This window comes from Streptomyces sp. NPDC094032, assembly GCF_040303965.1.
GTDB lineage: Bacteria > Actinomycetota > Actinomycetes > Streptomycetales > Streptomycetaceae > Streptomyces.
Genome location: NZ_JBEOUE010000001.1, coordinates 394,386 through 450,710, shown reverse-complemented (window position 1 = coordinate 450,710; position 56,325 = coordinate 394,386). Strand labels below are relative to the sequence as shown.

Sequence of the window (56,325 nt, the reverse complement as noted above, 5' to 3'; positions counted from 1 at the left end):
ATCATCGCGCGGCAGAAGCGGGTGGAGTCGGTCGCGAAGGCGTGCGACGCGACGGACGTGGCGCGTCCTGAGGACGTGACGTCGGACGTGCGGATGCGGTACGACGCGGCGGGCAACGTGCAGTCGACGGAGTCGCTGTCGGGGTACGCGGGCGGGGGGCCGCAGTACACGACGGACGGCAGTGCGGAGTACGACGCGTACGGGCGGCCTACGGCGACCACGGACGTCTTCGGCAAGGTCACGCGGACGGCGTACACGCCGGCGTCCGGCCAGATCGTGTCGAAGGTCGTCACGACGAACGCCCTCGGTCACACCAAGACGACCGAGACCGACCAGGGCCGCGGTTCGGTGCTGGTCCAGACGGACTCCAACAACCGCAAGCAGGTCATGCGGTACGACCCGCTCGGCCGGCTCCTGAAGGTCTGGTCCCCGGACCGCGACCCGCAGACCAAGTCGCCCGACGGCGAGTTCTCCTACGACGTCCGTACCGACGGCCCGGTGGTCATCACCAACAAGGCCCTCCTGGACGACGGCAGCTACCGCACCAGCTACGACATCTACGACGCGAGCCTGCGCATCCGCCAGACCCAGATGGAGGCGCTGGGCGGTGGCCGGGTCATCTCGGACACCTTCTACAACAGCCTCGGCCAGGTCTGGAAGAGCAACGGCGCCTACTACACCGAGGGCACTGCCTCCGGCGTCCAGTGGGGCCCGAAGGACAACGAGGTCCCGTCCTCGACGGTGACCACGTACGACGGCTCGGGCCGTACGACGGCGCAGATCTCCCGCAAGTTCGGCGTGGAGACCTCCCGGACGACGACCAGCTACGGCGGCGACAACATCACCGTCGACCCGCCGAAGGGCGAGACCCCGACGCGGGCCTTCCTCGACGGCGCGGGCCGCAAGACGGAGCTGCGCTTCTTCAAGGCGGACTCGCCGACCGGGGCGTACGACACCACGCGGTACTCCTACAACCGGCGCGGCGTGATCGAGTCGGTCGTCAGCCAGGCCGGCGACCGATGGGCCTTCGAGTACGACATCCGCGGGCGGCAGGTCAAGCAGACGGACCCCGACAAGGGCACGTCGGCCATCGCGTACGGCCAGGGCGACCGTGTCGCGTCACTCACGGACCCCCGCGGCAAGACCGTCGCGCCCGAGTACGACGCGCTCGGCCGGATCGTCGCCATGCACGAGGGCTCGGTGACGGGTCCCCTGCAGACGTCGATGACGTACGACACGTTGCCCGGGGCCGTGGGCCTGCCGGTCTCCGCCACGCGGTACGTGGGCGGCAACGCCTACAAGCAGGAGGTCACCGGTTACGACACCGAGTACCGCCCGACCGGTCAGAAGATCACCATCCCGGCCTCCGAGGGGGCCCTCGCCGGCACGTACAGCTTCTCCACGGGCTACCGGCCGAACACCGGTCTCACCGCGTGGACGATGCAGCCTGCGGCGGGCGGTCTGCCCAGCGAGATCAGCACGCTGACGTACAACCACTTCGAGCTGCCCACGATCATGGGCGTCGGAGGGAAGGCGTTCGTCGGCAAGGTCGACTACTCGCCCATGGGCGACGTCCTGCGCACCGAAGCGGGACCGGCCGGCTCCCAGGTCTACGCGACGCACTACTACGACGAGCAGACCCGCGAGCTCCTGCGGTCCGTCAACGACCGTGAGGTGTCGCCGAGCCGGATCAACGACACGACGTACGAGCGTGACGACGTCGGCAACATCCTGAAGATCACGGACAAGGAGGGGTCCACCGGTCCCACCGACGTCCAGTGCTTCACGTACGACTACCTGCGCCGGATGAACGAGGCCTGGACCGGCGCGGACGACTGCGCCGCCAAGCCCGGCTCGGCCGGGCCTGGTTCCACCCCGTCGGTGGGCGGCCCGAACCCGTACTGGTCCTCGTACAGCTTCGACGCGGCCGGCAACCGCACGAAGGAGGTCCAGCACGACCCCACCGGTGACCTCACCAAGGACGTCACCCGCCTCTACACCTACGGCACCCCGGGCCAGGCCCGCGCCAACCAGCTGCAGAAGGTCGACACCTCCGGCCCCGGAGGATCACGCACCGAGTCGTACACGTACGACGAGGCGGGCAACACCCGTACCCGGAACATCCAGGGCGACACCCAGACCCTGGAGTGGGATCTCGCGGGCCGGCTCGCGAAGGTCACCAAGGGCACGGACTCGACGGCCTTCGTCTACGACGCCGCAGGCAGACGCCTCATCAAGCGCGACAGCACCGGCACCACGCTGTACCTGCCGGGCACCGAGGTCAAGCTGACCGCGGGCGACAAGCTGGAGGGCACGCGCTACTACGCCCACCCGGCCGGCCCGACCATGGTCAGGACGGCCAAGGGCGGCGTGATCACCACGTCGTACCTGATGGGCGACCAGAACGGCACGGCCACCACGGCCGTGGACGCCTCGACGTCGGCCATCACCCGCCGCAAGTTCACCCCGTTCGGCGAGGTGCGCGGCACGGCTCCGTCCGTGTGGCCGGGCAAGAAGGGCTTCATCGGCGGCGACATCGACGAGTCCACCGGCCTGGTCCACCTGGGCGCGCGCGAGTACGACCCCGCGACCGGTCGGTTCCTGTCGGTCGACCCCGTGCTCGACTACAACGAGCCCAAGCAGATGAACCCGTACGCCTACGCGAACAATTCGCCGGTGACGTACTCCGATCCGAGCGGCCTCTCCATCGCCCCGCCCGTGATGCCCGTCATGGACTTCACGGCGGCGGAGGAGGCCTGGGCCAAGATGGTCCAGGGCAAGAGCGCCTTGGACGTCGCCCTCGAGGTCGCCATCGGCATCCTCAAGGACGTCTCGGGTTACAACGACATCAAGGCCTGCCTCGGCGGCGACGGCTGGGCCTGCGCGGGTCTCGCCCTCGACGCGGCACTGCCCTTCGCGGGTCGCGCCAAGCGCATCCTGAAGGCCCTCGACCGGGCCTGGGAGGCCTTCAACAGCTGGGCTTCGAAGCTGGCGCTGGCCCGCGACATCATGCGCAGGGTCGAGCGTTACCAGCAGGCCATGGCCAAGTACGCCGAGGACCTGGCCGAGTGGAAACGCCAGATAGAGGAAGCCGCCGAACGCGCGAGAAAGCTGGAGGAAGAGGCCGCGGCGGCCCGAAGAGCCGCCCAGGAGGCAGCGGCGGCGGCCGCCAAGAAGGCCGACGAGGCCGCGGCGACGGCGGCGAAGCAGGGCAAGTCCTCGGCTCAGAAGGCGAAGAAGGCGGACGGCGACGGCAAGTCGTCGAAGGCCACCGAGGCGAAGAAGGCGGACGAGCCCAAGAAGTCGGGAGGAAAGGAGACCGACACCGGCGGATCGACCGGGTGCAACAGCTTCGTACCGGGCACCGAGGTCCTGATGGCCGACGGCACGTCGAAGCCCATCGAAGAGGTCGAACTCGGTGACGAGGTCGTGTCCACCGACGAGAAGTCGGGCGCCACGAAGTCCAAGCCCGTCGTCGCCCGGATCATCGGCGAAGGCCAGAAGAACCTCGTCGAGATCACCATCGACACCGACGGCGCCAAGGGCGACGCCAAGGAGAAGGTCACCGCGACCGACGGCCACCCCTTCTGGGTCCCGTCCCTGCACCGGTGGCTGAAGGCCACGGACCTCAAGGCCGGCGAGTGGCTCCGCACCTCGTCCGGGACCTGGGTCCAGATCACCGAGGTGAAGCGCTGGACCCAGGGCAAGAGGGTCCACAACCTCACGGTCGGCGACCTCCACACGTACTACGTGATGGCCGGCGCGGCGCCCGTCCTCGTTCACAACGACGCCTGCCCGACCGAGGGTGCCAGCGAGGCCCACACCTACATCGGTACGCCCAAGGACCCCGGAGTTCCCCGCCTGGTCAATGAAATCGAGGCCCGTTACCCTGGTCACGTGAGGGCGGTCGAGATCAAGATCGTCGGCGAGGACGGCAAGGACATCACCGACTTCGACATCGTGACCCGCAACGCGGTGATCCAGGTGAAGACCGGCACCGCCAAGGGCTCCAAGCACGACCACGAGTCGTACGAGTCGGCGACCGACTATCCGGTCATCAGCTTCATCTGGCGGAGCAAGAAGCTGAAGGGCTCGGTCATCGAGGGGCAGGAACGGGCGGGCCAGTTGGTCACGGACGATCTTGAGACACTCCTGGCGGTGATCGCTCCATGAGAAGGCGGAGGTGGCCATGTCCTGGCCTTCCGTGGTCCTGATCGCGCGCGCACGCGAGTGCGCTGCCATCGAGGCCGAGATCCGGTCCCTCGGGGTCGGGAAGCACCCTCTCGGCGTCGGGGAGTTCCTGCACTGGAACGGGAACTCCTACGCGCTGGACTTCTCGGGTGACGTCCTGGCGGACTTCGCACCCGAGGAGATCGAGGACGCCGCGCGGAGAATCGGGGAACCCCCCCGTGTGATCTACGTGTCCTGCCAATCCATGGATGCCGCACGGATCTTCCTGTCCTTCGTGCTCCCACGCTTCACGGGGCTGATCGACACCAACCACGGCGACGTCGTCGAGTTCGCCGAGTTCGTCGATCTGATCGAGAAGCATCCACGGTGGGACTGGCGCCTCACGGAGGTCGCCGACCTCCTCCAGGGTCAGGGCGACGACGCCTAGCCCGAGAGGATCGGCCCGCCGCCGAGCTGTGCGCCGACGGCGCGCTCACATCGCATGAAGAAGGCCCTGCCGAACATCACGTTCGGCAGGGCCTTCGCCTGTGCGTTGCTCACGCGGACCGGGGCCGCAGCGCTTCAGACCGCCGGCACCGCGTACGACACCAGCGACCCGAAGTTCCCCGCGTACGCGTCGTGCGGGGCGGCGCCCTCAAGGCGCAGCAGAGCCTCGTCGTTCTCGCGGAGGGAGGACTCGTCCAGGTTGTGGGAGCCGGTGAAGGTCCACTTGGTGTCGGGGTGGCCGGCGTAGTTTCCCTCCACCAGGAGGTACTTGGAGTGGAGGAGGTAGCCGTCGGTCGTCTTCAGCTGCTTCAGGGTGATGTTGGCGCGGCCCTTCAGGGTCGCGACCTCGTTGCTCTCCGCGTACACGATCTGGACCGAGCAGCCCTGGCCGGCCAGGGAGACGAGGGCGTCGGCGACGGCGTCGCGGTGGAGGGCGAAGGCGGCCACGCGGACGATGGAGCGGTGGGTGGTGGGTGTGCCGACGGTGGTGTTGCCGGTGCAGGAGACGTTGTTCAGGACGTCGACGATCACGTCGCCCGTCTGCTGCGGGAAGAAGTAGTACTTCTCCGTGCCGACCTTCGCCGTCGTGTAGTAGTTCGCGTTCTTCACGCCCGCGGCGAGGTCGTTGAAGTAGTTCACGTACGCCGTGTAGAGGTCGGTGTTGCCGACGACGGTGTACGCGTTGTTCCAGTACTTCGCCGTGTTGACCGGCGTCTGGTTCGCCGAGGCCTGGATCACCACGTCCTCCCCCACCCCCGCCACGGCGCCGACCCGCGAGAAGGTGAAGAACTTGTTGTGGTTGATCGGGTTCACCCCGCCGGCGGCGATGCACGCGCCGCCGGACGTGCAGACATCGACCCAGGACAGCGCCGCCTTGTCCGTGCCCAGCGCGCCGATCAGCGACTGCGCCGCCGCCGAGTCGCTGTACTTCGCGTCCAGGACCACCCGGACGTTCACGCCCCGCGCGTACGCGTCGGTCAGGGCGTTCGTGTAGTCCTGGTCGGTCAGGGCGTACAGGGCCGCCCGGATCAGGCGGCCGGGCTCCGTGGCGCGGACGGCGCCGATGATGTGGTCCTTGACGGCGTTCTGCTCCGCCGCCGTCCCCTTCGGGTTGTTGAAGACCGCCCCGGTGGCGATGGGCGCCGGGTCCACGGCCACCGCCGTTCCGGTGGAGGGGAGGAGCAGCGCGGAGGCGAGCAGGAGGGCCGCGCCCATGCGGCGGTGTACGGCGGTGAAGATCGGGATCACTCCTCTGACAAGGGCTTTCTGGCGTGCGCACGTCAGCCTAGGCCTAGACGGAGCGGGGTCACGGTCAGGGCGCCATCTCGTACGTCCCCGACAGCGCCTCCACCCGCTGCCACACCCTGCCCGTGCGGGCCTCGTCCACGACCGGGCGGCGGACGGCGTCCAGGGCCCAGCGCTGCTGCTCCTCCGTCGCCGAGCCCTTGCCGTGCAGCTCGACGGCGTGGGCGGAGAAGTCCCGTACGAGGACGGCGAACAGCTCGTCCAGGACGTCCTCGTCGAGGGCGGTCAGGGCGCCCTGCTCCAGGACCAGCTGCCCGTGGACGACGAGCGCGAAGAGCTGGCCGACCGCGAGGAGCAGGTCGAGGTCGCGGCTCTGCGCCTCGTCGGGCGCGGCCGTCGTGACGAACGCGGCGAGCGCGTCGGCCTGTTCGCGGAAGCGGGCGACGTTGGGGAGGTGGGCGTACGCGTCGAAGGCGGGCCGCCAGTCGTGGAAGCGCACCGAGCCGAGGCCTCGGGCCGGGCCCTGACGGAAGAGGAAGTCGTCGTCGGCGGCGTCGAGCCGGGTGGGGACGGGCTCGTACGCGGCCGGGTCGAGGAGGTGGTTGCGCAGGAACTTGAGGATCAGCGCCAGGTTGACGTGGACCGTGCCCTCCAGCTTGGGCAGGCCGCGGATCTCGACGGCCGCCTGGGCGAAGTAGTTGTCCTTCTCGAAGCCCTTGGCGGCGATGACGTCCCACAGGAGGTCGATGACCTTCTCGCCCTCCGTGGTCACCTTCATCTTCGTCATCGGGTTGAAGAGGAGGTAGCGGCGGTCGTCGGGCCCGGCGGAGCGGAAGTAGTCGACGGCGCGGTCGCTGAACAGCTTCATGCCCACGAGCCGGACGTACGCGTCGGTCAACTCGCGCCGCACGTGCGGGAAGGCGGTGACGGGGCGGCCGTACAGGATCCGGTTCCGCGCGTGGGTGACGGCCTCGTACATCGCGTGCTCGCAGATGCCGATGGAGGCGGTGCACAGGTTGAACTTGCCGACGTTGACGGTGTTGAGGGCGGCGTCGAAGGCGGCGCGCCCGGTGTGCAGGACGTCCTCGGCCGTGACCGGGTACTCCTCCAGGCGGAACTCGCTGACGAACTTCGAGGAGTCCACGACGTTCTTGACCAGGTGGTACGCCGGGTGGCGGCTGTCGGCGGCGAAGAAGACATAGCCGTCCGGGCCCTCGACGTCGGTGCGGCGGCCGAAGACGGAGACGAGCCCGGCGGCGTTGCCGTTGCCGATGTAGTACTTGGAGCCGGTGGCCCGGAAGCCGCCCTGGCCGTCGGGCTCCAGGAGCATGTCGGTGGAGTAGATGTCCGCGCCGTGCGCCTTCTCGGAGAGGCCGAACGCGAACACCTCGCCCTGCGCGAGGAGTTCGGCCGCCCGGGCGCGGGCGGCGGCGTTGTCGCTCTGCCAGACCGGGCCGAGGCCGAGGATGGTGACCTGCCAGGCGTACCAGTAGTCCAGGCCGTAGAAGCCGAGGATCTCGTTGAGGGCGGCGATGCGGGCGGTGTCCCAGCGCTTGTCCGGGTGCCCCTCGGCGGCGCCGGACGGGGTCAGGAAGGTCGCGAACAGGTTCTCCTTCGCCGCGAAGGCGAGGAAGTCGCCGAGCCAGGCGCGCGTCCGGTAGTCCTCGATCAGGCGGCGCTTGCCGCGCTCCTCGAACCAGTCGACGGTGGCGCGCAGCAGGCGGCGGGTCTCCGGGTCGAAGTGCGCGGGGTCGTAGGTGCGCGGGTTGAAGAGCAGCGGGTCGGCCATGGTGGGGTCGCCTTTCGGCTGGTGGAGGGGGAAGGGAGGGGGCGAGGGAGGGAGTCAGCGTTCCGGGGCGAAGCGGGCGAGTGTGGCCAGGACGTCGTCGAGCCAGCCGATCATCATGCGCTCGTACGCGATGCCGCCGCGCAGCACCGCGTGCTGGAGCTCCCGCTCCGCCTCGGTGACGTCGGCCGCGCGCGCCTCGGCGCCGGTGAAGTCCCGTTCCTCGCCGGCGAGATAGCGGGCCAGGCGTTCCTCGTGCGCCGCCTGGTGCCGCCGCACCTCGGCGACGAGCGCGGCCGGGTCGTCGAAGGCGGCGCCCCGGATCTTGACCGCGAGGTCGTGCCGGACGCTCTCGGGCTCGATGGGCTCGTGCAGCCAGGAGGAGAGCGCGGCCCGTCCGAGGTCGGCGACGGAGTACTCCCGCTTGTCCGGGCGGCCCTGCTGCGGCACGTCCCGGGCCTCGACCCAGCCGTCGTTCTCCATGCGCTTGAGGACGCGGTAGATCTGCTGGTGGGTGGCGGTCCAGAAGTAGCCGATGGACCGCTCGAAGCGCCGGGCCAGCTCATAGCCGGAGCCCGGCTTCTCCAGCAGGGAGACGAGGATCGCGTGTTCGAGCGCCATGGCCGCGATCTTGCTATGCAACTGGTTGCATAGCAAGATCCACCGCTCCGTTGAGACACGGCTCACGGCCCGCCCGCGCGGTGACGCACATCCGCGAACAGCGGGGCGGGATCGCCCGCGACGTGCCAGACTGCGGCACATGGGGGACGTGAGACTCACTTTCGACGACGGTTCCGTGGTACGCCTGCTCCTCGCTCCCGAGGGCGGCGGCAAGGCCGACGGATTGCCCAAATCCCCGCCCGCCCCCGCCGGGCCCGCCCCCGCCGGGCCCGCCCCCGCCGGGCCCGTGGCCGGCGGCGAGCTGGCCCTGCCGGACGAGTTCGGTTCGGCCCGGCCGGTCAGCGCCGACGGGCGTGCCACGCGGGCCCTGACCCGGGGTGGCGAGGCCCTGACCCAGGCGCTGCGTCCGCTGGGCGGTGTGCTCGGCGGCATCCACCGCAGCTTCTCGCAGTTCGCGCAGCGCCCCGACGAGGTCACCGTCGAGTTCGGCGTCACGCTCGGCAGCGACCTGAGCCTGGGCGTCTTCTCCGGCAGCGGCGAGGCCAGCTTCACCGTCTCCGCCACCTGGAACCTCACGGGCGCCACCGCCTCCCCCGAAGCCGATCCCGGCCCCACCATCGGCACCGTGCCCGGCCAGGCGAACGGCTCCTGATGGCATGCCGCCGTACGTGAACCCCGCCTCGCCCGACGCCCTGCTGCACCGGGCGTTCGTGTCGGTGCTCGGTCAGGTCCGGCCGGTCGGCGCGGCGGTCCTGATCGACCCGCGACGGATCCTGACGTGCGCGCACGTCGTGAACAGCGCCCTGGGGCGTGAGCGTTTCGACCCGGTGCCGCCGTCGCGCGGCGAGACGGTCTCGCTGCTGCTGCCGCACGTCGACCGGGAGCGGGTCCTCGTCGGCCGTGTCGTACCGGAGACCTGGCGGCCGCCGCGCGCCCGCCCCGAGTCCGCCCGCCCGGAGCCGCCGGCCGCCGGCGCGCTCCCGTACTACGGCGACCTGGCGGTGCTCGAACTCGACACCGACGCCCCGCCGGGCGCCGAACCGGCCCCGTTCCTCCCGCACCGGGAGGGCAACGAGGTCGTGGCGCTGTGGGCCAGCGGCCACGCCCTGCCGACCGTGCGCGCGATGCCCCGCGTCTCCGCGCACCCCTGGATCGCGCTGGACGTCCTGGGCGGGAGAGTCGCGGAGGGCTTCAGCGGCGGGCCGCTCTGGGACCGGGAGCGGCAGGCGGTCGTCGGCCTCGTCGTCGCCTCCCACGAGCCGCCCGGTCGCCCCGCCGCGGACGGCCCCGATCCGGCGGCGCGGCGGTACGGACCGCCGCCCGCGATGTACGCCATCGGCCTGGCGTCCATCGAGACCGAGCTGCCGGACCTGCCGCCCGTGGCGGTCCCCGCGGCCGGCCGAGGCCGACAGCAACTCGTCTCCATGCTGGAGCAGTTGCTGCCCTCCCGGCGCCAGCTCGTGGAGTGCGAGGAGCGGCTCTCCGCGCGGCTCCGGAGGCGCTCGGCGGGAGCCGCCGTCGACGTCGAACAGCTCGCGGGGCTCGCCATGGGGGTGCGCCGCGGGGTGCCCGAGCTCCTCGACATCGTCTACGACCAGCTCGCCGAATCGCGCGCGGGCGGGCCCGTGGGGGCGGCCGGGGCCGCCGACTGGCAGCGGATGCTGGGCATCGCCCGTATCGTCAGCCCACGCGAGCGGCTCTCGTACGGACGCCGCCGCAACCTCACCGCGCTGCTCGCCGCCTGTGCCGCCGTCGACCCGGGCACGCTGCTGCGCACGGTGCTTCCGTACGCGGACGACATCCCCGCCCCCGGCGGCCTCGCGGACGCGACGGCGATCCTGGAGGGATACGACCCGCCCGCCGGTCAGCCCATGCCCCCGCTGCTCCAGGGCGTCGTCCACATCGGCGTGCACGAGCGGGCGGCGGGCGGCGAGCTCGCCGACGACCTCGACGCCTGGGTGCGCAGCGCGGCGCCCCGCCTGGGCGTGGCACCGGCGGCGGTCGACCAGTTCCGGGCCGACGCCGCCACCGCCCCGCACGCCCTGTCCCCGGCCGCCGCGTGCGCCGGTCCGGGCGCGGCCCGCGCCCGGACCCCGGCGACCCCGCCGCGCGTGCAGGTGGAGCTCCTTCCCGTACCGCCCGGCCATCTCTTCACGTACCAGATCTGGGTGTGGAGCGAGGACGGGCGGCACGAGGTGGTGCTGACCGAGGACGAGGGGGTGCCGAGCCACCATGTGGTGGAGTCGATCCGGCGGGTCCTGCGCACCGAGGTGCGGGAGGACCCGGAGACGGCGCTCCTGGAGTTCTTCGTGTCGCCGGCGTGGATGCGGCTCGACGTGGACGCCTGGGCGTTCCCGAGCGACGCCGAGGACAGCGGCTTCTACCCGGGCATCACCCGCCGGGTGGTGCTGCGCAGTTCGGAGCGGACTCGGGAGACGTACGCCTCCTGGAAGCGCCGCAGCAGCGCGCTGCCGACCTCGCCGCGGCTGCTCCTCGACGAGCGCTGCGCGGACCCGGCCGTCGCGCGCGCCCGGCTCGAAGTGAGCCCGGAGGCCGGGATCGTCGTCGTGAGCTGCGAACAGCGGCTCCAGGGGCGGGTGTTGCGCCAGTGCATCGAGGCCGGGGTGCACACGGTGCTGTGGCACCGGGAGGAGCACGGCGAGCGGGTCTCCACGGATCTGCTGGCGCTGGTCGAGGGCATCGACCACACGCAGATCCCCGAGATCGTCCGGCTGGAACGGGCCAAGGCCATGGCCGATCCCGACTGCCCCGGCCACCACGGCCGGCGCCTGTCGCTGCTGCACGACGGACCCGACCACCGGCCGCCGCCCCTCGCCCCCGACCCATGGGCGCTCACCCAGCCGTGAAACGGCCGCCCGCCCCGTTCAGCATCACCCCACGCCGTCCCACCGGGGACCGCGTACCGCCCCGACGAGGAGACCGCGCCCGTGTCGCACCCGCCCGCGAACGAACCCGGCGACGACCCCAGCCCGTCCCCCGAGAGCTGGTGGGTGTTCCGTGGCCCGGCCGAGCTGCCCGAGCCGCCGCCGTGGCGCCGTTTCCCCGCCTCCGCCCGGCTCCCCCGGGCGCGGCGTCACCTCATGAGCGCCGACGAGGTCTCGGTGGTCAACGCCGCCCTCCATCTGCGCCGTCCGCTCCTCGTCACGGGCCGCCCCGGCACCGGCAAGAGCTCGCTGGCCCGCGCCGTCGCCGAGGACCTCGGGCTCGGCGAGGTGCTGCGCTGGTCGGTGAACAGCCGCTCCACGCTGGCGGACGCGCTCTACCGCTACGACGCCGTCGGCCGCCTGCGCGAGGCCTCGCTCCAGCGGGAGCGCGAACCCGTGCGCGGCGCGGCGCGCCGACTCCGCCGCCGCACCGGACCGGGTCCCGGCATCGGTAACTATCTGCGGCTCGGCCCGCTCGGCACGGCGCTCGCCTCCGCCGACCGACCCCGTGTGCTGCTCATCGACGAGATCGACAAGTCCGACATCGATCTGCCCAACGACCTTCTGGTGGTCCTGGAGGAGGGCGAGTTCGAGATCCCGGAGCTGGCCCGGCTGCCCGAGCACCAGCAGACGGCCGACGTCCTCGCCACCGGCAGCAGGGAACGCGTACGCGTCCAGCGCGGGGTCGTCTCCTGCTCCCACTTCCCCGTCATCGTGATGACGAGCAACGGGGAGCGGGAGTTCCCGCCCGCCTTCCTGCGCCGCTGCGTCCGCCTCGACTTGAGCGACCCCGACGAGGCGAAGCTGCGCGACATCGTCCGGCAGAACCTGGGCGACGAGGCACTCGCCCAGGCCGACGACCTCATCGGCGACTTCCTGCGCCGGGCCGCCGTACAGAGCCTGGCGACGGACCAACTCCTCGCCGCCGTCCACCTCCGGGTCACCGGCGCCGACCTCGGGCGCGAGGAACTCCTTTCGGCGGTCATGCACCGGCTGGACGAGGCGTTCCCCGGATGATCGAACGCCTGCGTCATCTCCTGGACGGCATCGGGTACGAGCTCGGCGCCGCCGAGCTCCTCGACGTCCTGTGGCTGGCGCGGGCGATGGACGGCGGCACGGCACCGGGCGGCGACGCGGCCCCCGACGGCGAGGACGGACCCGTCCGCCCGCCGGAGGTCGCGCCGGAGCCGCCCCTCGACACATCTCCCGAGGCGTCGATCCACCGGCCGCCCCGCGCGCCCGCCGACGGGGCTCCCGGCCGGACGGCCCCGACCCGGCCCGAGGGCGTCGAACGGCGCCACAGCCTCTTCACCGCGCACCACTCCCCCGGCACCGCCGCCGGCCCACCGGCCCGCGCCGTCCGCGCCCCCGGGCCGCGCGCCCTGCCGGGGCCGCACGGGCTCGCCCGGGCGCTGCGCCCGCTGCGGGACCGCCGTGACCACCGCCACCGGACGGTCCCGGACATCGAGGCCACCGTGCGGCTCACCGCCGAATCGGGCGTGTTCGACGTCGTGGACCGCCCCGAACAGGAACTGCGGCACACCGCCGTCCTGCTCGTGGACACGTCCCCCTCGATGCGGGTGTGGCATCCGCTCGTACGCGAGGTCACGCGCCTCCTGGAACGCGGCGGGATCTTCCGCGCGGTCCACGTCCGCCGCGTCGACCCGCGCGAGGGCCACGCGGCCGGCGGCATCCCGGCCGCCGAGTCACCCGTCGTCCTCCTCCTGACCGACGGGGTCGACGAGGCCTGGCACGGCCCGGCGGCACGCCGACTGCTCGACCGGTGGGAACGGTCCGGTCCCCTCGTCGTCGTCCCGCCGCTGCCGCGCCGCCTCTGGCGCGGCACGGCCTTCGACGCCCAGCCCCAACTCCTCTCCGCCGGGCAGCGGTTCGCGGCCAACCGCGCGCTCACCGTCGTCGACCCGCTCGACGGAGGGCCGGTAGCGTCGGACGGCGACCGCCTCCCGGTGCCCGTGGTGCCGCTCCAGCCCTCGACCCTCGGCCACTGGGCCCGTCTGCTCACCCGGCCGGGGACGCCGCAGCTCCTCGACACCGTCCTGGTGGGAACGGGAGAGGCGCCCGCCCCTCGGCCGGCCGGCGCACGGCCGCGCTCCGCCGAGCAGCGCCTCGACCGGTTCCGCGCCTCCTTCTCCCCGGACGCGTACCGGCTCGCCCTGCGGCTCTCGGCGATCCGCCCGCTCAGCCTGCCCGTCATCCAGCTCATGCGCCTGGCGACCCTGCCCGCCAGCAGCTCGGCGGTGGTCTCCGAAGTGCTGCTCGGGGACCTCCTCATGCCCCTGCCGGAGGGCGGACCGGCCCCGCTTCCGCCGACGGCCCTCGGCGGGACCTCGCACGAGCTCCGGTACGACTTCCAGCCGGGCGTCCGGGACCTGCTGGCGAGCGGCCTCGGCACCGAGCAGGCCATCGAGGTCGTCGAGGCGGTGGGCCGGGCCCTCGAACCGTACCTGGGCAGGCTGCCGGACTTCGCCGCGCTGCTCGCCGACCCGGGCGGCGGCGCGCGCCTGTCCTCCGGCACGAGCGCGTTCGCGGTGCTCGTCAGTCCTGTGCTTGACCGGCTGTACGGGGGGCCGGGCGCCCCGGACCGCGTCATCTCGGCGCCTACGGCCGAGCCGGAACCGGCCTCCGCACCGCTGAGGTTCACCGTGTTCGGCCCCGCGCTGGCCTGGCAGGGCGACGACCGCGTACCGATGGGGTCGCCGCAGCAACAGGCCGTCCTGGCCGCGCTGTTGCTGCACGACCACCGGATCGTGGCCATCTCGGCCCTGGTCGACGCGGTGTGGGGTGATGAGGCGCCCGCGTCCGCGGTGCACACCGTGCTGGACCACGTCTCCCGGCTGCGCCGGATCCTCGCCCCCCACGGCTTCGGCGTCGAGAAGCACGCGAGCGGATACAGCTTCCATTCCGAAGGGGCCAGGGCAGTGGTCCCTCTGGACCTGAACGAGGCCGAGCGACTGGTCGGCGTGGCCGGCTCGTCCTCCGAGTCCGGTGACCACACCCAGGCGCGGGATCTGACGGCACAAGCGCTGGCACTGCTGGACGGCGTCCCGCTGGACGGAGTGCCGGGGCCCTACGCGCAGACTCAGCGCGCACGGCTGGTCGAGTGGCGGCTGGAGCTCGTCGAGAGCAGGATCGAGCTCGACCTGGAGTTCGGCGCGCATGCCGATGTCGTGGCGGAGCTCCAGGAGTTGGCCGATGAGCACCCGTTGCGGGAGCGGTGGCGGGCCCAGTTGATGGTGGCACTGTACCGATCGGGGCGGAACGCCGAGGCGCTCGCCGTGTACGCCGACATCCGACGTCTGCTCCGCGAGGAGGCCGGCATCGACCCCGGTCCGGAGCTCCGGCAGCTGCACGACCACATCCTGGAGCAACGCCCGCCCGAGCAGGCGCGTACCGGCCGTGGCCCGCATCTCTCGAACCGTCCCCCGCGGTTCGCCCTTTCCTGGCCGCCCTCGGAGGGCATCCGCTTCAGCGTGCTGGGTCCGGTGCGAGCGTGGCGGGAGGCCGACTCCCTGGCCACCGGGTCGCCGCAGCAGCGGGCGCTGCTCGCCGTGCTGCTGTGCGAAGGGCGGACCGTCACCTCGGGTGAGCTGATCGACGCCATCTGGGGTTCGGAGCCGCCCTCGCAGGCGCTCGCGGCAGTCCGTACGTACGTCTCCCGGCTGAGCAAAGTGCTCGGCCACGGAGTGCTACTGCCGGAGGGCGCGGGCTACGCGCTGCGCGTCGCGCCCGACGCTCTCGACCTCCGCGTGGCGCAGGATCTCGTCGCCGTCGCGGAACGTGCCAGGGAGGACGGCGACCCGTTCCTGGCCCGTGATCTGCTCGGCCAGGCCCTCGGCCTGTGGGAGGGCGAGGCCCTCGCCTCCGTGCCCGGTCCTTACGCCGAGACCCAGCGCACCCGCCTGGAGGAGTGGCGGCTCCAGCTCCTGGAGACCCGGCTCGACCTGGACCTGGAGGTCGGCGCCCACGCCGAGGCCGTCTCCGAACTGACCGCTCTCACCGCCGCGCACCCGCTGCGCGAGCGCCTGCGCGAACTCCTCATGCTCGCGCTCTACCGCTCCGGCCGGCAGGCCGAGGCCCTCGCGGTCTACGCCGACACCCGCCGCCTGCTCGCCGACGAGCTCGGCGTGGACCCCAACCCCGAGCTCTCCCGGCTCCAGCAGCGCATCCTCCAGGCCGACCCCGGCCTCCTCGGCGACCCGCCCCCCGGCGCGGACGAGGAGCCGCCCGCGCCCACCCGTCCGGCCATGCTCCCCGCGAAGGTCCCGGACTTCACCGGCCACTCCCAGCTCGGCCATGACCTGGTCGAGCAGCTCGCCACCGGGACGGGCGGCACGCTCTGGGCCCTGTCCGGGCTCGGTGGTGTCGGCAAGACCACGTTCGCGGTGGAGTTGGCCCATGAGGTCCGGCCGTACTTCCCCGACGGCCAGCTGTACGCGGACCTCCACGGCTCCGAAGTGCGTCCTGTCGACCCCGGTGCCGCGCTCGGCTCCTTTCTCCGGGCCCTGGGGATCCCCGACTCCGAGATCGCCGAGACGACGGACGAACGGTCCGCGCAGTTCCGCGCCGCACTGGACGGCGGCCGGTTCCTGGTGCTGCTCGACAACGCCAGGGACGCCGCCCAGGTCCGGCTTCTGCTGCCCGGCATGGGCCGGTCCGCCGTGCTCGTCACCAGCCGCGCGCGCATGGTGGACCTGGAGGGGGCCCAGTTGGTGGACCTCGATGTGATGTCGCCCGAGGAGGCGCTCCACCTCTTCACCCGGATCGTGGGCACCGAGCGCGTCCAGTCCGAGCGCGAGGCCGCCCTCGACGTCGTCGCGGCCTGCGGCTTCCTGCCGCTGGCCATCCGCATCGCCGCCTCCCGGCTCGCCGCCCGGCGCACCTGGACGGTCTCCGTGCTCGCCGCCAAGCTGGCCGACGAGCGGCGCAGGCTCGACGAGCTCCAGGCGGGCGACCTCGCCGTGAAGGCGACCTTCGAGCTCGGCTACGGCCAGCTGGAGCCCGCCCAGGCGCGCGCCTTCCGGCTGCTCGGCCTCGCCGACGGGCCCGACATCTCCCTGGTTGCGGCCGCCGCCCTGCTCGACCTGCCGGTGCGCGGCGCTAAGGAGCTGCTGGAGGGCCTCGTCGACACCTCCCTCGTCGAGTCCGCCGACCTGGGCCGCTACAGCTTCCACAACCTCGTACGCCTCTACGCGCGCGCCTGCGCCGAGCGCGACGAACAGCCCCCGGCCGAACGGGAGCTCGCGCTCTCGCGCCTGCTGGACTTCTACCTGTCGACGGTCTCCCGGGTGTACGCCATCGAGCGCCCCGGCGACCGCCTCGTCGATCATCTGGAGCCCACCGCCTACGAGGGCCTCGCCTTCACCGACCGGCACACCGCCCAGGACTGGCTCTACGCCGAGGCGAACTGTCTGCTGGCCTGCGTACGCCAGTCGGCGACCAGCCCGGCCACGCTGCGCCGGGCGGTGGACGCGCTGTGGGCGGCGCTGGACCTGGCGGAGTCGGGGGCGAACTCGAAGGAGTACGAGGCGGTGGCGGCCACCCTGCGGGAGGCGGCGCGGCGGCTCGGCGACGTCAAGGCCGAGGCGCGTGCCACCAACACGCTGGCCTACGTGCACCACTACCAGGGCCGCTTCGACCAGGCCGACCGGGAGGCCGAGGAGGTCGTCGCGATGGCGCGCTCCGTCGGCGACCCGCTGCCGATCTGCTGGGCGTCCAACGCCCGGGGCGCCATCGCGCTCTACCAGGCCCGTTACGAGGAGGGCGAGCGCCACCTCACGCTGGCCATCGAGGAGTTCCGGCTCGCCGAGGACCGGGCCGGGGAGGCCGCGGCCCTGTGCAACCTGTCCCGGATCCACCTCGCGACCGGGCGCCAGGAGGACGCCGTCCGCATGGCCCAGCAGGGCACCGACATGTACGACGGGATGGGCCACGCCCTCAAGGGGGCGAACGGGCGCTACGCGCTGGCCCTCGCGCTCACGGTGGCGGAGAGGTACGACGCCGCGCGGGAGCTCCTCCACAAGGCGAGGGACGTCTTCCGCACCAATCGCCAGCTCCTATGGGAGGGCATGGCCTTGTTCCGGCTCGCCGAGAACGAGCTCGCGGCGGGACACCCCAGGGATTCCGCCGCCTACGCCGAGGAGTCCCTGAAGCACCTCGGCAGGTCCGGCGGCGAGTGGCGGCGTGGCAACGTCCTAACCCTCCTCGGTCGCGCCCTGCACGCCCTGGACCAGACCGACCGCGCCCGCGCCTGCTGGCAGGAGGCGCTGGCCGTGTTCGAGGAGCTGGGCGCCGCCGAGGCCGAGGAGCTGCGGAGGCTCCTCGGCGCCACTACGTCGTCCTGAAAGGCGGACCGGGGCGGCGCGTCACACCCCCTCCGGGATCCCCTCCTCGAAGCGCAGGTACCGCTCGACGGAGCGCTCCAGGACCTCGTTGCCGCCGGAGGTGACGACGCGGTTCCACCAGGCGCCGTAGATGCGCTCGAAGCGGTAGCCGCCGAGGAGGTCGGCGGCGGCGCGGACGGCGTGGGGGCGCTCCGGGATGTGGTTGGCGTAGCTGTACATGACGGTGACCCAGCGGCGGTCCGGGCAGACGTTGACGACGTCGCCGGTGAACAGGGCGCCCTCGCCCGCCGACCAGTGGAGGATGGCGCTGCCGGGGAAATGGATGCCCGGGTTGATCAGGACGAGGTCGTCGGCGAGGTCGTGGGTCCGGCCGCTCCAGAAGCGCAGGGCGGGGTCGGGGCGGCCGACCCACTGGCGGTCGGCCTCGTGGAGGTAGACGGGGGCGTCGAAGGCGTGGGCCCAGTCGACCATGGCGGAGTAGAAGTGGGGGTGGCTGACGGCGATCTTCGAGATGCCGCCGAGTGCGTGGACCTGCTCGACGATCTCGTCGTCCAGGTGGGGGACGCAGTCCCAGAGCACGTTCCCGGACGCGGTGCGCAGGAGCAGGGCGCGCTGGCCGATGGCGAAGGCGGGGGTGGCGCCGATGCCCATGACGCCGGGGCCCTCCTCCTCGAAGCGGCCCTGGTGGCCGTCGGCGCGCAGGCCGGCGAGCGAGGTCCACTGCTGGCCTTCGGCCCCGACGTACTGGCGCTCGTCGAGACAGACGGGGCAGTCCTGGCGCGGGGCGCCGTACTGGGTGCCACAGGTGCGGCAGATGGGCAGCGCGGTCGTGTGGGGGTCAGGCACGGGGGTCTCCGGTCAGTTCGGTGAGGGGGTACGGCCGGTGCGGCTGCCAGCCCAGCTCGTCGACGGCCCGGCGGCCGGAGACGACCTGGCTCAGGGCCAGCGCCTCGGCGAACGGCGCGCCCAGGACCGGGGCGGCCAGCTCGCGCGGCCAGGGTTCGGCGCGCCCGGACCCGCCGGCGGAGAGGTCGGCCGCGGCGGCGAGCGCGGCCACCGGGACGGCCTCGTGGGCGACGCCGTGGAGCAGGGTGCCCTCCTCGGCCCGGGTGAGGGCGAGGACGTAGAGGGCGGCGAGGTCGTCGACGTGGACCATCGGCCAGCGGGTGTCGACCGCGCCGACGTAGCGGCCGGTGCCGTGTTCCCTGGCCCAGTCGATCATCAGGCCGGGGATGCCGCCGCCGTTGCCGTAGACGATGCCGGGCCGGATCACCACGGCCCGTACCCCGTCGTCGGCGGCGTCGAGGACCTGCCGTTCGATGCGCGGGCGGTAGCCGACGATGCCGATGGCGTCGGTGGCCGCCTCCTCGTCGACGGGGGTGTCGCCGGTGGCGCCGAGCACCCAGACGCCGCTGGTGTAGACAAACGCGCGGCCGGTGCCGCGCAGCGGCTGGAGGAGGCTCCGTACGGCCTCGGCGTCCACGGGCTCCTCGCCGGTGGGCGCCGCGATGTGCAGGACGGCGTCGATCTCGTCCGTGACGGCCGCGTTCAGGGACGCGGGGTCGGTCAGGTCGCCCAGCCGGACCGGCACGTCGGGTCCGAACCTGCCAGCGTCCTTGGCCAGGCGGACGACGTCGTGTCCGGCGTGCGCCAGCCGCTCGACGACGGCGGAGCCGATGTAGCCGGTGGCGCCCAGGACGAGGACCTTCACGGTGCTTCCCTTCGCTCGCGCACGGTGTCCGGCCGCCGCTGGGGCAGCGCGCCGCGACCGTGCGTAACGAGGTTATGACCGGGGGCCGTTCGGACCTTGATCGTCCGCGCACGCTCCCTTGACACTGCGTGCGCGCCAGCGGTGGACGGCCTGGCCACGGTGGTCCGTGGGGCTCGCCCCGTAGGCGGCGCGGAAGGCCCGGCTGAAGACGGCGGGGTTGGGGTAGCCCCAGCGGGCGGCGATGGCGTGGACGGGGTGGCCGAGGAGTTCGGGGCGGGCGAGGTCGGCGCGGCACCGTTCGAGCCTGCGGCGGCGGATGGTGGCGGCGACGGTCTCGTCCCGGCCGGCGAAGAGCTGGTGGAGGCGGCGTACCGAGATGTGGTGGTGGGCCGCGATGGCGCCGGGGGTCAGTTCGGTGTCGCCGAGGTTGTGGTCGATGAAGGCGTCGATCCGCGCGAGCAGCGCCTCGGCGCGGGCCTCGCCGGAGAGTTGGTCGCAGATGTCGAGGTGGGCGGCGAGGCACGCGGAGAAGAGGTCGAGGGCGACCTGGTCGAGGCGGCTCCGTTCGTGCGGCGCGCAGTCGGGGCCGTGGGCGGAGACCGTTCGCAGGAATCCGGCGAGGACGGCGCCCATGCCGCGGTCCCCCGAGAGGGTCTGGGAGAGCAGCCGGTCTATTCGGTCCTGGCGCAACGGAAGTGCCTGCTTGGGCACTTGGATCACCACGGCGTTGATCGGTTCCGTGCTGTGCTTCGTGCCCGAGTCGAAGGGGCGGGAGGTGTCCCACATCACCATGTCGCCGACCGACTGGAGGCATTCGTTGCGCTGCTGGGAGAACCAGGTGGTGCCCCGGACCAGGAGCGCGAGGTGGTACTGCTCGGGGTCGCTCTGCCGGATGAGTGCCGGTGTGCGCCGCGAGCGCAAGGGGGTGTACGAGAACGTGGACACCTGCACGCGGCCCAGGTCGAGCACGGCGGCGTCCCCGTGGAAGGTGTCGCCGCTCTCGGGCCTGATCGCTATCGGCGCCAGTTCACGCGTGACGAGATCGGAGAACCACTCGAACCGGTCCCCGGCCGGCAAGGCCGCGGAGCTCGCTTTCGCCCACATCTCGAACGCCCCCTTGTTTCCCGTTCCTTGTCCCGCGAGTTCGGCACCACGCTAGGTCACGGAGGGGCCGCTCCCTAGCGTGTGACACGGCGGCTCGGCCCTCCGGCGCGAGGCCGGAGGGCCGAGGGGGACCCGGAAGGGGGGGTGGGCGCCGGCTGCGGCGGGGAGTGCCGTCAGCCGTGTACGACGGGGGTGCCCGTCAGTTCCACGCCCGCGAGGCGCATCTCGTCGAGGGCCCGGGCGGTGCTGTCGTGGGCGACGCCCGTGGTGTAGTCGAGCAGGACGCGCACGCCGAATCCGGCGCGTACCCCGTCGAGCGCGGTCGCCTTCACACAGTGGTCGGTGGCGATGCCGACCACGTCCACGGTGTCGACGCCCTGGGCGCGCAGCCACGCGCCGAGGACGTCGCCTTCGGCGGTCGTGCCCTCGAAGCCGCTCTTCGAGGCGGAGTGGGCGCCCTTGAAGAACACCTCGTCGACCGCGCCGGAGGCGACGACCTGCTCGAAGTCCGGGTGGAACTCGCTGCCTTCGCTTCCGGCGATGCAGTGCTCGGGGAAGGAGTTCTCGAAGTCGGGGTCCTCGGAGAAGTGGTCGCCGGGGTCGATGTGGTGGTCGCGGGTGGCGATCACCCGGACGTAGCCGTCACCGGCCTGCTCCTTGATGAACTCCCCGATCGCACGGGCCTGTTCGTCACCTCCCGCGACGGGGATCTTCCCTCCTTCGCAGAAGTCCTTCTGTACATCGACGACGATCAGCGCGCGGCCCGCCATCGGACCTCCTCGGTTCTTGTGGTTGTTCAACGGTGTCAGGGGGGTGGGCGGCTCAGCCGCCGAGCAGGTCCAGCAGCTCGATGTCGTCCAGGTCGATGTCCGGGACGTCCACGTCGTGGCTGAGCGTGGTGGCGGTGCCCGGCGCGTGGCGCGGGGCGTCGGCCTGCGCGGTGCCGGTGACGGCGGCCAGGGCCGCGCCGGCGAGGGCAAGGGAGGCGAGAGAACGCTGAGTGAGCTTCACGACCGGTAAACGATCTTTGTACCGATTCGGTCACGACTCACTGTGCACGATCTGGATGAGATTGCCGCAGGTGTCGTCGAGCACGGCGATGGTCACGGGCCCCATCTCCACCGGCTCCTGGTCGAACCGCACCCCGAGGGCGCGCAGCCGCTCGTATTCGGCCCGTACGTCGTCCACGGCGAAGGCGGCGGCCGGGATGCCGTCCGCCACCAGGGCCTGCTTGTACGGCCGGACGGCGTGGTGGGCGTCGGGCTCCAGGAGCAGTTCGGTGCCGTCGGGCGCGTCGGGCGAGACGACGGTCAGCCAGCGGTACTCGCCGACGGGGACGTCCGCCTTCTTCACGAAGCCCAGCGTGTCGGTGTAGAAGTCCAGGGCCTTGTCCTGGTCGTCGACGAAGACACTGGTCAGATGGATCCGCATGGGTGCTCTCCGGTCGTGCGCGCGATGGTGTCGGTGGGTCACCTGTCTATCAAGCGCGCGGCCCACGGGCCGGGGACACGGCCGGTGGGGGCACTGTGGTGGAGTCGAGAAGGCGTCGTCACCGAATCGTGAAGGTCGCGGGGGATGCTCGGTGCAGTCGAGCGCACGTCGCGCTTTCTCACCTCGGGGGCAGAACACCATGAGCACCGTCCGCAGAGCCGCCTTCGTCACCGCCGCCGTCGCCGCCGCGCTCGCCCTGACGGCCTGCGGACCGTCCGGGACCGATGCGGCGGGCGGCGGCGCGGGCACGGCGCCGACGACCGCGGCCCCCGCGACCGCCACGGAGACCGCCGCGCCGACGGCCACCACGACGCCGCCGCCGAAGACCTCGGCGCCCACGAAGACCGCCGCACCGGCGAAGACGGGCAAGCCGGGCACCTCGGCGAAGCCCCCGACCGACCCGGACTACGACGTCTTCCCGTGCAGCACGTACGACGTGACGTTCTCGGCGGACGTGGCCGAGAAGACGACCGGCAGCTACCTGCTGAAGATCACCAACAAGACCGCCAAGCCCTGCCGGGTCCTGGGCCACCCGATCGTGATCTTCGGCGGCCTGGACGGCACCGCCGTCGAGCGGGGCACGGCGCCCTCCCCGGAGAAGTCGATCCGCCTGGAGCCCGGCGCCTCCGCCTACGCGGGGCTGATGGGCGGCCCGCACGACGGCAAGGGCAAGACGGTCGACTCGATCGCGATGACCATGGACACCGAGTCCGACCTGACCCAGAAGCCCCTGAAGGCCTCGACGCCCGGCCTGTACGTCTCCCCCGACAAGAACTCGGTGACGGCCTGGATGGACAACGCCGAGGACGCGCTCACCCTCTAGCCCACCGGTCTTCACCCGGTCTGACCTGGGTGAAGACCCCGTGAAGAAAATGATCATGACAAGCCGACGGCGGTTACGCTGCCGGAATGAAACTCATGTTCGGGCGTCGAAATCGCCTTGTCCAGCTCTCACTTGGGGCAGCTGTAGCCGCCTCCGTACTGCTGCCCACACAGCCCGCCCAGGCCGCCTCCGGCCTGGAACCGTTCACCGCGAACTTCAAGCTCACCCGCGTGGACGGCGACAAGACCGGCCTCATCGACTCCGCCGAGGCCGCCGGAGTCGCCAAGGCGTCCGTCACCGACGTCCTGGGCGGCCGCACCGGACGTCCGGGGCTCTGTCACGCCACCGGACTGAACGGCGCTCTCAAGCCCGACGGCTTCTGCTGGGACGACGAGGACGACCGGTCCAACTACGCGGACGGCGGGGGCGGCTGGATGCCGCAGGGCTTCGCCGGTTCGCACGCGGCCACCCCCGACGGGCTGTACGCGGGCCGCTCCCTCACGGTCACCGCCTGGTACCACGGGACGTACGTCGAGACCCGCACCCCGAAGACCGTCGAGGACTACGCGAGGATCTCGATCGCGGAGTCGGCCGGCGGCCAGGTCACGTACGGGCACGTCGCGCTCGTGGAGCCGGTCAGCGGCAACTTCAAGCCGCTCCAGTACACCTCGCACTCGGACGGCGTCGCCTGGTACGGCAACCGGCTGTTCGTCGCCAACGGCGCGGAGCTCCAGGTCTTCGACCTGACGCGGATGTGGCGCATGAACGACACCACGAGCGCGCTCACCCGTCTGGACGCGGGCAAGACCTCCGCCCGCTTCCACCTCTGGGCCATGCCGCTCGTCGCCCGCTACAGCACCATCAGCACGGCGGTGGTCGACGACGTCTCCAAGGCGTACGTCAACAACACCCCGCGCGCCTGCGGCCCGTCCGTCGCCGACGAGCTGTGCCTGAGCAGCCTGAGCGTCGACCGTTCCGGCGCCACGCCGGCCCTCGTCTCGGTGGAGAACCGCAGCGGCGCGGGCGCCCGCATCGTCCGCTGGCCGCTGTCGGCCCTCGGCTCCGGCACCCCCACCACGGTGGCCTCGGAGACCACGGGGTACACCTCTCCCGTGTGGGGCATCCAGGGCACGGCCACGGACGGCACCAACTACTACATGAGCGGCACCTGCCCCGCGTACTGGCCGGGCGGCACCGACCTCTACTCCTGCATCCACGTGGCCAAGCCCGGCGAGGCGCCGCACGTCCTCACCCAGGCGCCGCAGCTGACCCAGGGCCTCTCCTGGGACCCCCTCGCCAAGCGGCTCTGGGGCACCAACGAGGCGCTGGTGGACTCCAGCGGACCGCGCAGGGTCGTGTTCAACGTCGAACCCGACGCCGGCAAGCCCGTCGACGGCTGGAGCTGGCTGACCAACTTCCACCAGGCCGGCTCCGTCTGCGCGACGCCCCAGGGCAACGCCACCACCAACGGCACCCCGATCACCGTGTGGTCCTGCACGGGCTCGGACGTGCAGCGGTGGAAGTACGAGAACGGCCTGATCGTCCACAAGGCGAGCGGCAAGTGCATCACCCCCGAGGCCAACGGCGCCAACACCAACGGCGCGACGCTGACCCTGTGGACGTGCAACCCTTCGAGCGACGTCCAGCGATTCTCCCCGTCGGCCGACGGCAGCGTCGTCAACGCGTACGGCAAGGCCATCACGCCGAAGGGCAACTCCCTGGCCAACGGCGTCTGGCTGACCCTGTGGACGCAGGGCAGCCCCACCCCTGACGCCCAGGACTGGGTGGTGAAGGGCTTCTAGCCCCGCCGCCCCCGGCCCCCGCCCTCAGCGCACACCCCTCGTACGGAACTGGACGCTGATGCGGGGGCCGACGGCGCGGGTCGTCTTGGGGACCGCGTGCTCCCAGGTGCGCTGGCAGGAGCCGCCCATGACCACCAGGTCGCCGTGGCCGAGGGGCAGCCGCAGGACGGTCGGGCCGCCGCCGCGCGGGCGGAGGGCGAGGTCGCGGGGGTCTCCCAGGGAGAGGATCGCCACCATCGTGTCCTGGGTGGCCGAGCGGCCGGTCCGGTCGCCGTGCCAGGCCACGCTGTCGCGACCGTCGCGGTAGAGGCAGAGCCCCGCGGTGACGAAGGGCTCGCCGAGCTCGGCCGCGTAGTGGGCGCCAAGCCGTTCGCGGGCGTCGTCGAGCGCGGGGTGCGGGAGCGGGGCGCCCTCCCGGTAGTACGCGAGGAGCCGGGGCACGGCGACGACGCTGTCGTACATGGCCCGCTCCTCGGCCTGCCACGGCACCCGCCCGGCGAGCTCCTCGAAGAGCGCGTCGGCGCCGTGGAGCCAGCCGGGCAGGTGGTCGATCCAGGCCCCGTCGCCGAGCACGGTCCGCCGGACGCCGTCCAGCGGACCGAGTCCGATGTCGTCGCCCTGGTCGAAGAGGGACCCCTGGAGGCCGTGGCCGGTCATGGGTCAAGACTAGACCAGAATTCGAATGTATGACCGAATAGGGGGGTGAGGGTGTCCGGGTCAGCCGGTCAGCCGGTCAGCCGGTCAGCCGCCGGTAGACCCGCGGGTTCGCCGCCAGGAAGTCGGCGAAGGACTGGGGCGGATGCCCGGTCAGGGTCAGGACCGCGTCGGAGACGGTGTCCATCTCGCCGGTGGCCACCGCCTCGTACGAGGTCACCCAGCCCTCGACCTCCCAGTCGGGGGCGCCGTACCCGGCCCGGGAGGCGAAGGCCTCTTCGCGGGTCTCGGGGACATAGCGGACGGGACCGCCGGCGGCCCGGGCGAGGGTCGCCGCGATCTCGGCGAAGGAGAGCGCCTCGGGTCCCGTCATGTCGTAGGTGGCGCCGTCGTGTGCGTCGGCGGCGAGGAGCACCGCCGCGGCCGAGTCGGCGATGTCGTCGTGGGTGACGGCGGCGACCCGGCCGTCGTCGGCGGGGCCCCGCAGGATCCCGTCGGCTCCGGCCATCGCGACCAGGTCGGCCTGGTAGGCGCTGTCGCGCAGGAAGGTGTGGCGTACGCCGGTGGTGAGGATGTGCTGCTCGGTGTACCAGTGGTCGCGGGCGTACGTGAAGGTGGCGTGCGGCGCGGCGCCGAGGTACGAGAGGTAGACGACCCTGCGTACCCCGGCGGCGACGGCCGCGTCCACGGCGGTGGCATGGGTCCTGACCCGGCCCGGCCCCTCGTGGGCGGAGACCAGGAACAGGGTGGTCGCGCCGTCGAGCGCCGCGCGCATCGCCGCGGCGTCGTCGTAGGACGCGGTCCGGGTGTCGGCGACCGGCAGCCCGGCCAGCTTCTCCGGGTCGCGCCCGAGCGCCCGCACCGCCGCGCCGGCCTCGGCGAGCCGCCGGATCACCCGCCCGCCGATCCGTCCGGTCGCTCCGGTGACCGCGATGAGTTCCGTCATGGTCGTGCCCTTTCGCCGTGCCGGGGTGGCCCTCCCCCATTCGACCCCGGCCGCGGCGGCGGCGCACGCCTTAGGCGCGCCCGGTCGTCATGTCCATCAGGCGGGCGAGGACCCGGCCGCCGGAGGCGCTGACGCCGTCGTGCTCCCACTCGTTGGTGACCCAGGCGCGGGCGGCGCCGATCGCGCGGGCGGTGGTGAGCGAGATCCCCGCGTCCACGTACATGTCGTCGTGGTAGACGGCGGCGGCCAGCGGGATCTCGTTGGCGGCGAGGCGGGCGGGGTCGTAGAGCGGGGGCCAGTCGGTGCGCCGGGCGAGCAGTTCGGCGGCTTCGGCGAACGGGCGCAGGCCGCTGATCTCCTCGAACATCCAGGGGTGGATGGACTCCCCGGTGAGGAGCAGCGGGTCGGCGTCCTCGGCGAACTCGGGGAGGGCGGCGAGCGCCCGGTCGGCGGCCCAGGCGGTCGGCCCCGCGCCCTGGGCGTAGATCGACTCGTGCAGCACGGCGAAGAGCGGGTTGTCGCTGAAGCCGGTGAGGGCCTCGACCTGGTGGAGGAAGGTGCCGGTCGGGCGGCCGTCGCCGGTCTCGTCCAGGGCCTCGTCGAGCAGCCAGTGGAGCCGTTCGAAGCCGTCGCCCATGCCGAGGGCGAGGCCGAGGCTGCGCAGCCGGCGGACGGTGAGCCGGTCGCCGCCGGGCAGCCGTACGTCGTCGGCGGCGAGCAGGTCGGCCAGCTTGCGGAGCCGGGCGGCGTCCTCGGGGTAGCGGGCGTACAGGTCGAGGACGCGGTCGCGGACGCGCGGGGAGGTGTGCGCGTAGACGTCGTCGGCGGTGGTGGTCAGCCCCGGGAGGCCTCCGGTGATGTGGCAGGAGCGGAGGCCTTCGGGTGCGAAGGACAGGTAGGTGAGGGTGAGGAAGCCGCCGTAGCTCTGGCCGAGCGTGTCCCACGGGGTGTCGCCGCACAGCTGCCGGCGGATCAGTTCGGCGTCCCGGACGATGGCGTCGGCGCGGAAGTGGCCGAGGTACCCGGCGAGCGCCGCGGGGGAGCCGAAGCGGGCGGCGGTGCGGGTGGTGACGGGCGTGGACCGTCCGGTGCCGCGCTGGTCGAGCAGGAGCACCCGATGGCTCTTCAGCGCCTGGTCCAGCCACCCGGGCGAACCGAACGTCGGACGGGGCGACTTGCCGCCGGGACCGCCCTGGAGATACAGCAGCCAGGGCAGCGCCTCGGCGGCCCGCGCGGGGTCGACGACCTCCCGGGCGAAGACCTGGAGGGTGGGGCCCTCGGGGTCCCCGTGGTCGAGCGGGACCTCGAAGACGTGGTCGGTGGTCGCGTAGGCGGGGTGCATGGGTTCCTTTCGGGTGACGGAGGGATCGGGGGCGCCGGGGCCTACGGTGGCCCGGTTCAGAAGGCCCGCGCGGGCGACACCGTGTACGTACGCGACGACGTGTAGAAGTCCAGCGCCGCCTCGCCCTGTTCGCGGGGGCCGAAGCTGGAGGACTTGGCACCGCCGAAGGGGAGGTGGAAGTCGACGCCGGTGGAGGGGGCGTTGACGCGGACCATGCCGGTGTCGAGCTGGTCCAGGCCTTGCAGGGCCGTGGTCAGGTCGGTGGTGTGGACGGAGGTGACCAGGCCGTAGCGGGCGGAGTTGCTCAGGCGGACGGCGTGGTCGAGGTCGGTCGCGGTGAGCAGCGCGGCGATGGGGCCGAAGACCTCCTCGCGGAGCAGGCGGTGGCCGGGGGCGACCTTCTCGATAAGGGTGGGGGCCGCGTACCAGCCGTGCAGGTCGGGCACGGTGGCGCCGGCGAGGACGGGGAGGTCGCGCCAGGCGGCGGTGACGGCGGTGCGGGCGTTCTCGTCGATGAGCGGGCCGCACACGGTGCCGCCGTCGGCGGGGTCGCCGACGGGGACGGCCCGCAGCGCCTCGGTGAGCGCCTCGCGCAGCGGGCCGAGGGCCGTGCCGACGGCGATGACCCGGCTGGTGGCGGTGCACTTCTGGCCCGCGTAGCCGGCGATGGAGGCGGCGATGTGGGCGGCTGCCTGCGCGATGTCGGCGTCGGGGAGGACGATCGCCGCGTTCAGGCCGCCCATCTCCGCCTGGACCGGGATGCCGCGGGCGGTGGCGCTGCGCACGACGGCGCGGCCGACGGCGGACGAGCCGGTGAAGGAGACGACGTCGGCGGCGGAGACGAGCGCGCCGCCCTCGGTGGCGCCGCCCGGGACGACGGTGAACACGCCCGCGGGCAGGGCCTTCTGCACGATTTCGGCGAGCCGCTGGGCGCAGGCGGTGGCCTGCGGGGCGGGCTTGAGGACGACCGCGTTGCCGGCCGCGAGGGCGGGGGCGGCCTTCCAGGTGGGGATGGCGAAGGGGAAGTTCCAGGGGGTGATCAGGCCGGCGACGCCGTGCGGGCGGCGGCGGGTGAGGAGCAGTCCGGGGCCCGCGGCCGTCTCGTGGACGGCGCCGGTGGGCGCGTACGGCGCCTGGGCGTAGTAGCGCCAGATCGCGACGGTGCGGGCGACCTCGGCCCGCGCCTCGACGAGCGGCTTGCCGACCTCGCGTACGGCGAGGGCGGCGAGTTCGGCCGCGGCGGCCTCGACGGCGTCGGCGACGGCTCCGAGGGCGGCGGAGCGCGCGGCGGCCCCGGCGCGCTGCCAGCCGGTGTGGGCGGTGCGGGCGCGCTCCACGGCGTCGGCGGCGGCGAAGGCGCCGGGGGCCGGGATCTGGAGGAGGACGTCGTCGGGATCGGCCGGGTTGCGGGAGATGACGGTCATGCGGCGAACCTTCCGGGGGGAGCGGCCGGGCTGGGTCCGCTCGTGTTCAGGGTGTTCAAGGGCTTGCGCAGTACAATTTCACATTACTATGTTACGGGTCACATTCCAGCCGCCGGTCCCGCCGGCGCCGCTGTCCGACTCTCCGCGCGGAGTGACCGCTGATGAACAAGCTCGACAAGCACACCCGAAACGCCCTCGCCGCCGCGCTCCTCGCGGCCCTCACCCTCGGTGCGGCCGGCTGCTCCGGCGCGGGCGGAGGCGCTTCCGCGGGGAGCGGCGGACACCGCGGCGCCAACCCCGCGACCGGCACCAACGGCCAGGTCGTGGGCGGTACGCCGGTCAAGGGCGGCACGCTGACCGTGCTGTCCAACCAGGACTTCACCCATCTCGACCCGGCCCGCAACTGGGTCATGCCCGACATGGACTTCGGCACCCGGCTGCTCTACCGCACCCTCGTCACCTACAAGGCGGAGCCCGGCGCGAAGGGCAGCGAGCTGGTCCCCGACCTCGCCGAGGACCTGGGCACGCCCTCCAACGGGGCCAAGACCTGGACCTTCCGCCTCAAGGCCGGCCTGAAGTACGAGGACGGCACCCCGATCACCTCGCAGGACATCAAGCACAACGTCGAGCGGTCCTTCTCCCCCGACCTGCCCGGCGGTCCCGACTACGCGGCCCGCTACCTCGTCGGCGGCAAGGACTACCGGGGGCCCGCCGAGGGCAAGCACCTGGACTCGGTGAAGACCCCGGACGCCCGCACGATCGTCTTCGAACTCCACAAGCCCTTCGCCGAGTTCCCCTTCGCCGCCACCCTGCCGACCTTCGCGCCCGTGCCGCAGGCCCAGGACAAGGGCCCCCAGTACGACAACCGCCCGTTCTCCTCGGGCCCGTACAAGATCGACACCTACGCCCGCGACAAGAAGCTGGTGCTGGTCCGCAACACCCACTGGGATCCGAAGAGCGACTCCGTCCGCAAGGCGTACCCGGACCGGATCGTCGTCACCATGGGCCTCAAGGGCAACCAGATCGACGACCGCCTGATCGCCTCCTCCGGACCCGACGCCTCCGCCGTCTCCTGGGCGCAGCTGCGCCCCGAGTCCATCTCCAAGGTGCTGACCAAGGCCGATGTGAAGGCCCGGCTGCTCGCCGAGTCCAGCAGCTGCACCGAGGCCGTCCAGATGCACACCGGCCGCGCGCCCTTCGACAACCTCAAGGTCCGTCAGGCCGTGCAGTACGCCCTCGACCGGGAGGCGATCGTCACCGCCGCCGGCGGCCCGGCCGTCGTCGACGCCTCCACCGCCGCCATGCCCGGCCCCCTGTTCACCGGCGGCAAGCAGCCCGACACCCTGAAGATCCCGCTCTCCGGTGACCCCGAGAAGGCCAAGCAGCTGCTCAAGGAGGCCGGGAAGCCCGACGGGTTCGCCACCCAGCTCACCGTCTCCATGAACGACAAGCGCATCGGCGAGGCCATCCAGGAGTCCCTGGGCAAGGCCGGCATCAAGGTGACCATCGAGACCGTCGACCCGTCCGCCTTCTACGACACCATCGGCGACACCAAGAGCCGCACGGACCTCGTCTACACCGGCTGGTGTCCCGACTACCCGTCCGGCTCCACCTTCCTCCCCTTCATGTTCGACGGGCGCTACATCAAGGAGAAGGGCAACTCCGGCAACCACTCCCTCTTCAAGGACGACGCCACCATGAAGCGGATGGACGAGATCGCCGCCCTGACCGACGGCGCCCAGGCCAACAAGGCGTGGCAGGAGCTGGACGGGCAGATCCTCGCCAAGGCCCCGATCGCCCCCGGCGCCTCCAAGCGCCGCACGCTCCTGGTCGGCACCAACGTCGCCGGCGCCTACGGGCACACCTCCTGGAGCGGCCAGCTCGACTACGCGACCGTCGGTCTCGCGGACCCGGCGAAGAGCGCGAACTGAAGGACGCCCCTCCCATGACGCTCACCACCACCTCCCCTCCGGTCTCCGGAGGCAGCGGGGCCTGGCGGTCGGTCCGCGCGGAACTGCGCCGCCGTGCCTCGCTCAAGGCCTCCCTCGCCGTCATCGCCCTCTTCGCCCTGATGACCGTCGCCGCGCCGCTGATCGGCGCGCTCGGCGGCTGGGGCCCGGAGGAGTTCGACAAGTCCGCCGTCGACCCGTACCTCGGCGGACAGCCGATCGGGCCGCTCGGCGGGGTCTCCGCCCGGCACTGGCTCGGCGTCGAACCCATCACCGGACGCGACCTGTTCGCCCGGGTCGTGCACGGCGCCCAGGTGTCGCTGCTCATCGCCTTCTCCGCCACCGCGATCGTCGTGCTGGCGGGGGTCGCCGCCGGGGTCGCCGCCGGCTACTTCGGGGGCCGCACCGACACGGTGCTGTCCCGGCTGATGGACCTCACGATGTCCTTCCCCTCCCTCATCTTCATGATCGCGATGATGTCGGTGGCCAGGGACGTCAACCGGACCTTCCTGATGATCCTGGTCATCGGCCTCTTCGGCTGGCCGGGCGTCGCCCGGGTGGTCCGGGGCCAGACCCTCTCGCTCAAGCACCGCGAGTACGTCGACGCGGCCCGCGTCGGCGGCTCGGGACCCTGGCGGATCCTCGCCCGGGACATCCTGCCGGGCGTCTCGGGACCCGTCATCGCGTACACCACGCTGATGATCCCCGGCATGATCGCCACCGAGGCCGCCCTCAGCTACCTCGGCGTCGGGGTCCGCCCGCCGACCCCGTCCTGGGGGCAGATGATCGCGGAGAGCGTCGCCTACTACGACACCGACCCGATGTACTTCCTCGTCCCCAGCGTCTGCCTCTTCCTCACCGTGCTCGCGTTCACCCTGATCGGCGACGCCCTGCGCGACATCCTCGACCCGCGAGGGGGCCGTTCGTGATCCTCTACCTCGGCCGCCGGCTGCTCGGGGTGATCGGCGTCCTCCTCGCCATCGCCGCCGTCACCTTCGTCATCTTCTACGTGCTGCCCTCCGACCCGGCCGCCGCCGCCTGCGGCAAGGCGTGCAGCGACGAACGCCTGGAGGCGATCCGCGCCCACATGGGCCTGGACGCCCCGCTGTGGCGCCAGTTCGCCGACTTCGTCACCGGCATCTTCACCGGCCGCACCATGGGCAGCGGCCAGTACGCGCTGCGCTGCGACTTCCCCTGCCTCGGCTACTCCTACGAGAACAGCGAGGGCGTCTGGGACCTGCTCGTCGACCGGCTGCCGGTCTCCGCCTCGCTCGCCGTCGGCGCCGCCGCGCTGTGGCTGCTCCTCGGCCTCTCGGCCGGGGTCACGGCCGCGCTCCGCAAGGACACCCTGACCGACCGGGCCCTCATGGTCGGCGCGGTCGCCGCCGCCTCCCTGCCGGTGTACTTCACCTCGGTGCTGCTCATCTACGGATTCATCCGGGTCAGCGGACTGCTGCCCTACCCGCAGTACGTGCCCTTCACCAGCGACCCGCCCTCCTGGGCGTCCAACCTGCTGCTGCCCTGGCTGGCGCTCGCCGTGCTCTACGCGGCCATGTACGCCCGGCAGAGCCGCGGTTCGATGATCGAGTCCATGGCGGAGCCGTACATCCGCACCGCCCGCGCCAAGGGCCTGCCGCGCCGCACGGTCGTCGTCAAGCACGGGCTGCGGGCCGGCATGACCCCGATCCTGACCATCTTCGGCATGGACCTCGGCGGGCTCCTCGCGGGCGCCGTCATCACCGAGTCCCTCTTCGGACTCCCCGGCATCGGGCGGCTCTTCTACGGCGCCCTCACCACCGGCGACCAGCCCGTCATCCTCGGCGTGACGCTGCTCGCCGCCACCTTCATCGTCGTCGCCAATCTCTGCGTCGACCTGCTGTACGCCGTCGTCGACCCGCGAGTGAGGTACTGATGGGCGCACCGGAACCCCTGCTGCGGGTCCGCGACCTCACGGTCACGTTCCCGACCCCCCGCGGCCCCGTCCGGGCCGTGGACGCCCTCTCCTTCGACGTGCCGCACGGGCGCACCCTCGGCATCGTCGGCGAGTCCGGCTCCGGCAAGTCCGTGACCTCGCTCGCCGTCATGGGCCTGCACACCGGCGCCGAGGTCTCCGGCTCCGTCGTGCTCGACGGGCGCGAGCTCGTCGGTCTGCCGGAGCGCGAGCTCAACCGGCTGCGGGGCCGGCGGATGGCGATGATCTTCCAGGACCCGCTGTCCAGCCTCCATCCGTACTACACGGTCGGCGAGCAGATCGCCGAGCACCACCGGGTGCACTTCGGGTCGCGGCGGGCCACCGCCCGCGCCCGGGCCGTCGAGGCGCTGGCCGAGGTCGGCATCCCGGAGCCGAAGCGCCGGGCGGGCGAGTATCCGCACCAGTTCTCCGGCGGCATGCGCCAGCGGGTGATGATCGCGATGGCGCTGGTCTGCGAACCCGATCTGCTCATCGCCGACGAGCCGACCACCGCGCTCGACGTCACCGTGCAGGCGCAGATCCTCGACCTGCTGGCCGGGCTACAGCAGGAACGGCGGCTCTCCGTCGTCATGATCACGCACGATCTGGGCGTGGTGGCCCGGGTCGCCCACGAGGTGCTGGTCATGTACGGCGGCCGGGCGGCCGAACAGGCCCCGGTGGACAGCCTGTTCGCCGCGCCCGCGCACCCGTACACCCGGGGTCTGCTCGACTCGCTGCCCCGGCTCGACGACACCGACGACAGCCCGCTCCGGGCGATCCCCGGCACTCCGCCCTCGCTCCTCGACCCGGCGCCCGGCTGCGCCTTCGCCCCCCGCTGCGCGCGGGCCGCCGCCGGCACCGAGGAGGAGCGGGAGCGCTGCGCGGGCGAGCGCCCCCGGCTCGACGGCCCCGAGGGGCACGTGGCCGCCTGCCATTTCCCGGCGTTCCCGGCGCTGTCCGCGCCCGCGCCCTCCCCGTACGAAGGGGTCGACTCATGACCACCTCCCCCGCGGCCCTGCCGCATCCGGCGCCCGCCCCCGACAACGCTGCCGCCGCCTCCGCGCCGCCGCTGTTGCGGGTGCGCGATCTGACCATGGCCTTTCCCGGGCGCCGCCGTTCGGCGCCGGTGCGGGCCGTCGACGGGGTCGGCTTCGACCTGGCCGAGGGTGAGACCCTGGGTCTGGTCGGCGAGTCGGGCTGCGGCAAGTCGACCACCGGCCGCATGATCGTGCGGCTCCTGGAGCCGACCTCGGGCTCCGTGACCTACGCGGGCCAGGACGTCACCCATCTCTCGCAGCGGGCGCTCAAGCCGCTGCGGCGCGAGATCCAGATGGTCTTCCAGGACCCGCACTCCTCGCTCAACCCGCGCCAACCGGTGGCCCGGATCATCGCCGATCCGCTGCTGGTGCAGGGCAGTTCGGCGGCGGACGCCCTCACGCGGGCGCGGGAGCTGATGGAGCTCGTGGGGCTGATCCCCGAGCACGCCGACCGCTTCCCGCACGAGTTCTCCGGCGGCCAGGCGCAGCGGATCGGCATCGCCCGCGCGCTGGCGACCGGGCCGCGGCTGGTGGTGGCGGACGAGCCGGTGTCGGCGCTCGACGTGTCGGTGCAGGCGCAGATCGTCAACCTGATGGAGCGGCTCCAGGCCGAACTGGGCCTCGCCTACCTCTTCATCGCCCACGACCTGTCGGTGGTGAAGCGGGTCTGCGACCGGGTCGCGGTGATGTACCTGGGCCGGATCGTGGAGATCGGCGCGAAGGACCGGGTGTACGACGCCCCCGCGCACCCGTACACCCGGGCGCTGCTGTCCGCCGTGCCGCTGCCCGATCCGGCGGCCGAGCGGAGCCGGGAGCGGATCACCCTGCTCGGCGACCCGCCGAGCCCGGCCGCGCCGCCGCCGGGGTGCACCTTCCATCCGCGCTGCCCGAAGGCGCAGGCCCTGTGCAGGACGGAGGCTCCCGTGCTGCGGAGCATCGCGGCGGGCGAGCCGAGGGAGGTGGCCTGCCACTTCCCGGAGACCGGCTGACCGGTCCGCCCGGTCGGTGGCGTGGGGGGTCAGTTGGTCGCGGGGCGGAGGCGGTCGACGGGGTGGGTCTCCACGTAGGTCCCGACGGTGTCGTCCTGGTACGCCTTCCACAGGGCGGCGCCGCGGGCCGGGTCGAGGTGGACGACCGACTGGCCCTTGACCATGCCGGTCCCCTTCACCGGGGCGTTCATGAAGGTCATGTCGCCCGCGCGGACCTCGCGCATGCTCCAGACCAGCTCGCGCATCTCGCCGTCGCCGAAGCGCTCGTCGACGCTGACGGTCTCGGTGAAGATGTCCAGGGTCTTCTTGAGCTGGAGCGGGTCCTTGAGCGACGCCGAGCTCATCACCTTCTCCAGCACGGTGCGCAGATAGTTCTGCTGCCGGTGGGTGCGGTCGAAGTCGCCGTTGGGCAGGTTCTTGCGCTCCCCCACGTACGCCAGGGCCTGCGCGCCGTCCATGTGCCGGCGCTCCCCGTCGGACATCAGGATGTCGACCCCGCCGACGGCGTCGGTCAGCTTGCGGAAGCCGTTCCAGTCGATGACCGCGAAGTGGTCCACGCGCACGTTCGTGAGGCGCTGCACGGTGTCGATGAGGAGCGGCGGGCCGCCCCAGGAGAAGGCCGCGTTCAGCTTGGCCCGGCCCCGGCCGGGGATGTCGACCCAGGAGTCCCGGGGCAGCGAGACGACGTACGCGGCGGAGCGGTCGGCCGGGATGTGCACCAGCATCATGGCGTCGCTGCGCTGGTCGCCGTACTTCCACAGCGTGCCCTTGGCGTCGCTGCCGGTGGTGGGGACCTCCGAGCGGGAGTCGAGCCCCATCAGCAGGAAGTTCTGGCCGCCCTTGGAGGCGGCGGGGACCGGCGCGTCCGTGGGGAAGGTCTTCGGGATCCGCTGCACCCGGCCCGTGTAGTGCTCGTAGGCCCAGTACCCCGTGCCCGCGGCGAGCAGGATCGCCCCCGCCAGCAGCACGAGGGCGGTGAGCAGCACCGTCCTCGCCCTGGGCCGCCGCCGGCCCTCCGCCTCGCGTATCGCGCCCTCGGACTCCGCTGTCCCGCTCATCCCGTACGGCTCCCCCTCCGCTGGACATGCCGACTCGCCCCGCCCGGGGCGTACTTCAGGCCACCAGGATGCCGAAGATCGGCGGGCGGCGCGAGGAGTCCCGGGAACCGGATGGGAGCGGGACCGGGCCCGGGTCCCGTGCGGACGGGACGCCGGGCGGCCGAACGTAGGGGTGTCGTCGGGGCCCGCGGCTCCGGCGGCGGAACGACCGGAGACATCAGCGGACGAAAAGTCGTGATCACCATGGCACGGATCCTGGGCCGGTTCGGTACCGACACCGCGCCGCACGTCCTGCGCGGCACCCCCGGCCGGTGCGAGGAGCCCGGCACCCGGATGCTGCGGGGCCGGGGCTGGGCGCTCGCCGGCGAGCGGGCGGACGGTCGCGACGGCGTGGCGGCGGTGCTCGCCGGCGCGGTCGACGTGCGGCTGCCGCTGCTCAGCCGGATCGAGGCCGGGGGCCGCCCGGTCGCCGAGCGCAACCACGCGGCGCTGCTGCGGGCCGCGTTCGAGGCGGACGGGGCGGGCTTCACCGAGGAGCTGCGGGGCGCGTACGCGGCGGCGGTCGTCGACACGCGCGCGGCCCCCGTCCTGGTGCTCGCCACCGACGACGCGGGCGCGGTCCCGCTCTACTACCACTGGAGCACCAGCCGCCAGGTCCTGTCCTTCGCCACCGACATCCCGTCGCTGCTCACGCTGCTGCCGGACCCGCCGGTGCTGTGGACGCCGGGACTCGACGCCTATCTCACCGCGGGCGCCGCGCTGGGCGGGGCGACGCTGATCGAGGGCGTACGGGTGCTACCGCCGGGCACGACGGCCGTGTGCGCGCGGGGGCAGCGGCCGCGGCTGGTGCGGCGTGAGCCGGAGGGTGTCGGCCGGGTCCCGGGACCGGGGTCGCCGGACCGGGAGCTCCCGGGCGGCTTCCCGGGTGTCCCGGGAACGCATGCCCCGGAGCCGTACGGGGAGCCGGGTGGCGGGTCCGACCCGCTGTCCGACGCCCTGGACCGGCGCCGGGCGCGGGATCTGCCGGTGCTGCTGCCCGCGCTGATCTGGCGGCTCGGTCATCCCGAGGCCGACGCGGGCGCGCTCACCGCGTACGCGCGGCGCGGGACGGTCCCGGGAAGTGGCGATCTCGCCCTGGAGGCCGCCGAGGGGCGGCGCCGGGTGGCGGTGGCCGTGGCCGACCCCACCGGGGACTGGTCCGCCCGTTACGCCGAGGGGCTCTCGCCGGTCGACGCCGTGGGCCGCTCGCGGCTCTACAGCGCCGACTACCGGGCGTTCCTCGCCGAGCGGGGCGACGCGGCCCAGGCGCTTGCGAGGCGGCTCGACGAGGCGGCGGCGGTCCGCTCGCGGCGGGCGGCCCTGACCGCGTTCGAGCGGGACGAGCTGCTCCCGGCGCGCGGGCTGCGCCGCGCGGCCCATCTGGGCGGCGCGGGCGTCCGGGTCCCCGGCGACGCGCGGCGGCGGGTCTCGGACCTGCTGGTCCCGGGCGGGGCGCTGACGGACCTGGTCCGTGAGCTGCTGTCGCCCGCCCGGCTGCGCGGCTCGGGACTGCTCTCCTGGCGGGCGGTCGAGCGGCTGCTCGCCGCTCAGCTCACCCACCCGTCGGAGCGGCTCGCGGGGACGATCTGGGCGCTGTCGATGTTCGAGCTGTGGCGGGAGGAGTACGCGGTGGGCGTGCGGCGCCCGGTTCCGCCGCCGGTGCGGGCGAAGAGCCCGGCGGAGCTGCCGGTGCTGGGCCGCCGGACGGTGTCCATCTGAGAGCCCTCCGTTACGGAAGGGGCCGGAGTGGGTCAAGGGCCTCATGTGCCCGGGACGTCTCCGAGGTCAGCATGGAAGAGGAATCCGCACCGGCGGAGGACTACAGGAAGAGAAGAGAGATGAAGCGCAAGATCATCGGATCGGTGCTCGCCCTCGTGGCCCTCGTCAGCTTGGTGCTCTTCGGCTCGAAGGGCGCCCGCGCCGGGACTCGGGTCCCCGGCACCGCTCGACCCGGCCACAAGCCCGGCTGCACGGACCGGAAGTGCCCCGGATGCCAGCCCTAGAGTCCGGCTGAAGACCGCAGAGTCGCGGCACCCGGCGCCCGCCACCCCTTCTGGGGCGGCGGGCGCCTCTTCGTGCGCTACGCGCCGCCCCGGCGCACCCGGGCGGCCTTGCGGGCCTCGGCCTCGCGCTTGGCGTCGGCGGTCCTGCGGGAGGTGTTCTTGGTGCGGCCGGGCCGTCCGGGGACGGTGCCGATGCCGCGGAAGGCGGCGCCGCGCCGGTCGCGCTCGGCCGCCGGCCCGCCGGCCGCGGCCTTGGCGCCGGTGATCCTGCGCAGCTCCTCCGCGCCGGGGCGGACGTCGGCGGTGTGGGCGCGGACGCCCGCCTCCGTGAGGAGCCGGGCCAGGTCGCGGCGCTGGTCGGGCAGGACCAGGGTGACGACGCTGCCGGAGGCGCCGGCCCGTGCCGTGCGCCCGGCGCGGTGGAGGTAGTCCTTGGGGTCGGTGGGCGGGTCGACGTTGACGACGAGGTCGAGGTCGTCGACGTGCAGGCCGCGGGCGGCGACGTTGGTCGCCACCAGGACGGTGACCGCGCCGGTCCTGAACTTCTCCAGGGTGGCCGTGCGCTGGGGCTGCGACTTGTCGCCGTGCAGCGCGGCGGCGCGGACGCCGGCGGCGACGAGCTGTCGGGTGAAGCGGTCGACGGAGGCCTTGGTGTGCAGGAACATGAGCACGCGCCCCTCGCGGGCGGCGATCTCGCCCGCCACGGCGAACTTGTCGCCGCCGTGGACCCGGAGCACATGGTGCTCGGCCGTGGGGACGGGGGCGGCGGCCGCGTCGGCGGCGTGCACGACCGGGTCCTGGAGATAGCACTGGACCAGGGTCTCGACGTCCCGGTCCAGGGTGGCCGAGAAGAGCATCCGCTGGCCGCCGGCCGGCACCTGGTCGAGCAGTTCGGTCACCTGCGGCAGGAATCCCAGGTCGGCCATCTGGTCGGCCTCGTCGAGGACCGTGACGGCCACCTGGTCGAGCCGGCAGTCCCGCCGCTCCACCAGGTCCTTGAGCCGCCCGGGCGTGGCGATCAGCACCTCGGCCCCGGCCCGCAGCTCCGTGGCCTGGCGGCCCGCCTGGAGGCCGCCGACGACGGTCGCGAGGCGCAGGTCCAGGGCCCGCGCGTAGGGCGCGAGCGCCTCGGTCACCTGCTGGGCCAGCTCGCGCGTCGGCACCAGCACCAGGGCGAGCGGCTTCTTGGCCGCGGCACGGCGCCCCGCGGTCCGCGCGAGCAGCGCGAGTCCGAACGCGAGCGTCTTGCCCGAGCCGGTGCGCCCCCGGCCCAGGACGTCCCGTCCCGCGAGGGCGCTGGGCAGGGCGGCGGACTGGATCGGGAACGGGGTGGTGACACCCTGGGCGGCCAGCGTCGTCAGGACCGCCTCGGGCAGCTCCATGGCGTCGAAGCTGTCGGCGGCCGGGAGCGGCGGGGTGCCGGTGAGGTCACCGAGGCCGGTGGGATCTCCCGTACGGTCCGAGCGGTTCATGGGTGCGCTGCCTTCTTCGATCGGGTGTCCGTCATCGGGTATCCGTCAAGGAAAGCACGACGGACGGCGGCCGACCGAATCGCGCGTGGCCGGGCGGGCCGGACTGCCGCAGCGGACCGGGCCGGTCCCCTGCGGCGGACCGGCCCCGGCCGAGCGACGGACAGGGCTGCCGCAGCAGACGGGGCCTGCCCCGGCGGCGGCCCCGGTCGGTTCGCCCGGCGCAGGCCGGGCCGGGCCGAGCGGCGGACCCGGCCGGTCCGGACGAGGATCCGAGACGAGCGGCGGACCCCGGCTGCGTCGGGCGTCGATCCGGCCTGTCCAGCGGTTCTCCAGGCCACTCCGGGCAGCAGACCCGGCCGTCCGGGCGGCGCGCCGGGCCGCGATCCCGGCCTGTCCGGCGGTTCCCCGGCCACGGCCTCAGCCTCCCTCCCGGGCCCCCGCCGACAGCGACGCTTCCGTCAGCCCCGCCGTCGCACGCGGCAGTACGGCGCGGACGCGGGTGCCGCGGCCGGCGTGGACGAAGGATTCGACCGTGCAGCGGCCGCCGATCTCGGCGGCGCGTTCGGCCATGGAGCGCAGGCCGACGCCTCGGTGGTCGGCGCCTCGGCCGAAGCCGGTGCCGTCGTCCTCGACGGTGACGGTGAGCGCTTCGGCGTCGGCGTACAGGTGGATCTCGGCGCGGGTGGCGCGGGCGTGCCGTACGACGTTGTTGAGGGCCTCGGCCGCGATCCGGTAGGCGGCCACCTCCACGGCGGCCGGGAGCGCGGGCAGCGGGTCCGGGTCGACGACGGCGGCCACGGTCAGCCGGGCGCCGTCGAAGGAGGCGGCGAGCTGGCGGAGGGCGCCGTCGAGGCCCAGTTCGCCGAGGGGCGCGGGGCCGAGCCGGTCGGTGATCCGGCGGACCTCCTTGATGGCCATGCCGAGGTCGTCGGAGACGGCCCGCAGCGCCTCGCGCAGGGTGTCCTCGGCGGGCAGCCGGGCGGTGGCGTTCTCGACGCGCAGGCGCAGTCCGGCGAGGGCCGGGCCGAGGCCGTCGTGGATGTCGCGGCGCAGCCGGCGCCGTTCCTCCTCGCGGGCGGTGACGATCTGCTCGCGGCTGCTGCGCAGGTCCTCCTGGAGCCGCAGCGAGGCGACGGCGGGCGCGGCCTGGCTGGCGAGGGAGGAGAGGATGAGGCCGTCCTGCGCGTCCAGCTCCGCCTCGCCCTCGCGCAGGCCGACGGAGAGCCGGCCGACGACGGCGCCCTGGTGGAGCATGTCGAAGTGGTGCGGGTGGTCGCCGAGCGGCCCCACCCGGGCCAGCACCCGGTCCCCGGCGCGGGTGCGGACGGCGAGGGCGGCCGCGGGCAGTCGCAGCGTCTCGACCACGGTGGCGCACAGCGCCTCGGGGATGTCCTGGGAGCTGCCCGCGTTGCTGATGCGGGCGGCGAGGGTGTGCAGCACCTGGTAGGGGTGGGCCCGGTCCCCGTAGTAGAGCCGGTCGACGACGCCGACCGCCCAGGCGACGGTGCGGCGCAGCCCCGCGCCCATGAGGAACGCGACGGCGACCAGGGCGAGGGCGTCGGCGTACCGGCTCGGGGTCATGCCGCTGACGAGGGCGGCGACGACGGCCACGTCGGCGGCGGTGAGCAGCGCGACCACGAGCAGCCCGGCGAGGATGCGCCGCTCCGGGCGGCTGAGCCGCCAGGAGCCGGTGCGGACGACCACGTAGCCGACGGAGGCGCACATGACGAGGGAGGCCGCCGTCATCAGCCAGTACATGGGCCAGCGCAGGACGTCGCCGAAGTTGTACGTGATGCTCTGCGCGACACCCCACACGACGTAGGAGGCGAGGAGGGCGAGCAGGGCCCGGCGGGTGCGGGCGGATCCGATGTGCCGGACCCGGCGGAACATGACGGTGCCGCTCACGGCGATGAGGACGAAGTGGGTGACGTTCTGGGCGAGCCCGAGCCGGCTGTCGAGGAGGGTCGCGGCGCTCCCCCACCAGCCGGCGGCCAGCGGGTTGGGCGCGCCGTAGCGCTCGGGCTGCGCCGCGTACGCGAAGGCCTGCGGTGCCACCCAGACGGCGAGGCCCGCCACGTACCACCACCAGCGGCGGGCCAGCCGTCCTTCGGGGAACCAGAGCGGCAGCGAGTACCAGAGGGTGACCTTGAGCCAGTTGGCGAGCGCCTCGAAGACGAGGACGGCGGTACGCCCCGGCGCGCCGCCCTGTCCGAGCCAGAGCGGCGCGGCGAGCGCGGCGGGCAGGATCACCGTCATGCCGTAGGCGATGAGGACCCAGCCGACCGGGCGGCCCGGCCAGTGCGCGTGGACGAGGACGCCGGCGGCCACGGCGGGCAGCCCGTACATGAGGACGCGCAGGCTCTCGGCGCTCTCGGCGACCCCGGGCCTGCCCAGGTTGACCAGCAGGTAGCAGATCCACAGCCCGCTGAGGGCGAGCGTGACCGCCGCGCAGAGGGCGGCGGCGGCCAGTCGGCGCTCGCCCTCCGCCCGGTGGGAACCCCACGGCGCGTTCTCACTCCATGTGTTCATATGCATACCTATAGTAATCGGCATGACGGCAGAAGGCCCCCAGGGCTCTCAGGGCTCCGAGACGTCCGCGGTCACGGTGGTGCTGGTGGACGACCACCCGATGTTCCTCGACGGGCTGCGCGGGGCGCTGCTCCCGGAGGACGGCTTCCGGGTGGTGGGCGAGGCGTCCTCGGCCGCGGACGCCGTCGCGCTCTGCGCGCGGACCGCGCCGCAGGTGGTGGTGCTCGACCTCGGGCTGCCGGACGCCTCGGGCATCGAGGTGACCCGGCGGCTGCTCGACGACCGGCCGGAGACCCGGGTGCTTGTCCTCAGCATGTCCGAGGACGACGACAACCTGCTCGCGGCGGTACGGGCCGGGGCCAGCGGCTACCTGGTAAAGGGCGCCGGGCGCGAGGAGATCATCGGGGCGATCCGTACGGTCGCGGGCGGCGGCGCGGTGTTCGGGCCGCGGATCGCCGAGCGGCTCCAGTCCTTCTTCGGGGCGCTCGCGGCCGCGCCGGGGCGGGAGGTCTTCCCCGATCTGACCCCGCGCGAGCTGGAGGTCCTCGATCTGCTCGCGGGCGGTCTCGACTACCGCCAGATCGCCCGGCGGCTGACCATCTCCGACAAGACCGTGCGCAACCACGTCACGAACATCTTCAGCAAGCTGCAGGTCAACGACCGGGCCCAGGCGATCGTCCGGGCCCGCAACGCGGGCCTCGGCACCGGCGGGGCGCCTCCGCCCCGCCACGACTGACCGCATGGCGCTCTCCTGATACGGCTGTACACGGCTGGTACGCCCGTAGGACTCCATCCTTCCCCTCCCGGCGCACCGGGCGCATGAGGCGGGCGGCCCCGTCGTGTCCCGGTCCCGACCGGGACCCGCGACCCGTTCGCGGTTGAGGGGGCGGCCGGTCTCCCGACCCGGGTGCCCGGGTCCCCGGGCGGCGGAGCGTGGACGCGTCGACTCCGCATCCACCAGGAGGACCGAGATGTCCGGCACCGCAGCACAGCCCGGTTTCGCCGACGCGAGCGCCCTGCGCGCCCGCAACCGGCAGACCGTCGAGAGGTACATGACCACCCGGGGCGAGGACCGGCTCCGCAGGCACGAGCTGTTCACCGAGGACGGCACCGGCGGCCTGTGGACCACCGACACCGGCGCCCCGATCGCCATCCGGGGCCGTGACCGGCTCGCCGAGCACGCGGTCTGGTCGCTGCGCTGCTTCCCCGACTGGGAGTGGTACGGCGTTCGCGTGTTCGAGACGCAGGACCCGAACCACTTCTGGGTGGAGTGCGACGGCCACGGCCGGATCCGGTTCCCCGGCTATCCGGAGGGGTTCTACGAGAACCACTTCCTGCACTCCTTCGAGCTGGCCGACGGCCGGATCGTCCGGAACCGCGAATTCATGAACCCGTTCGCCCAACTGCGCGCCCTGGGCATCCCGGTGCCCGCGGTCCGCCGAGAGGGGATACCGACATGAGCCCGACGCACGCCGTGGAGGAACTGCTCCACGAGATACGCGGGCGGGGCGCCGAGCAGCAGCCCGACTGGCCCGACCCGGCGCAGACCCGCCGGGTGCGGGCCGCCCTGGCCGGCCGGCCGCCGCTGGTACGGCCCGAGGACCTGCGGGCGCTGGGGCTGCTGCTCGCCCGGGTGGCCGAGGGCCGGGCGCTGGTCGTGCAGTCCGGCGACTGCGCCGAGGACCCGGAGGAGCGGACCGCGGGCCACGTGGGCCGCCGGGTGGAGGTGCTCGACCTGCTGGCCGGGGCGCTGCGCACGGCCACCCGCAAGCCGGTGGTCCGGGTGGGCCGGATCGCCGGCCAGTACGCCAAGCCGCGCTCCAGCCCCGTCGAGCGGATCGGCGGCCTCGAACTCCCCTCGTACCGGGGGCACCTGGTCAACGGGCCGGAGCCCGACGAGGAGAGCCGCCGCCCGGACCCGCTGCGGCTGCTGCTCGGCTATCTCGCGGCCGGTGACGTCATGGAGCACCTGGGCTGGCGTGGGCCGCGCGTGGCGCGCGGACCCGAACCGCCGGTCTGGACGAGCCACGAGGCGCTGCTGCTCGACTACGAGGTGCCGCTGCTTCGCCGGGACGACGAGGGCCGGCTCTACCTCGGCTCCACGCACTGGCCGTGGATCGGCAAGCGGACCCGGCAGGTGGACGGCGCCCATGTGGCGCTGCTCGCCCGGGTCGCCAACCCGGTGGCCTGCAAGGTCGACGCCGAGCTCGCCCCGGCCGAACTGCTCGCCCTGTGCGAGCGGCTGGACCCCGGCCGGGTGCCCGGGAGGCTCACGCTGATCGCCCGGATGGGCGCCGAGCGGGTCGCCGACCGGCTGCCGCCGCTGGTCACGGCGGTGCGGGCGGCGGGCCACCCGGTGAGCTGGCTCTGCGACCCGATGCACGGCAACACCGTGCAGGCCGGCGACGGGACCAAGACCCGGGTGGTGCCGACCGTGCGCCGTGAGGTCGTGCTGTTCCAGCGGGCCGTCGCGTCCGCCGGGGGCGTGGCCGCGGGGCTGCATCTGGAGACCACTCCGGACGAGGTCACCGAGTGCGCCTCGGACCGGCACGGCCTCGACCGGGTCTCCGAGGTCTACACGACCTTCTGCGACCCCCGGCTCAATCCGTGGCAGGCGCTCGGCGTCGTCTCCGCCTGGAGGGGAGCACCGTGACCGGCATCCCGCCCATCACCCCGTACCTGCTGCCGTCTGCGGACGAGCTGCCCGCCAACACGGCCCGGTGGCGGCTCGATCCGCGCCGCGCGGTGCTGCTCGTCCACGACATGCAGCGCTTCTTCCTCGCCCCCGTCCCCGCGAGCCCGCGCCGGGAGCTCGTCGCCCGGGCCGCGCTGCTGCGCGCGCGGTGCGCGGCGCACGGGATGCCCGTGGCGTACACGGCCCAGCCCGGTTCGATGACTCCGCAGGAGCGCGGGCTGCTGCGGGACTTCTGGGGTCCTGGGATGCGGGCCGCCCCTGAGGACCGGGAGGTGGTGGCGGCGCTCGCGCCGGCCGCCGGCGACTGGCTCCTCGTCAAGCGCCGCTACAGCGCCTTCTTCCGCTCCGGGCTGCTCGCCCGGCTGCGGGAGAGCGGCCGCGACCAGCTCGTCCTGTGCGGGGTGTACGCCCATGTGGGCGTTCTCGCGACGGCGGTCGAGGCGTTCACCCACGACATCCGCGTGTTCCTCGTCGCCGACGCCGTCGCCGACTTCTCCCGGGAGCACCACGACGCCGCCCTGCGGTACGCCGCCGAGCGCTGCGCCATGGTCGTCCCCACCGAGGAGGTCCTGTCATGACCGACGCCCTGGCACCGCTGCTGGGCCCCGGGCCCCGGCCCGCCGCCTACGCGCTGCTGCACCGCCCCGGCGCGCGCGCCCCGGACGGCCCCGATGTCCTGGATGTCCTGGTCGGCCGGGTGTCGCTGCCCGCCGCCCTGGCCGGGATCCCGCTCCCCGAGCGGCCGGACCGGGCGCGGGGCGCGCGGCACGAGTCGCTGGTGGTGATCCCGTACCGGCAGATCACCGAGCGCGGCTTCGCCTGCGCCGACGACGGGGCGCCGCTGATCGCCCTGACGGTGACCGGGCAGGGCACGGTGCCGGTGCGTGAGGCGCTGGCCCGGCTGCCGCGCGCGGCGACGACGCTCACCGGCGCCCGTTTCGACCTGGACGACGAGGCGTACGCGCGGACGGTGGGCCGGGTCGTGCGGGAGGCGATCGGCGAGGGCGCGGGCGCCAACTTCGTGCTGCGGCGCACCTTCCTCGCGGAGCTCGACCAGCACGGTCCGGACGGCGCGCTGGCCTTCTTCCGGCGCCTGCTGGAGCAGGAGTCGGGCGCGTACTGGACCTTCCTGGTGCACACCGGGTCCCGCACCTTCGTGGGCGCCTCGCCCGAGCGGCATGTGAGCCTGCGGGGCGGCACGGCGGTGATGAACCCGATCAGCGGCACCTACCGGCATCCGCCCGAGGGGCCGAGTCTGCCCGGGGTCATGGAGTTCCTCGCCGACCGGAAGGAGCGTGACGAGCTGTCGATGGTGGTGGACGAGGAGCTGAAGATGATGGCGCGGATCTGCGAGGGCGGCGGCCGGGTCGTCGGTCCGTACCTCAAGGAGATGGCGCGGCTCAGCCACACCGAGTACCTGATCGAGGGGCGGACCGGCCGCGAGGTGCGCGAGATCCTGCGCGAGACGCTGTTCGCGCCGACGGTCACGGGTTCCCCGCTGGAGAACGCCTGCCGGGTGATCGCCCGTTACGAGGGCGGGGGCCGCGGCTACTACAGCGGGGTGGTCGCGCTGATCGGGCGGGACGCGGCCGGGGAGCGGGAGCTGGACTCCGCGATCCTCATCAGGACCGCCGACATCGACGCCGCCGGCCGGGTCGCCATCGGCGTCGGGGCCACGGTGGTGCGGCACTCCGACCCGGTCGCGGAGGCGGCCGAGACCCGGGCCAAGGCCGCCGGGCTGCTGGCCGCCCTCGAAGGCGACGGCCCCGGCCCGTTCGGGACCCACCCGGAGGTCCGGGCCGCCCTGGAACGGCGGAACGCGGACCTGTCCGGCTTCTGGCTGAGCGGGACCGGCACCCCCGAGGGCCCCGCGCGCTCCGGGCTCGCCGGGCGCACGGTCCTGGTCGTCGACGCCGAGGACACCTTCACCGCGATGATCGCCCACCAGCTGCGGGCCCTGGGGCTCGTGGTGACGGTCCGCCGCCACGACGAGGAGTACGTGCCCGACGCGTACGACCTGGTGGTGCTGGGGCCCGGTCCCGGCGACCCAGCCGAGGCGGGGCATCCGCGGATCGAGGCGATCCGGACGACGGCCCGCGGCCTGCTCGCGCGGCGGCGCCCGTTCCTCGCGGTCTGTCTGAGCCATCAGGTCGTCAGCCTGGAGCTGGGCCTTCCGCTGGTCCGCAGGGACGTGCCCCACCAGGGCGTGCAGAAGGAGATCGACCTGTTCGGCCGGCGCGAACGGGTCGGCTTCTACAACACCTTCGCCGCGCGCGGCCCGGCCGACCGGACCGTCGTCGGCGGGGTCGGCGCGGTGGAACTGAGCCGCGACCCGGAGACCGGCGAGGTGCACGCGCTGCGCGGACCGCACTTCACCACCCTGCAGTTCCATCCCGAGTCGGTGCTCACCCACGACGGACCGGGCATCTTCGCCCGCGCCGCCGGCCGGGCCCTGCTGGCACCGGCCCGGCCGTGAGGAGGAGAGGACACCATGCGCCCGTACGTCGTCGTGGACGCCTTCGCCCGTGAGCCGCTGCGGGGGAACCCGGTGGCCGTGTTCTTCGACTGCGCCGGACTCCCGGCGGGGCGGATGCAGCGCATCGCCCAGGAGATGAACCTGTCGGAGGTGACCTTCGTCCTGCCGCCCCGGCGCGGCGGCGACGCCCGGGTGCGCATCTTCACCCCGGTGAACGAACTGCCCTTCGCCGGGCACCCGTTGCTCGGCACCGCCGTGGCGCTCGGGCCGTACGTACGCGGCGACCGGCTGCTCCTGGAGACCGCGATGGGGATCGTGCCCTGCCGGCTCGACCGGCGGGCGGGCCGGGTGGCGGCGGCCACGATGCGGCAGCCGCTGCCCGCCTGGGAGCCCTTCGACCGGGCGGCCGAACTGCTCGCGGCGCTGGGCGTCCGCGCGTCGACGCTGCCCGTCGAGGTCTACCGCAACGGCCCCCGGCATGTCTTCGTCGGCCTGGAGTCCGTCGCCGCGCTCTCGGCCCTGACCCCCGACCACCGGGCCCTCGCCGCCTTCGACGACCTGGCGGCCAACTGCTTCGCCGGGTCGGGGACGCGCTGGCGCAGCCGGATGTTCTCGCCCGCGTACGGCGTGGTCGAGGACGCGGCGACGGGCTCGGCCGCCGGTCCGCTCGCCGTCCATCTGGCCCGGCACGGGCGGGCGGCGTACGGGCGGCGCATCCGGATCCGGCAGGGGGTCGAACTGGGCCGCGACTCCCTCATGCTGGCCCGCGCCGTAGGGGCGGGCGACCGGGTCGACACCGTCGAGGTCGGCGGCGAGGCCGTCACCGTGGCCCACGGGAGGATCCATGTCTGAGCACAGCCAGCACCACGAGCACATCGAGCACATCGAGCACGGCGAGCCCGCGCGGGGCCGGTCGGAGACCCTGACCGGGACGGTCGTCCTGCCCTTCCCCGAGTACGAGAGTCCGCCGGCCGAGCCGATGGGGCTGCTGCGCCGCTGGCTGGAGGGCGCGGAGGCGGTGGGGGTCCGCGAGCCGCGGGCCCTGGCGCTCGCGACCGCCGACCCGGCGGGGCGGCCGTCCACGCGGATCGTCGCCGTCAACCGGATCTCCGCGACCGGGCTCGTCTTCACCACCCACCACGGCAGCCGCAAGGAGCTCGAACTGCGCCTCAATCCCTGGGCGTCGGGGCTGCTCTACTGGCGGGAGACGAGCCGGCAGGTCAGCGTCGGCGGCCGGGTCCGGCGGCTCGACGACGCGACCGCCGACGCCCTGTGGGCCGCCCGGCCGGTCTTCACCCACGCGATGACGGTGGCGTCCCGGCAGAGCGCCCCGCTGGCCGGCACCGCCGAGGTCGCCGCGCTGCGCGGCCGGGCCGCACAGGTGGCCGAGGCCGGTCCGCAGCCGCGCCCCGACACGTACATCGCCCTCGAACTCGTCCCGGAGCGGCTTGAGTTCTGGGCCGATGGCACCGGCCGGCTGCACGAGCGGCTGCGCTACGAGCGCGACGCCCAGGGCCGCTGGCGGTCCTGGCGGCTCCAGCCCTGACCGTACCGAAGCCGTTCCGCACCGAAAGGAATCCGTGATGAGCGAGTCCACGCTCCGCGACCGCAACCGCGCCACCGTCGACGCCTTTCTGCGCACCGACCGCGAGAGCAGGCTGCGGCGCCATCTGCTCTACACCGAGGACGGCTCGGCCGCCCTGTTCTTCACCGACGTCGGCGAGCCGATCGTCGTGCGCGGCCGTGAGCGGCTGCGGCGGCACGGCGAGCTGTCGCTCCAGGTGCTGCCCGACTGGGTCTGGACCGACGTCGAGGTGTACGAGACGCAGCACGCCGGCCTGATCTGGGTGGAGTGCGGCGGCGAGGGCACCATCCGCTTCCCCGGCTATCCGGCCGGTCACTACCGCAACCGGTTCGTGCACCGCTTCGAGCTGGCGGACGGCCTGATCGCGGCCAGCCGCGAGTACACCAACCCCATCGAGCACATGCGCTCCCTGGGCATCGGCACGCCCCGCATCGAGAGGGACTGGATACCGTCATGACCACCGACCGGAGCTCCGACGGGACACCCGACCCGACCTCCGACCCGCGGGCCGTGCGCGCCGCGTTCGAGCTGGTCACGGGCGCCTGGCGGACCCAGGCCGTCCATGTCGCCGCCCGGCTGCGGCTGCCCGACCTGGTGGCCGGGGGGCACCGGGACGGCGCCGCGCTCGCCGCCGCCACCGGCCTCGACCCCGACGTCGCGCACCGGCTGCTGCGCCTCCTCGTGCTGCTCGGGGTGTTCGAGGCGGAGGCCGACGGCGGGGTGCGCACGACCCCCGTGGGCGAGCTGCTCCGCGACCGGCCCGGCTCCCTGCGCGACATGTGCCTGCTGTACGGGGAGGAGTTCTACCGCGCCTGGGGGCACGCCCTTGAGGCGCTGACCACCGGGACGCCCGGCTTCGAGCTGGCCCACGGCGAACCGCTGCTCGCCCACCTGGCCGGGGACCCGGCGGCGGCGGCCCGCTTCCAGCGGGTGATGCAGGCCGGGCACGCCGTCTTCGACGCGGTCCCGGGCGTCCTCGGCCTCCCGGGGCGGGGCCGGGTGGTGGACCTCGGGGGCGGCGGCGGACGGCTCCTGGCCACCGTCCTGTCGGCCGCCCCGGACGCCCGCGGGGTGCTGGTCGACCTGCCGCACGTGCTTCCGCTGGCCCGCGCCCATCTGGCGGCCAGTGTCGGCCTGGACCGGGTGGAGCTGCTCGGCCGGGACATCTTCGAGGCCCCGCTGCCCGGCGACGGGGACGTCTACCTGCTGTCCCGGGTGCTCGGCGACTGGGACGACGGGCACTGCGTCCGGCTGCTGCGCCGGGTGCGGGCGGTGCTCGCGCCGGGGGCGCGGCTGCTCGTCCTGGAGCGGGTCACCACGGACGACGGGTCGGGCGCCCTGGCCGCGCTGTGGGACCTGCACCTCCTGGTGGTCAACGGCGGCCGGCAGCGCACCCTCGACGCGTACCGTGCCCTGCTCGGCCGTGCGGACCTGGCCCTCGAACGGGTGGTGGAGCTGCCGCTCGACACGAAGGGCCTGCTCGTGGGCGTGGCGTCAGGGTGAGGTCCAGTGGGCGGCGAAGGGGCGCCCGGTGGTGTGGTCGAGGAAGGCGCGGGCGGCGGTGGAGAGGTAGGCGTCGGCGCGCCGGACCAGGGTGAGGGTGCGGTGGCAGGCGGGGGCGTCGATCCGTACCCAGTCCACCGGGGCGTGGGTACCGAGCAGCCGGGACATGGCCGGGATGAGGCCGACGCCGAGTCCGGCGCTGATCAGGTCCTGGCTCGCCCCCGGCTCGTTGCTCTCGCAGGTGACGACGGGGCTGAGGCCCTCGGCGGCGAAGAGCCGGTCGAGGAGGGTGCGCTGCCAGTTGCCGGGGCGGGTGGTGATGAAGGGCTCGTCGGCGAGTTCGGGCACGGCGACGGAGGCGCGGCCCGCGAGCCGGTGGTCCTGCGGGACGGCGAGCAGCACCTCCTCGTGCAGCAGCTCCACGCCGGTCAGCGACGGGCCGTTCAGCGGCTGGGAGGCGAGGCAGAGGTCGACCTCCCCGGCGCGCAGCTGCCGTTCCATCTCGTCGGCGGTCGACTGGTAGAGGCGTACCTCGGTGCCGGGGCGGGCGCGCCGGAAGGTGGCGAGGACGCCGGTGAGGGTGAGCAGGGTCTCGGCGGCGACGGCGACGGTGCCGAGGCCGGACGCGCGGGCGTCGCGCAGGGCGGTGCGGGCGTCGTCGAGCTCGCGCAGCGCGCGTTCGACGTGGCGCAGGAAGATGCGGCCGTAGGCGTTGAGGTGCACCCGGCGGCCCTGGCGGTCGAAGAGCGGGGTGCCGAGTTCGTGCTCCAGGCGGGCGATCACGCGGCTCACGGAGGGCTGGGCGACCCGCAGTTCCTCGGCCGCGCGGCTGATGTGCTCGTAGCGGGCGACGACCTGGAAGTAGCGCAGGGGCAGCAGATCCACGGTCCTCATGCCTCCAGGGGCATCGTCACATGGCGGATTCGGTCTTGGAAAGCATCAGGAATTCTCTCTAACGTCGAGGTCGGGGGCTCGGGGACACGGCGGACACCGGGGCGGGTACACGAGGAAGGCGGCACGTCATGGACCCGTCGGACATCGCGCGGCTGCAGTTCGCGGGGACGACGAGCATCCACTGGCTGTTCGTCCTGCTCACGCTGGGCCTTGCCCCGCTCGTCGCGGTCCTGCACACCTGGGCCGCGCTGAGCCGGGATCCGGCGCGGGCCGCCGAGCGGGAGCGGATGACCCGGTTCTGGGGGCAGCTGTATCTCGTCAACTACGCGGTGGGCATCGTGACCGGGCTGGTCATGGAGTTCCAGTTCGGGCTGAACTGGAGCGGGCTGAGCGACGCGGCGGGCAGTGTCTTCGGGGCGCCGCTGGCGCTGGAGACGCTGATCGCGTTCTTCGCCGAGTCCACCTTCCTCGGCATGTGGATCTTCGGCTGGGGCCGGCTGCCCCGGGCGCTGCACGTGGCCCTGATCTGGCTGGTGGCGCTGACGGCGTACGTCTCGGCGTACTGGATCCTGGTCGCCAACGGCTATCTCCAGCACCCGGTGGGCACCGAGGTGCGGGGCGGGGTCTCCCGGATCACCGACTTCGGGGCGCTGCTGACCAATCCGAGCGCGCTGGTCCCGCTGGCGCACATCACGCTGGCCGCGTTCATGGCGGGCGGGCTGTTCCTGGCGGGGGTCAGCGCCTTCCGGTGCGCCCGGCACCCGGAGGACCTGCCGCTGTTCCGGGGTTCGCTGCGGCTGGGGCTGCTGGTCGCCGCTCCGGCGAGCTGGTTCGTGGTGGACGTCGGCAATCTGCAGTGGCCGGTCCTCGGGGCCACCCAGCCGATGAAGCTGGCGGCCCTGGAGGGCGCGGGGACCGGCCCGCTCCAGGCGGCGTTCGTCCGGCAGCACGGTCCCGGCGACTATCTGCCGCCGTCCTGGATCGACCTGCCGATGCGGGTCATGACGGACATCGGCTCCACGCTGTCGATCGTGACCCTGGTCGCCTTCGCGCTGCTCTGGAAGGACCTCCTGGTCCGGTGGCGGCCCCTGGCGTATCTGGTGACAGCGCTGATCCCACTGCCCTTCGTGGCCTCGCTCGGCGGCTGGGTCTTCCGCGAGGTGGGCCGCCAGCCCTGGCTGATCTACGGGCAGTTGACCGTCCGGGACGCGGTGTCCGACGTGAGCACCACGACCCTCGCGGTCTCCTGCGCGGCCTTCCTGACGCTGTTCGTCGTCCTGGCCGTCGTGAACTGGGCGCTGATCGTGCGCTTCGTCCGGCGCGGCCCCGCCGAGGTGCAGCTCGGCGCGACCGAGCCGCTCCCGGCGGGCTCCGACCCGGGCGGCGACCCGGACCGGCGCGCGGCCCCCACGTACTGAATCGCCGAAGGAGCGGTCATGGCACTGCAGATCACCTGGCTGGCCCTGCTGGGGCTGATGCTCGGCGGGTACTTCGTGCTGGGCGGTTACGACTACGGCGTCCAGGCCCTGCGGCCCTTCCTGGCCCGGGGCGAGGAGGACCGCGGGGCCGCCCTGGGGGCGCTCGGCCCCTTCTTCCTCGGCAACGAGGTGTGGCTGGTGGCGTTCGCCGGGGTGCTGTTCGGGGCCTTCCCGCATCTGGAGGCCCGGCTGCTGCCGGGGATGTACCCGCTGGTGGCGGTGCTGCTGGTGGCGCTCGTCCTGGGCAACGCGGCCGTCCAGCTGCGGGGGCGGGCGCGGACGGCTGCGGGGCGGCGGCGGGCCGACGCGCTGATCACGCTCGGCGGGGTCGGGCCGGCCGTGGTGTGGGGGCTGCTCGTGGGGCTGCTGCTGCGCGGCCTTCCGCTGCGGGCCGACGGCTCGTTCCGGCTGGGCGCGGCGGAGCTGCTCGATCCGCTGGTGCCGCTCTGCGGGGTGGCCGTGGCGCTGCTCTTCCTGGCGCACGGCGCGGTGTTCCTGGCGCTGCGGTCGACGGACGGCCTGGCGGTACGGGCCGGGAGCGCGGCCCGCTCCCTGCTCGGCTGGGCCGCCGGGGCGGCGCTGCTCGCGCTCGGGGCGGGCCTCCTCGGGCCGGGCCGGGCGGTGGCGAACCCGGGGACCGCCGTCGCCCTGGCCCTGCTGGTGCCGGTGGCGCTGCTCGTGGCACGGCGGCTGCTCGGGGGCGGGCGGCCCGGGCGGGCGTTCGCCGCCACGGCGCTCGCGGCGCTGCTGCCGGTGGTCCTGGTGGGTGCCGGGCAGTACCCGTACGTGCTGGCGGCGCACCGCCACGGGCCCGGCGCGCCCGCCGGTCTGACGGTGGGCCGGGCCGCGGCGGACACCGGGACGCTGGAACTGCTCCTCGCCGTCGGGGTGCTGCTCGTCCCGGTCGTCCTCGGCTACCAGGCGTGGAGCTGGTGGGCCTTCCGGGGTCGGGTGGACCCGCGGGTGCCGGGCTGGTTCGCCCCGGGGCCGGGCGCCCCCGGCCCGCGGGGCGGGTCGCGGAGGCCCGACGGGTCCGAGCGGGTCAGCCGGTCACGGTGATCTGCTGGGCCGGGTCGGTGGTGTCGGTGAGCTGGTACGTGGCGCTGAAGGTCGCCGACTGGGCGCCGGTCGGGCAGAGGAAGCCGCCGGTGGCGGTCGCGGGCACGGGCGCGTTGGCGATGGCCAGGGCGGAGGGGGCGCCGTTGGTCCAGGTGCCGTTGACGGCGGTCGGGCCGCTCGGCGAGGCGGTGATGGTGCAGCTGGCGAGGCCGCTGGTCTTGATCACGACGCCGCCCTTGGGGATGGTGAAGCCGCCGGTGACGGGGGCGCCGTTCTGGAGGGACAGCGCCCAGGCGCCGTTGGCGGCGTTGCTCGTGATGGTGACGTTCACGCCGAGGATGCTGGTGGTGCAGCCGCTGAAGGTGGGCGGGTTGACGGGCACGGAGACGGCACCGGCGGCGTTGTGGTTGCCGGGGGCGGCGGGGACGGTGTTGTTGGCTCCGCCCGTCGGGACGGAGGCGGAGACCGTGCAGGTCATCGTGGTCGATCCGGCGACGAAGGTGGCCTTGCCGGTCAGCTTGGCGGAGAAGGAGTGGCCGGCCGGGAGCAGCGTGGTCGACGCGGCCTGGGTGCCGGTGGCCCCGAAGGCGAGGGCGGTGGCGGTGGCGAGGCCGGTCAGGGAGACGAGCAGCTTGGACATGGGGATCTCCTCGGTGTTCGACGGTGGGGTGCGAGGAGGTGCGGGTCGTCGCGTGGTGGGGGTGGTGCTTGGGGGGAACGCGCAAAGTGACTTGAGAGTAGAACCGGCCGGTAGGGGTGTCCAGGCAGGATTTCCGCCACTACTGACATCCCGTCAAGAACGTTGACCCGAGTCGGTACTTGACAGCGACACGGCCGGGGGCGGGCTGGTGCCCGCCGGGACCGCCCGACCAGACTGGCCCCATGGAAACCATGGTGAAGACGGACGGCGGCGAACTCTGGGCGGACGACACGGGAGGCGAGGGGCGGGACGGACTGCCCCTGGTCCTGGTCCACCCGGGCGTCGGCGACTCCACGATCTGGGACCCGGTCCTGCCGGCGCTCACCGCGCGGCACCGGGTGATCCGCTACGACGCCCGCGGCTACGGCCGCTCGCCCGCGCCCACCGTCCCGTACCTCCCGGCCGCCGACCTCTCCGCGGTCCTCGACCACTTCGGCCTCGGGCGCGCGGTCCTGGTGGGCTCCAGCATGGGCGGGGCCGCGTCGCTCAGCCTGACCCTGGACGAGCCCGAACGGGTCGCGGGCCTCGCGCTGTTCGTGCCCGGGGTCACCGGCTACGCGGACCTCGACGACGCCGAGTTCTACGGGGACGTGGAGCGGCTGGCGAAGGCCGGCGACATGGAGGGCATCGTGCGGCTCGGCATGGGCCTGTGGGGCGCGGCCGGCGGCGGCACCCCCGAGTCCGACCCGGTGGTCGCCGCGCACTTCCGGGCGGTGCTGCCCGCCTGGTTCGCCAACGTCGGGCACCAGCAGCCCGGCCCCCCGGCCTTCGACCGGCTCGGGGAGATCGCCGTGCCCACCGTGCTGGCGCTGGGCGAGCTGGACCGCCCGGTGGTGGTGCGCTGCAACGAGGAGATCGCCGCGCGGATCCCCCACTGCCGCCTCGAACGGCTGGCCGCCACCGACCACTACCCGACCCTGCGGGAGCCGGAGACCGTCACCCGGCTGATCGAGGAGCTGCACGCCGAGGCGCGCTGAGGGTCCGGGCCGCGCTCGTCCCGTAACCCCTCGTTCCCCTCGGGGTGGTTGACGCCCCGAGGGGCGTGCTGCGAGCGTCGGGGCCCCCCACCTCAGGAGTTGTCGTGTACCTGAAGTCCGCACCGGGGCGGCGCACCCTCGCCGCCCTCCTGTGCGCCCTGGCGCTCGTCCTCGGCGTCCCCGCCACCGCCCACGCCGCCGTCCTCCCGCAGCTTCCGCAGAACGCCGACGGCCTCGACCAGACCTTCGCCCCCGCCTACGACTACGACACCGACGGCTGTTACGCCACCGCGGCCATCGGTGCGGACGGCACCCTCAACCCCGGCCTGAAACTGGGCGGCACGGTCAACGGGAAGTGCCACGACTACGCCCAGCTGGCCGCCGCCAACAGCTACTCGCGCGCCAAGTGCAACAACGGCTGGTGCGCCGTGATGTACGCGAGCTACTTCGAGAAGGACCAGGCGACCTGGGGCCCCCTGGCCATCGGCCACACCCACGACTGGGAGCACGTGATCGTCTGGATCAGCGCCGACCAGGTCCAGTACGTGTCGGTCTCCCAGCACAGCGGCTACCAGGTGGCGGCCCGTTCGGCGGTCCGCTTCGACGGCACCCACCCCAAGATCGTCTACCACAAGGACGGCGCCTCCACCCACTGCTTCCGCTTCGCCAACCCGGACGACGAGCGCGTCGAGAACGCCACCGGGGCCTGGTTCTACCCGCGCCTGGTGGGCTGGAACGGCTATCCGGCCGGGCTGCGCGACCGGCTGACCGGCGCCGACTTCGGCGCCGCCACCCTCAAGATCCGGGACGTCGACTTCGCGTACCAGCTCGGCCGCGCCATGCCCTCGGGCCTCCCCTTCGACCCGAACGCCTGAGGCCGCCACGGCCCTTCCGGAAGCGTCCGGGGCGCCCGTGATGATCAAGCCGAAGTGCGCGGCGCCTGTCCGGTTCCGGACAACTGGAGGATCCCGACAACGGCCCGAGCAGGGCGGGCGGTG

At 73.5% G+C, this 56,325-nt stretch carries 46 protein-coding genes and 1 pseudogene (1 of these 47 cut by a window edge); 29 read left to right on the top strand and 18 right to left on the bottom strand.

What is annotated here, in order from left to right; translation table 11 throughout:
- Together ABTZ54_RS01790 and ABTZ54_RS01785 are read left to right on the top strand one after the other, a co-directional pair.
- Positions 1 to 4,173 carry the 3' portion of a polymorphic toxin-type HINT domain-containing protein gene (locus ABTZ54_RS01790; RefSeq protein WP_351655650.1) on the top strand. The gene continues 2,994 nt to the left of window position 1, outside the view, so only the last 4,173 of its 7,167 coding nucleotides appear in the window; the start codon falls outside the window, past its left edge; the stop codon is at positions 4,171 to 4,173.
- Between the two features lie 16 nt (positions 4,174 to 4,189).
- A complete protein-coding gene (locus ABTZ54_RS01785; RefSeq protein WP_351655647.1) occupies positions 4,190 to 4,618 on the top strand; it encodes a hypothetical protein in 429 nt (142 codons plus the stop codon).
- A 134-nt stretch (positions 4,619 to 4,752) separates the two neighbouring features.
- Here the strand turns inward: ABTZ54_RS01785 and ABTZ54_RS01780 are convergent, their stop codons facing one another.
- The 3 genes from ABTZ54_RS01780 to ABTZ54_RS01770 all read right to left on the bottom strand — a co-directional run bounded on the left by ABTZ54_RS01780 (position 4,753) and on the right by ABTZ54_RS01770 (position 8,329).
- Positions 4,753 to 5,925: a phospholipase D-like domain-containing protein gene (locus ABTZ54_RS01780; protein WP_351655644.1), complete on the bottom strand. Its 1,173-nt coding sequence runs from the start codon at positions 5,923 to 5,925 to the stop codon at positions 4,753 to 4,755.
- A 64-nt stretch (positions 5,926 to 5,989) separates the two neighbouring features.
- Positions 5,990 to 7,711, bottom strand: coding sequence for an acyl-CoA dehydrogenase family protein (locus ABTZ54_RS01775; protein WP_351655641.1), 1,722 nt, complete (start codon positions 7,709 to 7,711; stop codon positions 5,990 to 5,992).
- A gap of 54 nt (positions 7,712 to 7,765) precedes the next feature.
- Positions 7,766 to 8,329 (bottom strand): PadR family transcriptional regulator, encoded by a 564-nt coding sequence (locus ABTZ54_RS01770; protein WP_351655639.1) that lies wholly within the window; start codon positions 8,327 to 8,329, stop codon positions 7,766 to 7,768.
- 139 nt (positions 8,330 to 8,468) lie between these two features.
- Here ABTZ54_RS01770 and ABTZ54_RS01765 point away from each other — a divergent pair, with 139 nt between their 5' ends.
- From ABTZ54_RS01765 to afsR, 5 genes and pseudogenes are all read left to right on the top strand, one after another.
- A complete protein-coding gene (locus ABTZ54_RS01765; RefSeq protein WP_351655636.1) occupies positions 8,469 to 8,981 on the top strand; it encodes a CU044_2847 family protein in 513 nt (170 codons plus the stop codon).
- A 4-nt stretch (positions 8,982 to 8,985) separates the two neighbouring features.
- Positions 8,986 to 11,196, top strand: a complete 2,211-nt coding sequence (locus ABTZ54_RS01760; protein ID WP_351655633.1) for a VMAP-C domain-containing protein — start codon at positions 8,986 to 8,988, stop codon at positions 11,194 to 11,196.
- A gap of 81 nt (positions 11,197 to 11,277) precedes the next feature.
- Entirely contained in the window at positions 11,278 to 12,291 is a 1,014-nt protein-coding gene (locus ABTZ54_RS01755; protein WP_351655630.1) for an AAA family ATPase, read from the top strand.
- Positions 12,288 to 14,144, top strand: a pseudogene (locus ABTZ54_RS01750) (SAV_2336 N-terminal domain-related protein); the annotation flags it as partial. The gene ABTZ54_RS01755 and the pseudogene ABTZ54_RS01750, both read left to right, overlap by 4 nt.
- Positions 14,145 to 14,213: 69 nt before the next feature.
- Positions 14,214 to 17,636 (top strand): SARP-family global regulator AfsR, encoded by a 3,423-nt coding sequence (gene afsR / locus ABTZ54_RS01745; protein WP_502997168.1) that lies wholly within the window; start codon positions 14,214 to 14,216, stop codon positions 17,634 to 17,636.
- Positions 17,637 to 17,657: 21 nt separating this feature from the next.
- On the opposite strand, the gene ABTZ54_RS01740 is transcribed toward afsR, so the two are convergent.
- From ABTZ54_RS01740 to ABTZ54_RS01715, 6 genes are all read right to left on the bottom strand, one after another.
- Positions 17,658 to 18,482 carry an MBL fold metallo-hydrolase gene (locus tag ABTZ54_RS01740; protein ID WP_351655627.1) on the bottom strand — a complete coding sequence of 275 codons (825 nt, stop codon included), beginning with the start codon at positions 18,480 to 18,482 and terminating at the stop codon, positions 17,658 to 17,660.
- Positions 18,475 to 19,347, bottom strand: coding sequence for an NAD-dependent epimerase/dehydratase family protein (locus tag ABTZ54_RS01735; RefSeq protein ID WP_351655624.1), 873 nt, complete (start codon positions 19,345 to 19,347; stop codon positions 18,475 to 18,477). The genes ABTZ54_RS01740 and ABTZ54_RS01735 overlap by 8 nt, the downstream gene beginning before the upstream one ends.
- 72 nt (positions 19,348 to 19,419) lie before the next feature.
- Positions 19,420 to 20,451, bottom strand: coding sequence for an AraC-like ligand-binding domain-containing protein (locus ABTZ54_RS01730; protein WP_351655621.1), 1,032 nt, complete (start codon positions 20,449 to 20,451; stop codon positions 19,420 to 19,422).
- Positions 20,452 to 20,624: 173 nt separating this feature from the next.
- Entirely contained in the window at positions 20,625 to 21,221 is a 597-nt protein-coding gene (locus tag ABTZ54_RS01725; protein ID WP_351655618.1) for an isochorismatase family protein, read from the bottom strand.
- Positions 21,222 to 21,273: 52 nt separating this feature from the next.
- Complete coding sequence (locus tag ABTZ54_RS01720; protein ID WP_351655615.1) at positions 21,274 to 21,462, bottom strand: hypothetical protein; 189 nt, start codon at positions 21,460 to 21,462, stop codon at positions 21,274 to 21,276.
- 30 nt (positions 21,463 to 21,492) lie between these two features.
- On the bottom strand, positions 21,493 to 21,882 hold the full coding sequence (locus tag ABTZ54_RS01715) for a VOC family protein (protein WP_351655612.1): 390 nt from the start codon (positions 21,880 to 21,882) through the stop codon (positions 21,493 to 21,495).
- Between the two features lie 199 nt (positions 21,883 to 22,081).
- Between ABTZ54_RS01715 and ABTZ54_RS01710 the strand changes: the two genes are divergently transcribed.
- Together ABTZ54_RS01710 and ABTZ54_RS01705 are read left to right on the top strand one after the other, a co-directional pair.
- Positions 22,082 to 22,765, top strand: coding sequence for a DUF4232 domain-containing protein (locus tag ABTZ54_RS01710; protein ID WP_351655609.1), 684 nt, complete (start codon positions 22,082 to 22,084; stop codon positions 22,763 to 22,765).
- Between the two features lie 86 nt (positions 22,766 to 22,851).
- Positions 22,852 to 24,567, top strand: coding sequence for an RICIN domain-containing protein (locus ABTZ54_RS01705; protein ID WP_351655606.1), 1,716 nt, complete (start codon positions 22,852 to 22,854; stop codon positions 24,565 to 24,567).
- Positions 24,568 to 24,591: 24 nt separating this feature from the next.
- Here ABTZ54_RS01705 and ABTZ54_RS01700 read toward each other — a convergent pair whose 3' ends face one another.
- From ABTZ54_RS01700 to ABTZ54_RS01685, 4 genes are all read right to left on the bottom strand, one after another.
- On the bottom strand, positions 24,592 to 25,224 hold the full coding sequence (locus tag ABTZ54_RS01700) for an alpha-ketoglutarate-dependent dioxygenase AlkB (protein WP_351655603.1): 633 nt from the start codon (positions 25,222 to 25,224) through the stop codon (positions 24,592 to 24,594).
- Between the two features lie 76 nt (positions 25,225 to 25,300).
- Positions 25,301 to 26,167, bottom strand: a complete 867-nt coding sequence (locus ABTZ54_RS01695) for an NmrA family NAD(P)-binding protein (protein ID WP_351655599.1) — start codon at positions 26,165 to 26,167, stop codon at positions 25,301 to 25,303.
- Between the two features lie 70 nt (positions 26,168 to 26,237).
- Positions 26,238 to 27,509 carry an alpha/beta fold hydrolase gene (locus ABTZ54_RS01690; protein WP_351655596.1) on the bottom strand — a complete coding sequence of 424 codons (1,272 nt, stop codon included), beginning with the start codon at positions 27,507 to 27,509 and terminating at the stop codon, positions 26,238 to 26,240.
- 56 nt (positions 27,510 to 27,565) lie between these two features.
- A complete protein-coding gene (locus ABTZ54_RS01685; protein ID WP_351655593.1) occupies positions 27,566 to 28,933 on the bottom strand; it encodes an aldehyde dehydrogenase family protein in 1,368 nt (455 codons plus the stop codon).
- A gap of 161 nt (positions 28,934 to 29,094) precedes the next feature.
- Between ABTZ54_RS01685 and ABTZ54_RS01680 the strand changes: the two genes are divergently transcribed.
- From ABTZ54_RS01680 to ABTZ54_RS01660, 5 genes are read left to right on the top strand one after another with little or no spacing between them, the layout of a single operon-like run.
- A complete protein-coding gene (locus ABTZ54_RS01680; protein ID WP_351655589.1) occupies positions 29,095 to 30,864 on the top strand; it encodes an ABC transporter substrate-binding protein in 1,770 nt (589 codons plus the stop codon).
- Positions 30,865 to 30,878: 14 nt separating this feature from the next.
- Positions 30,879 to 31,811 (top strand): ABC transporter permease, encoded by a 933-nt coding sequence (locus tag ABTZ54_RS01675; protein WP_351655586.1) that lies wholly within the window; start codon positions 30,879 to 30,881, stop codon positions 31,809 to 31,811.
- A complete protein-coding gene (locus ABTZ54_RS01670) occupies positions 31,808 to 32,794 on the top strand; it encodes an ABC transporter permease (RefSeq protein ID WP_351655583.1) in 987 nt (328 codons plus the stop codon). Before ABTZ54_RS01675 ends, ABTZ54_RS01670 begins: the two co-directional genes overlap by 4 nt.
- Entirely contained in the window at positions 32,794 to 33,831 is a 1,038-nt protein-coding gene (locus ABTZ54_RS01665) for an ABC transporter ATP-binding protein (protein WP_351655580.1), read from the top strand. The genes ABTZ54_RS01670 and ABTZ54_RS01665 overlap by 1 nt, the downstream gene beginning before the upstream one ends.
- Positions 33,828 to 34,859 carry an ABC transporter ATP-binding protein gene (locus ABTZ54_RS01660; protein WP_351655577.1) on the top strand — a complete coding sequence of 344 codons (1,032 nt, stop codon included), beginning with the start codon at positions 33,828 to 33,830 and terminating at the stop codon, positions 34,857 to 34,859. Before ABTZ54_RS01665 ends, ABTZ54_RS01660 begins: the two co-directional genes overlap by 4 nt.
- A 29-nt stretch (positions 34,860 to 34,888) precedes the next feature.
- On the opposite strand, the gene ABTZ54_RS01655 is transcribed toward ABTZ54_RS01660, so the two are convergent.
- Positions 34,889 to 35,917 carry an LCP family protein gene (locus ABTZ54_RS01655; RefSeq protein WP_351655574.1) on the bottom strand — a complete coding sequence of 343 codons (1,029 nt, stop codon included), beginning with the start codon at positions 35,915 to 35,917 and terminating at the stop codon, positions 34,889 to 34,891.
- Positions 35,918 to 36,160: 243 nt separating this feature from the next.
- Here ABTZ54_RS01655 and ABTZ54_RS01650 point away from each other — a divergent pair, with 243 nt between their 5' ends.
- A complete protein-coding gene (locus ABTZ54_RS01650) occupies positions 36,161 to 37,675 on the top strand; it encodes an asparagine synthetase B family protein (RefSeq protein ID WP_351656399.1) in 1,515 nt (504 codons plus the stop codon).
- Between the two features lie 119 nt (positions 37,676 to 37,794).
- Positions 37,795 to 37,959, top strand: a complete 165-nt coding sequence (locus tag ABTZ54_RS01645; RefSeq protein WP_351655570.1) for a hypothetical protein — start codon at positions 37,795 to 37,797, stop codon at positions 37,957 to 37,959.
- A gap of 77 nt (positions 37,960 to 38,036) precedes the next feature.
- Here ABTZ54_RS01645 and ABTZ54_RS01640 read toward each other — a convergent pair whose 3' ends face one another.
- Both ABTZ54_RS01640 and ABTZ54_RS01635 read right to left on the bottom strand, forming a co-directional pair.
- Positions 38,037 to 39,431 carry a DEAD/DEAH box helicase gene (locus tag ABTZ54_RS01640; RefSeq protein ID WP_351655567.1) on the bottom strand — a complete coding sequence of 465 codons (1,395 nt, stop codon included), beginning with the start codon at positions 39,429 to 39,431 and terminating at the stop codon, positions 38,037 to 38,039.
- Positions 39,432 to 39,848: 417 nt separating this feature from the next.
- Complete coding sequence (locus ABTZ54_RS01635; RefSeq protein ID WP_351655564.1) at positions 39,849 to 41,960, bottom strand: sensor histidine kinase; 2,112 nt, start codon at positions 41,958 to 41,960, stop codon at positions 39,849 to 39,851.
- Positions 41,961 to 41,982: 22 nt separating this feature from the next.
- Between ABTZ54_RS01635 and ABTZ54_RS01630 the strand changes: the two genes are divergently transcribed.
- The 9 genes from ABTZ54_RS01630 to ABTZ54_RS01590 all read left to right on the top strand — a co-directional run bounded on the left by ABTZ54_RS01630 (position 41,983) and on the right by ABTZ54_RS01590 (position 50,219).
- A complete protein-coding gene (locus ABTZ54_RS01630; RefSeq protein ID WP_351655561.1) occupies positions 41,983 to 42,696 on the top strand; it encodes a response regulator in 714 nt (237 codons plus the stop codon).
- A 235-nt stretch (positions 42,697 to 42,931) separates the two neighbouring features.
- Complete coding sequence (locus ABTZ54_RS01625; protein ID WP_351655558.1) at positions 42,932 to 43,420, top strand: PhzA/PhzB family protein; 489 nt, start codon at positions 42,932 to 42,934, stop codon at positions 43,418 to 43,420.
- Positions 43,417 to 44,613, top strand: a complete 1,197-nt coding sequence (locus ABTZ54_RS01620) for a 3-deoxy-7-phosphoheptulonate synthase (protein ID WP_502997156.1) — start codon at positions 43,417 to 43,419, stop codon at positions 44,611 to 44,613. The genes ABTZ54_RS01625 and ABTZ54_RS01620 overlap by 4 nt, the downstream gene beginning before the upstream one ends.
- Complete coding sequence (locus ABTZ54_RS01615; protein ID WP_351655556.1) at positions 44,610 to 45,233, top strand: isochorismatase family protein; 624 nt, start codon at positions 44,610 to 44,612, stop codon at positions 45,231 to 45,233. The genes ABTZ54_RS01620 and ABTZ54_RS01615 overlap by 4 nt, the downstream gene beginning before the upstream one ends.
- Complete coding sequence (locus ABTZ54_RS01610; RefSeq protein ID WP_351655553.1) at positions 45,230 to 47,131, top strand: anthranilate synthase family protein; 1,902 nt, start codon at positions 45,230 to 45,232, stop codon at positions 47,129 to 47,131. The genes ABTZ54_RS01615 and ABTZ54_RS01610 overlap by 4 nt, the downstream gene beginning before the upstream one ends.
- 15 nt (positions 47,132 to 47,146) lie before the next feature.
- A complete protein-coding gene (locus ABTZ54_RS01605) occupies positions 47,147 to 47,983 on the top strand; it encodes a PhzF family phenazine biosynthesis protein (RefSeq protein ID WP_351655550.1) in 837 nt (278 codons plus the stop codon).
- On the top strand, positions 47,976 to 48,677 hold the full coding sequence (gene phzG / locus ABTZ54_RS01600; protein ID WP_351655547.1) for a phenazine biosynthesis FMN-dependent oxidase PhzG: 702 nt from the start codon (positions 47,976 to 47,978) through the stop codon (positions 48,675 to 48,677). Before ABTZ54_RS01605 ends, phzG begins: the two co-directional genes overlap by 8 nt.
- 37 nt (positions 48,678 to 48,714) lie before the next feature.
- Complete coding sequence (locus ABTZ54_RS01595) at positions 48,715 to 49,173, top strand: PhzA/PhzB family protein (protein WP_351655544.1); 459 nt, start codon at positions 48,715 to 48,717, stop codon at positions 49,171 to 49,173.
- Positions 49,170 to 50,219, top strand: a complete 1,050-nt coding sequence (locus ABTZ54_RS01590; RefSeq protein WP_351655541.1) for a methyltransferase — start codon at positions 49,170 to 49,172, stop codon at positions 50,217 to 50,219. The genes ABTZ54_RS01595 and ABTZ54_RS01590 overlap by 4 nt, the downstream gene beginning before the upstream one ends.
- On the opposite strand, the gene ABTZ54_RS01585 is transcribed toward ABTZ54_RS01590, so the two are convergent.
- Complete coding sequence (locus ABTZ54_RS01585; protein ID WP_351656394.1) at positions 50,211 to 51,104, bottom strand: LysR family transcriptional regulator; 894 nt, start codon at positions 51,102 to 51,104, stop codon at positions 50,211 to 50,213. The two genes, ABTZ54_RS01590 and ABTZ54_RS01585, sit on opposite strands and share 9 nt — an antisense overlap.
- A gap of 137 nt (positions 51,105 to 51,241) precedes the next feature.
- Here ABTZ54_RS01585 and ABTZ54_RS01580 point away from each other — a divergent pair, with 137 nt between their 5' ends.
- Both ABTZ54_RS01580 and cydB read left to right on the top strand, forming a co-directional pair.
- Complete coding sequence (locus ABTZ54_RS01580) at positions 51,242 to 52,531, top strand: cytochrome ubiquinol oxidase subunit I (RefSeq protein WP_351655538.1); 1,290 nt, start codon at positions 51,242 to 51,244, stop codon at positions 52,529 to 52,531.
- A gap of 18 nt (positions 52,532 to 52,549) precedes the next feature.
- Positions 52,550 to 53,650: a cytochrome d ubiquinol oxidase subunit II gene (gene cydB / locus ABTZ54_RS01575; protein ID WP_351655535.1), complete on the top strand. Its 1,101-nt coding sequence runs from the start codon at positions 52,550 to 52,552 to the stop codon at positions 53,648 to 53,650.
- Here cydB and ABTZ54_RS01570 read toward each other — a convergent pair.
- Positions 53,634 to 54,290 carry a hypothetical protein gene (locus ABTZ54_RS01570; protein ID WP_351655533.1) on the bottom strand — a complete coding sequence of 219 codons (657 nt, stop codon included), beginning with the start codon at positions 54,288 to 54,290 and terminating at the stop codon, positions 53,634 to 53,636. The genes cydB and ABTZ54_RS01570 overlap by 17 nt on opposite strands.
- 242 nt (positions 54,291 to 54,532) lie before the next feature.
- Between ABTZ54_RS01570 and ABTZ54_RS01565 the strand changes: the two genes are divergently transcribed.
- Together ABTZ54_RS01565 and ABTZ54_RS01560 are read left to right on the top strand one after the other, a co-directional pair.
- The gene (locus tag ABTZ54_RS01565; RefSeq protein WP_351655529.1) at positions 54,533 to 55,327 is read left to right on the top strand and encodes an alpha/beta fold hydrolase; all 795 of its coding nucleotides are present in this window, start codon (positions 54,533 to 54,535) and stop codon (positions 55,325 to 55,327) included.
- Between the two features lie 104 nt (positions 55,328 to 55,431).
- Positions 55,432 to 56,202, top strand: a complete 771-nt coding sequence (locus ABTZ54_RS01560) for an NPP1 family protein (RefSeq protein WP_351655526.1) — start codon at positions 55,432 to 55,434, stop codon at positions 56,200 to 56,202.
- Positions 56,203 to 56,325 lie beyond the last annotated feature (123 nt).

What these genes read in the sequence shown, in the direction of transcription:
- ABTZ54_RS01785 (WP_351655647.1), top strand. Translation starts at nt 4,190, where the DNA reads ATGTCCTGGCCTTCCGTGGTCCTGATCGCGCGCGCACGCGAGTGCGCT.
- ABTZ54_RS01775 (WP_351655641.1), bottom strand. Translation starts at nt 7,711, where the DNA reads ATGGCCGACCCGCTGCTCTTCAACCCGCGCACCTACGACCCCGCGCAC.
- ABTZ54_RS01770 (WP_351655639.1), bottom strand. Translation starts at nt 8,329, where the DNA reads ATGGCGCTCGAACACGCGATCCTCGTCTCCCTGCTGGAGAAGCCGGGC.
- ABTZ54_RS01765 (WP_351655636.1), top strand. Translation starts at nt 8,469, where the DNA reads ATGGGGGACGTGAGACTCACTTTCGACGACGGTTCCGTGGTACGCCTG.
- ABTZ54_RS01760 (WP_351655633.1), top strand. Translation starts at nt 8,986, where the DNA reads ATGCCGCCGTACGTGAACCCCGCCTCGCCCGACGCCCTGCTGCACCGG.
- ABTZ54_RS01730 (WP_351655621.1), bottom strand. Translation starts at nt 20,451, where the DNA reads ATGTGGGCGAAAGCGAGCTCCGCGGCCTTGCCGGCCGGGGACCGGTTC.
- ABTZ54_RS01725 (WP_351655618.1), bottom strand. Translation starts at nt 21,221, where the DNA reads ATGGCGGGCCGCGCGCTGATCGTCGTCGATGTACAGAAGGACTTCTGC.
- ABTZ54_RS01715 (WP_351655612.1), bottom strand. Translation starts at nt 21,882, where the DNA reads ATGCGGATCCATCTGACCAGTGTCTTCGTCGACGACCAGGACAAGGCC.
- ABTZ54_RS01710 (WP_351655609.1), top strand. Translation starts at nt 22,082, where the DNA reads ATGAGCACCGTCCGCAGAGCCGCCTTCGTCACCGCCGCCGTCGCCGCC.
- ABTZ54_RS01705 (WP_351655606.1), top strand. Translation starts at nt 22,852, where the DNA reads ATGAAACTCATGTTCGGGCGTCGAAATCGCCTTGTCCAGCTCTCACTT.
- ABTZ54_RS01700 (WP_351655603.1), bottom strand. Translation starts at nt 25,224, where the DNA reads ATGACCGGCCACGGCCTCCAGGGGTCCCTCTTCGACCAGGGCGACGAC.
- ABTZ54_RS01695 (WP_351655599.1), bottom strand. Translation starts at nt 26,167, where the DNA reads ATGACGGAACTCATCGCGGTCACCGGAGCGACCGGACGGATCGGCGGG.
- ABTZ54_RS01690 (WP_351655596.1), bottom strand. Translation starts at nt 27,509, where the DNA reads ATGCACCCCGCCTACGCGACCACCGACCACGTCTTCGAGGTCCCGCTC.
- ABTZ54_RS01685 (WP_351655593.1), bottom strand. Translation starts at nt 28,933, where the DNA reads ATGACCGTCATCTCCCGCAACCCGGCCGATCCCGACGACGTCCTCCTC.
- ABTZ54_RS01680 (WP_351655589.1), top strand. Translation starts at nt 29,095, where the DNA reads ATGAACAAGCTCGACAAGCACACCCGAAACGCCCTCGCCGCCGCGCTC.
- ABTZ54_RS01675 (WP_351655586.1), top strand. Translation starts at nt 30,879, where the DNA reads ATGACGCTCACCACCACCTCCCCTCCGGTCTCCGGAGGCAGCGGGGCC.
- ABTZ54_RS01665 (WP_351655580.1), top strand. Translation starts at nt 32,794, where the DNA reads ATGGGCGCACCGGAACCCCTGCTGCGGGTCCGCGACCTCACGGTCACG.
- ABTZ54_RS01660 (WP_351655577.1), top strand. Translation starts at nt 33,828, where the DNA reads ATGACCACCTCCCCCGCGGCCCTGCCGCATCCGGCGCCCGCCCCCGAC.
- ABTZ54_RS01655 (WP_351655574.1), bottom strand. Translation starts at nt 35,917, where the DNA reads ATGAGCGGGACAGCGGAGTCCGAGGGCGCGATACGCGAGGCGGAGGGC.
- ABTZ54_RS01650 (WP_351656399.1), top strand. Translation starts at nt 36,161, where the DNA reads ATGGCACGGATCCTGGGCCGGTTCGGTACCGACACCGCGCCGCACGTC.
- ABTZ54_RS01645 (WP_351655570.1), top strand. Translation starts at nt 37,795, where the DNA reads ATGAAGCGCAAGATCATCGGATCGGTGCTCGCCCTCGTGGCCCTCGTC.
- ABTZ54_RS01640 (WP_351655567.1), bottom strand. Translation starts at nt 39,431, where the DNA reads ATGAACCGCTCGGACCGTACGGGAGATCCCACCGGCCTCGGTGACCTC.
- ABTZ54_RS01635 (WP_351655564.1), bottom strand. Translation starts at nt 41,960, where the DNA reads ATGAACACATGGAGTGAGAACGCGCCGTGGGGTTCCCACCGGGCGGAG.
- ABTZ54_RS01630 (WP_351655561.1), top strand. Translation starts at nt 41,983, where the DNA reads ATGACGGCAGAAGGCCCCCAGGGCTCTCAGGGCTCCGAGACGTCCGCG.
- ABTZ54_RS01625 (WP_351655558.1), top strand. Translation starts at nt 42,932, where the DNA reads ATGTCCGGCACCGCAGCACAGCCCGGTTTCGCCGACGCGAGCGCCCTG.
- ABTZ54_RS01620 (WP_502997156.1), top strand. Translation starts at nt 43,417, where the DNA reads ATGAGCCCGACGCACGCCGTGGAGGAACTGCTCCACGAGATACGCGGG.
- ABTZ54_RS01610 (WP_351655553.1), top strand. Translation starts at nt 45,230, where the DNA reads ATGACCGACGCCCTGGCACCGCTGCTGGGCCCCGGGCCCCGGCCCGCC.
- ABTZ54_RS01605 (WP_351655550.1), top strand. Translation starts at nt 47,147, where the DNA reads ATGCGCCCGTACGTCGTCGTGGACGCCTTCGCCCGTGAGCCGCTGCGG.
- phzG (WP_351655547.1), top strand. Translation starts at nt 47,976, where the DNA reads ATGTCTGAGCACAGCCAGCACCACGAGCACATCGAGCACATCGAGCAC.
- ABTZ54_RS01595 (WP_351655544.1), top strand. Translation starts at nt 48,715, where the DNA reads ATGAGCGAGTCCACGCTCCGCGACCGCAACCGCGCCACCGTCGACGCC.
- ABTZ54_RS01590 (WP_351655541.1), top strand. Translation starts at nt 49,170, where the DNA reads ATGACCACCGACCGGAGCTCCGACGGGACACCCGACCCGACCTCCGAC.
- ABTZ54_RS01580 (WP_351655538.1), top strand. Translation starts at nt 51,242, where the DNA reads ATGGACCCGTCGGACATCGCGCGGCTGCAGTTCGCGGGGACGACGAGC.
- cydB (WP_351655535.1), top strand. Translation starts at nt 52,550, where the DNA reads ATGGCACTGCAGATCACCTGGCTGGCCCTGCTGGGGCTGATGCTCGGC.
- ABTZ54_RS01570 (WP_351655533.1), bottom strand. Translation starts at nt 54,290, where the DNA reads ATGTCCAAGCTGCTCGTCTCCCTGACCGGCCTCGCCACCGCCACCGCC.
- ABTZ54_RS01565 (WP_351655529.1), top strand. Translation starts at nt 54,533, where the DNA reads ATGGAAACCATGGTGAAGACGGACGGCGGCGAACTCTGGGCGGACGAC.